Consider the following 57,671-nt stretch of genomic DNA (forward strand, 5'->3'; position numbering starts at 1 on the left):
CTGGCAGTGCTGGCGCAACGGGCGTATCGCGAACACGGTGTGAGCCAGGTCGCGGCGGCCATCGATGCGCGGATGGATGAAGTGTATTGGGGTTGCTACCGCGAAACGGCGGGGGAAATGCGACTGGTCGGCAACGAAGCCGTGTTGCCGCCGGAAGTGGCGGCACTGCCGGCCGATGCCAGTGGTGAGTGGTTTGGCGCGGGCACCGGTTGGGGGTATGCCGAGCGTATTGCCGTCAGCCTGATGGGGCAGGACGCAGGCATGTTGCCTCACGCCGAAGACCTGCTGACCCTGGCGCGATTTGCCTGGGCACGGGGTGAAGCGATCGTGGCAGATGAGGCGCAGCCGGTTTACCTGCGTGACAAGGTTGCGACGCCGAAAGCCCGTTGATTCCCTCTGTTCCTGTGGCGAGGGAGCTTGCTCCCGTTCGGCTGCGAAGCAGTCGTAAACCGGACGACGCGGTGTACCTGCGTATTTGGGGTCGCTTCGCAACCCAGCGGGAGCAAGCTCCCTCGCCACAATGAATATCCCAATGCCTGCCAATCGTCGTTTTCTAACCCCGCCTTTTAAACCTTTTCGCTTTTCTGTGTTCTAGTTATCACTCGGCGGTTTGCGAAGTGGGTCATGTGCCACTAGACTGCCATCATCGATACCGAGCATGACTTTATGCGTATAGACGGCCTTTCCTCTCAGTCCTACCCCATCAAGCGCAAGCCTCGCAAAGGGCATGTGGTTGAGGACGAATCCGTCGATATCGAGGGCGAGCTGGAACTCCCTTCCGAAGAGCAACTGGCCGCCCGCGCCGCCAAAGCCTCCGCGCAGCGCCTGAGCAATCTTCCCGCGCGTCAACAAGACATGATTTACCACCGCGCCATGAGCAAAACCGTCGCGATGGCGCTGGCCAGCTACCTCAGCACCGCCGGTTTTGTCGATTGGGATTCGGATGTGATGGGTCTCGACCTGTACATCTGATGCGACTGCCTTACTACCTCGGCTGCCCGTCCTGGAGTGAAAACGCCTGGCGCGATTACCTCTATCCGCAAGACGCGAAACCCTCCGATTTTCTTCATCTGTATTCTCAAGTATTCAATGCCGTGGAAGGCAACACGACCTTCTACGCGAGCCCGGCTGCCAGCACCGTGCAGCGCTGGGCCGAGACCATGCCCGAACACTTTCGCTTCACCGCCAAGTTCCCCGGCGACATCAGCCACGGCGGTGACCTGCGCGAACAGCTCACCGCCACGGAAACCTTCCTGCAACTGCTCAGCCCCTTGGGCGAACGAGTCTCGCCATTGTGGTTGCAGCTGTCGAAAAGCTTCACACCCCAACGACTGCACGAGCTGGCGGGTTTTATCGACGCCGTGGACCGGCCTCTGGCCATCGAAGTGCGTCACGACGATTTCTTCGCCAAGGGTGATGCCGAGCGCTCGCTCAATCGTCTGCTGCTCGATCGTGGCGTCGAACGTATCTGCCTCGATCCGCGTGCGCTGTTCAGCTGTATCTCGACCGATCCTTCCGTCCTTCACGCTCAATCGAAGAAACCCAGGGTTCCGCCCCGTCCGGCGGCGTTCACCCGGTTCCCGCAAGTGCGGTTCATCGGCCATCCGCAACTGGAAGCCAACGATCCGTTCCTGGTGCCCTGGGTCGAGAAAATCGCCCTGTGGATCGAAGAGGGCCGCACGCCTTATATTTTCCTGCACACCGCCGACAACCTGCTGGCCGCGAAGCTGGCGCAACGTTTTCACGCACAACTGATGCTGCGTTTGCCTGGATTGCCGCCGCTGCCTGAGCTATACAGAGAGCCCGCCGCCGAGCAACTTGGCCTGCTCTGAGGCGTTTTCCCCGCCCTTTTCAGGAGCCTGCCAATGGATGCGCAAACCCTTCGAGCCCAGGCGTTCAAAGCGCTGCATGAACGCGACGGGGCTTTTGTCATTCCCAACCCGTGGGACGCCGGCTCGGCGAAAATGCTCGCCAGCCTGGGCTTCGAGGCGCTGGCGACCACCAGTGCCGGTTATGCCTTTTCCCAAGGCCGTCCCGATGGCGGACTGACGCTGGACGATACCCTGGCGAATGTTCGGGCGATTGTCGCGGCGACCGATCTGCCGGTGGCGGTCGATCTGGAAAACGGTTTTGCCGACGATCCGGCCGAGTGTGCGCAAAGTATTTTGCGAGCCGCCGCAGCCGGCGCCGTGGGTGGTTCGATCGAAGATGCCACGGGGCGGGAAGCGGCGCCGATCTACTGCTTCGAGCATGCTGTGGCACGGATCGAAGCCGCTGTCGCCGCCGCTCGCAGTTTGCCGTTCCCCTTCACGTTGACGGCACGAGCCGAGAACTTCCTGCATGGCAATCCCGATCTGGACGACACCATTCGCCGCTTGCAGGCCTTCGCCGAAGCAGGCGCCGACGTGCTGTATGCGCCGGGTCTGCGCAGCGCTGAAGACGTATTGGCGGTGGTCCGCGCCGTGGCGCCCAAACCGGTGAATGTGTTGATGTCTGGCGGGCTGAAATTGACGGTCGAGCAGTTGAGCGAGATGGGCGTCAAACGCATCAGTGTCGGTTCGGCACTGGCGTTGGCAGCGCTTGGCGAGTTCTACCGGGCTGCCCAAGAGATCAAGACTTCGGGAACGTTCAGCTTTACGTCGCGGTCGATGCCGTACGCGCAGGCCAATCAATTGTTCAAAGGCTGACAATGCGGTTTTTGCGGGTGCTGCTGGTGTTGGTGCTGATGCTCGGTGTGGCGGGCGCGAGCGTCTGGCGCGGCTGGATCTCGCTGCCGCCGCAGTGGAACCCTTGGGCGCCGCTGGACGTGAAGGCCGAACCTAACCTGTTGACCCGCTACAAACTGATGCGGCTGCGCGATGATCCGCAATTGTGCGAGCAAGCCCTGAGCAGTTCCGGATTGCGCGTCGCCCCTCAAGCCGACAGTCCTGACGCAAAGTGTCCGTTGAACGATGCCTTGCGCGTGCAGGGCGGCGACGTCGCATTGAGCAGCAGCTTCCTCGCCAGTTGCCGCCTGGCGGTGTCATTTGCCCTGTTCGAGCATCACGCGCTGCAACCTGCGGCGCAGGCGGTCTATGGGCAAGCAGTCACCCGTGTCGATCATCTGGGGAGCTTTGCCTGCCGTAATGTCTACGGCCGTGAGAATGGCAGACTCAGCCAGCATGCCACGGCGAATGCGCTGGATATCGCCGGTTTTCGCCTGGCCAACGGGCGTTCCATCAGCGTGCTCAAGGATTGGCCGAAGGATAATCAGGACGCACGGTTTTTACGTCAGGTCCGCGACGGTGCCTGCGACGTGTTCAGTGTGGTGTTGAGCCCGGACTATAACGCCGCCCATCGCAATCATTTTCACGTGGATGTCGGGCCGTGGTGGGTATGTCGCTGAGGGCTTGTTATTGACGGTCAGGCAGCGATGCGCAGGTTCTGCAGAACGATCGGGCGCGCCCAGCCGATGTCGAAATCGAAGTTTTTCTGTTGTTCCGCGAGCTCTTCGGGCGGGAACGGCGGGAAGGGTTTGTCCAGCAGGTCCATTTCGAACTCGGCGATCGGCAGGTGCAGTGGACGCGGTTGTGGTGCAGCGCCTGGGACCGGCAGCGGCTGGCCGTGGGTCAGCACGATCGGGCGAACCCAGCCGCTTTCGAAGTCCTGCTGCTTCTGCTGAGCGACGATTTCTTCCGGCGGGAACGGCGGGAACGGTTTGTCGGCCAGCTCCATTTCGAACTCGGCAATCGGCAGGAACAGCGGCTCGGGTGGCTTGACCTGGGTTTCCTTCACATCGCATTCACGCTGGGAAACGATGTGTGCCAGCAGCTCGCTGCCGATCGTAGGTTCGACCGGGCTGTCGAGATCGACCGCTGGAAAATCGAGAGAAGCCGGCACGACATCGCCCGACTGATCGGCCAGGGCCTGGGCAAAAAAATCTTGCCACAGGTGACTGACGCCGCTCAGTGCCTGGGAATTTCGCAGGCCAAAATCGCCGTGGGGCGAGATGTAACCTATCGATGTGCGTTGAATGTCTGACATTTCTCTCGGTCGACGCTCAGCTCTGGCAAAATGCTCGTTAGTTTTGTTATCGGCCGTTTTTGCCGATCATTAATTTTTTGAGCGTGTTTTCCCATGATTGAGCAACCGGCGGCTTGCCGCATCCATGTCGAGGCCCTGGGCACGGCTTTTCAGCCACAGGCCGAGCAATGGGCCGAACGCCTGGGCCTGCCTTTGCAAGTGACTGATGGCGAGTTTGCCTTGCAGGTGGGCGAGCAGGGTTTGCAGTTGCAACAACTGGGGCCGGACGCGCCGGGGCCGGTGCGGGTGGACTTCGTTGAGGGGGGCGCGGCTCATCGCCGGTTGTTCGGCGGCGGCACCGGTCAGATGATCGCCAAGGCTGTTGGCATCGCGCAGGGCGTGCGCCCGCGGGTGCTGGACGCCACGGCGGGGCTGGGCAAGGATGCGTTCGTGCTGGCGAGCCTGGGCTGCGAGATGAGCCTGATCGAACGCCAGCCGTTGATCGGTGCGTTGCTTGAGGATGGTTTGGCACGGGGCGCGGAAGATTTCGACGTGGCGTCGATTGTGGCGCGCATGCGTTTGCTCAAGGGCAACTCGATCGAGGTCATGCGCAACTGGGAAGGCGAACCACCGCAGGTGATCTACCTCGACCCGATGTTTCCCCACCGTGAGAAAACGGCGCTGGTGAAGAAGGAAATGCGCCTGTTCCGGCCGTTGGTGGGGGATGACCCGGATGCACCCGCGTTGTTGGAGGCGGCGTTGGCATTGGCCAGCCATCGCGTGGTGGTGAAGCGCCCGCGCAAGGCGCCGTGCATTGCGGGGCCGAAGCCGAGTCATGCGCTGGACGGGAAATCCAGTCGGTATGACATTTATCCGAAGAAGGCGCTCAAGCCTTGAGTCCGAAGCGTTCCAATCGCGGGCAAGCCCGCGATAGCGTCGGTTCAGACACAAGATCTATCAGACTGCCTCTGGCCGATAAGCCCGCATAAACAACCCCACCACTTCCCGCACATGGTCCTCGGCCGCATCACCGGTCAGCGGCTCGCCACAGCCATACAACAAGCGAAAATTCCCCGCGCCCTTGAGCAGGCAAAAGAAATGCTCCGCCGCATTGCGGGGCTTGTCGATGCTCAACGCACCGCTCTGATCCACCTTGCTCAGCAAGCGCTCCATGCCATGCAGCATGCGCTCCGGTCCGGCCTCGAAGAAAATTTGCGAGAGCTTCGGGTCCTGGCTGCCCAGCGTCATCATCAACCGGTGCAGGTTCACCGATTCATCGCTATTGATCAGGTGATGAAAACCGCGCGCGATGTTCAACAGCACCGTTTCCACTGAGACGCCGTCGGGCAATTCGAAAAACAGCGTAGGCAGTTGCTCTTCGCACTTGGCGACCACGGCGGCGGAGAACAGCGTCTCCTTGTCGTTGAAATGGCTGTAGACGGTCAGTTTCGACACGCCAGCCTCGGCCGCGACGGCGTCCATGCTGGTGCTCGCATAACCATTACTCAGAAACAGGATTTTCGCCGCATCGAGGATCGCCTGGCGCTTGGCCAGATCCTTGGGGCGGCCCGGGCCATTGGGTGTTGAAAGATTGTTCGGCATATTCGTTTTTAATACTGGACTGGTGAGTTTGCTATTAATAACATACTGGCAAGTATAATTATTCCAAGCACCATTAGCGAAAGGTCCTTCGCCATGTTCCGCTATGCCTTGCCCCTCGCGTTGCCAATCAGTCTGGCGTTTTTATTGTCTGCGTGTGGTCACGAAGAGGCGCCGCAAGTCACTGTTCGGCCGGCCATGGTCGTGCAGCCAGAGCCCTCGGCCCAGGCGATGGAAAGCTATCCCGGTGAAGTCCGTGCCCGCTACGAGCCGGACCTGGCCTTTCGCATCGGCGGCAAAGTCAGCCGACGACTGGTCGAAGAAGGGCAGCGGGTCAAGGCCGACCAGCCCTTGGCGGAGCTCGACCCCCAGGACGTGCGTCTGCAACTGGAAGCGACCCGCGCTCAGGTCGCGGCTGCCGAAGCCAATCTCAATCTCGTACGCGCCGAGCGTGATCGCTACAAGACCCTGATGGACCGTCAGATGGTCAGCCGTTCCCAGTACGACAATTCTGAAAATCTCTATAGATCCGGTGAAGCGCGCCTGAAGCAGATCAAGGCCGAATTCAACGTGTCTACCAATCAGGCCAGCTATGCGGTGCTGCGCGCGCCTCAGGATGGCGTCGTGGCCAAGCGTGCGGTGGAAGTCGGGCAGGTCGTCGCCGCCGGTCAAACCGTATTCACCCTCGCCACCGATGGCGAGCGCGAAGTGTTGATCAGCCTGCCGGAGCAGAGCTTCGGTCGTTTCAAGGTCGGGCAGCCGGTGTCGGTGGAACTCTGGACCCAACCCGATCAACGATTCGCCGGACGTATCCGTGAGCTGTCGCCCGCCGCTGATCCAAAGTCCCGCACCTTCGCCGCCCGCATTGCATTCACTGCCGGCAAAGTCCCGGCCGAACTCGGCCAGAGCGCCCGGGTGTTCATCCAGACCGCCGATGTGGTGTCGCTGTCGGTGCCACTGTCGGCCCTCACTGCGGAAAACGGCGCCACCTACGTGTGGGTCCTTGGCGCCAACAACACCCTGAAAAAAGCCCCGGTCCGGGTCGGTGCATTCGGCGAGAAAACCGTGCCGGTGCTCGAAGGCCTGAACGCCAGCGACTGGGTGGTGGCCGCCGGTGTCCATGTGCTTCATGACGGGCAGCAAGTGCGCCCGGTGGATCGCTCCAACCGCGTGGTCAATCTGGCGGACAAGGAGTAATCCCCGATGGGTTTCAATCTTTCCGAATGGGCGCTGCGTAATCGCCAGATCGTACTGTTCCTGATGCTGTTGCTGGCGGTCGTCGGCGCACTTTCCTACACCAAGCTCGGCCAGAGCGAAGACCCTCCATTCACCTTCAAGGCGATGGTGATCCGCACCAACTGGCCGGGGGCCACTGCCGAGGAAGTGTCCCGCCAGGTTAGCGAACGCATTGAAAAGAAGCTGATGGAAACCGGCGAGTACGAGCGCATCGTGTCGTTCTCTCGCCCCGGCGAATCCCAGGTGACGTTTGTCGCTCGCGACTCCATGCACTCGGTGCAAATCCCGGACCTCTGGTATCAGGTGCGCAAGAAGATCAGTGACATTCGTCATACCCTGCCGCCAGGTATTCAGGGGCCTTTTTTCAACGATGAATTCGGTACTACGTTCGGCAATATCTATGCGCTGACCGGCGACGGTTTTGATTACGCGGTGCTCAAGGACTACGCCGACCGCATCCAGATTCAGCTGCAACGGGTCAAGGACGTGGGCAAGGTCGACCTGCTCGGGTTGCAGGACGAGAAGATCTGGATCGAGCTTTCCAACGTCAAACTCGCCACCCTCGGCTTGCCGTTGGCAGCGGTGCAGCAGGCGCTTGAAGAGCAGAACGCGATGTCCACGGCTGGCTTCTTTGAAACCACCAGCGAGCGATTGCAGCTACGGGTTTCGGGGAATTTTCAGACAGTCGAAGAGATCAAGAACTTCCCGATTCGCGTCGGTGATCGCACGTTCCGTATCTCCGATGTCGCGGACGTGCACCGTGGTTTCAACGATCCACCGGCGCCACGCATGCGCTTCATGGCCGAAGACGCCATCGGTCTGGCCGTGGCGATGAAGGACGGTGGCGACATTCTGGTGCTGGGCAAGGCACTGGAGATCGAGTTCGCCCGAATCCAGAAAAACCTTCCGGCCGGCATGCAACTGCGCAAGGTTTCCGATCAGCCCGCTGCGGTGAAAACCGGGGTCGGTGAATTTGTACAGGTGCTGGTGGAAGCCTTGGCCATCGTTCTGTTGGTGAGCTTTTTCTCCCTCGGCGTGCGCACCGGCATGGTGGTGGCGCTGGCGATTCCGCTGGTGTTGGCGATGACCTTCGCCTGCATGTATTACCTCGGCATCGGCCTGCACAAGATTTCCCTCGGTGCGCTGGTGCTGGCGCTGGGTTTGCTGGTGGACGATGCGATCATCGCCGTCGAAATGATGGCGATCAAAATGGAGCAGGGCTTCGACCGGATCAAAGCCGCGAGTTACGCCTGGACCAGCACCGCGTTCCCGATGCTTACCGGCACGCTGATTACCGCTGCAGGCTTTCTGCCGATTGCCACTGCGCAATCGGGCACTGGCGAGTACACCCGCTCGATCTTCCAGGTCGTGACCATCGCACTGTTGGCGTCGTGGATTGCCGCCGTGGTTTTCGTGCCCTATCTGGGGGAAAAGCTCCTGCCGGATCTGGCGAAGATTCACGCCGCCAAACACGGCGCGGGGCAACCGGATCCGTACGCCACGCCTTTTTATGAGCGTGTCCGACGTCTGGTGGAGTGGTGCGTGCGCTGGCGCAAGACGGTAATCGCGCTGACGGTGCTGTTGTTCATTGCCTCCATTGTGTTGTTCCGTTTTGTGCCGCAGCAATTCTTCCCGGCCTCCGGGCGACTGGAATTGATGGTCGATCTGAAACTCGCCGAAGGTGCTTCGTTGAGCAACACCGCCGACCAGGTTAAACGTCTTGAAGGTTTACTGAAGGATCACGCCGGCATCGATAACTACGTGGCCTACGTCGGCACCGGTTCGCCGCGCTTCTACCTGCCGCTGGATCAGCAACTTCCTGCGGCGAGCTTCGCCCAGTTTGTCGTCCTGGCCAAGACCATCGAGGATCGCGAAACCCTGCGCACCTGGCTGATCGAAACCCTCAACGAGCAATTCCCGGCCCTGCGCTCGCGGGTGACGCGTCTGGAAAACGGCCCGCCGGTTGGCTATCCGGTGCAGTTCCGCGTTACCGGTGAACACATCGAAGACGTCCGCGCCCTGGCCCGCAAAGTGGCGGCCAAGGTTCGCGAAAATCCCCACGTGGCCAACGTCCATCTGGATTGGGAAGAACCGAGCAAAGTGGTTTATCTGAACGTCGATCAGGACCGCGCCCGAGCGCTGGGCGTTAGCACGGCGAACCTGTCGAAGTTCCTGCAAAGTTCACTGACCGGTTCCAGCGTCAGCCAGTACCGCGAAGACAACGAGTTGATCGAGATCCTTTTGCGCGGGACGTTGCATGAGCGCACTGAACTGTCGTTGCTGCCAAGCCTGGCGGTGCCGACCGACAACGGTCGCAGCGTGGCGCTGTCGCAAATCGCGACGCTGGAATACGGCTTTGAAGAAGGCATCATCTGGCACCGCAATCGCTTGCCGAACGTGACGATTCGCGCCGACATCTACGGCAGGGAACAACCGGCGACGCTGGTGCAGCAGATCATGCCGACGCTCGATCCGATCCGTGCTGAGCTGCCTGATGGGTATTTGCTGGAAGTCGGCGGGACTGTGGAGGACTCGGCCCGTGGCCAGAACTCGGTGAAGGCCGGTGTGCCGCTGTTCATTGTGGTGGTGCTGACGTTGCTGATGCTGCAACTGCGCAGTTTCTCACGCACGGTGATGGTGTTTCTGACAGCGCCATTGGGATTGATCGGCGTGACCCTGTTCCTGATGGTGTTCCGCCAGCCGTTTGGTTTTGTGGCTATGCTCGGCACCATTGCGCTGTCCGGGATGATCATGCGCAACTCGGTGATTCTGGTGGACCAGATCGAGCAGGACATCGCCGCCGGGCTCAAACCCTGGCAGGCGATCATCGAGGCCACGGTGCGTCGTTTCCGGCCGATCGTCCTGACCGCGCTCGCTGCGGTGCTGGCAATGATCCCGCTGTCACGCAGCGTGTTCTTCGGGCCGATGGCGGTGGCGATCATGGGGGGGCTGATTGTGGCGACGGCGTTGACGCTGCTGTTTTTGCCGGCGCTGTATGCGGCTTGGTTCCGCATCAAGAAAGAACCGGTTTGAGGTCTTGGCGGCCTTTGGGCCGACCAGGCTTTTGTTGGCTGGGTACATATCCTTTTTTGCGGTAACGGCTGCTGGCGGTTTCGCCCTTACGGCGAGTCCCTTTTGGCAAACGCCCCAAAAGGAACCAAAAGGTCTCGCCCCGAGCGTCCGGCCCCTCGCTAAGGCTCGGCGTTCCTTCGCTCCGGCATTCATCCGGGGGCATCGCCCTCCGGTTGGCTTCGCTGGCACCTACATGCGATGAGTTCGACTGCGTCGAACGGCGCTGCGCGCCACTCCCCGGATGAACACCTCCACTCAGCCTCCCGAAGGGGCGGGTAGATCAAGATCAAGAGCGCAAGGCGAGCTAACGCTCGACCTCGTGGTTTGGTGGGGGGGGGGGCATCTGCTTGTGTAGGCGTCGGGCTTGGTCGCGATGGCGGGCTGACAGTCGACTTGTTCTCTCGGATATACGCTGATCTTGTGGCGCGGGCTTGGTTGCGATGGCGGTGTGTCAGTAGATATCAAATTCGACTGACACACCGCTTTCGCGAGCAGGCTAGGCCCCACAGGATCGGCGTTGAGGCTTAGAGGGTGCCAAACACCTTCTTCGCCAGACTGGTCGCTGCCGCTGCAGGATTCTGGCGAATGGTTTCTTCCTGTTTGCCGATCATTTCGAACAAGCCGTTCAGTGCCTGTTCGGTGACGTAGCTTTCAATGTTGGCATTTTTTGTATCGATCACGCCCATGGTCGCGGCTTGGCCGGCGAACGAGTTGTACTGCTTGGCCAGGCCGACCTGGTCGGTGGCTTGCTTGACGATCGGCAGGAACTTGGCGCGGATTTGTTCGCGGCTGGTTTTGTTCAGGTATTGGGTGGCCGAATCGTTGCCGCCGCTGAGGATGCCCTTGGCGTCTTCAACGGACATTTTCTTCACGGCGTCCACGAGGATCGGCTGGGCCTGGGTCACGGCGGTTTCTGCCGCTTTGTTCATGCTGGTTTCCAGTTGATCAACCTGGTCGCCCATGCCGAACTGCTTCATCTTGCTGGCGACCTTGCCCAGTTTGCCTGGCAGTTCGATTTTCACGTCGGGGTTGTTGCTGAACCCGCCCGGTGTACCGAGTTGTTTGACGGCCAGTTGCGCGCCTTGGGTCAGGGCGTCCTTGAGGCCACCGGTGGCGTCTTTTTGCGACAGGTCACTGAGCGATAGCGCCATGGCGCTGGCGGAAATCATCAAGCCTGCGCAGAGGCCGGCGAAGCGAAGGGTAGGGCGGAACATGGCGGCTTCCTTGTTCGGAAAAATTGAGCAAAAAGACATTTAGCGGACAGCGTCGACGCGGATTTTCAGTGGCTGCGGATCGCTGCCATCCAGTTGCACGGCATGGTGTTCGGTGGTGATGAATACCAGTTTGCCATCCACTTCGATGCGCGCGCTGACGGAATATCGATGTCCGGGTTTGACCTGAGCCGGATCGTAACTCAGATGGAATGGCAGTGGCACCTGACCTTTGACGGGGCCCATCTGTTCGTCGAGCACCACGGCGGGGGCGTCGGCCAGAGACACGTCCTGCAAGCTGACGCTCAGGATGGCGGTCGGCGGCAGGGCGATGCGTTGCAGGTAGAAGACTTCGCCATCGAGGCTGGTTTTGGCGGCGGGCTGCATCGAATGACAGGCTCCGAGCAAAGCGGAGATGGCCAATAGAGAGAGTTTTTTCATGTGATATTTCCAATCTGATGTGGGAGCAAGCCCGCTCCCACAGATTTTTGCGTCAAGTCTCGGGCTGGGTGGTGACCAGATCCGCGGCATCTTCACTACGATGCAATGCCACCTGACGAATCGATAAACGAATTTCTGCCGGCAACACCCGTTTGGCCGCGCCTTCGGCCAGTTCGCCGAGCAGTTCGTGGTAGCTCAACTTGCCGGCTTCGTCACGTTTGAGCACGTCCAGGTCAAGCAGGGTCTGGATGAAGTGGCGGAACAGGCTCTTGTCGAAGAACTCCGGGGCATTCAGCCCGTGCAGGATTGACAGGCGCTGGGCCATCACCGTGCACAGGTCCTCCAGTTCTTCGGCGCTGATGCTGTTCTGGCCACTGTTGAGCAGCAGGGAAACGGTCATGTAGAAGCGTTGCAGCGTCTGGGCGATGCTCTTCGACAGCAAGGTCAGCAACACGAAATGCCGCGAACTCGGCGCCGGGCGCAGGTAAACGTCATTTTCAAAACGCAGCAGGCCCTGCTCGACGAACGCTTCGAGCCATTGATCGATCACGGCATCCAGTTCGTCCAGCGACCAGCGAATGAACAGCTCCGATTGCAGGTACGGATACAGCGCGCGGGTGTAGCGCAGGATCTGCTCACGGCTCATGCGCGAAGCGCTCTGGAAGAAGCTCGCCAGCAGCGCCGGCAACGCGAAAATGTGCAGCACGTTGTTGCGGTAATAGGTCATCAGGACGGCATTCTGCTCGTCCAGGTACAGAATCTTGCCCAGTGCATCACTTTGTTCGGACAGCAGATCCATGTCTTTCACATGCTCGATCAGTGCGCGACCGTCACCCTCCGGCAGCGTGGTGTGCGGCGAGTACGGCACCTTGCGCAACAGCGCCAGATACAGATCCAGCACCCGTGCCATGGCCCGATCATCCAGTGCCAGACGGCTGGTGGACAGCAATGCCAACGCCACGAGATTGACCGGGTTGATCGCTGCCGCTTCGTTCAGGTGTTGCGCGACTTTTTCGCCGAGGCGGTTGGTGGTTTCGTTGAGCCACGCCGGTTTGAACTGCGGGCCGAGTTCCTGTTGGCGCCAGTTTGGCTGCTCGCTGTCGAGGAATTCTGCCAGTTTGATCGGCTCGCCGAAGTTCACCGCCACCTGGCCGAAGCGCTGTTTGAGCGCGCCAATGACTTTGAAGATGTCGAAGATCGATTCTTTCTTTTTGCTCGCACCGCGCAGTTCGCCGAGGTAGGTCCGGCCTTCCAGCACGCGTTCGTAGCCGATGTACACGGGGATGAAGACGATCGGCATGCGCGACGAGCGCAGGAAGCTGCGCAGGGTGATCGCGAGCATCCCGGTTTTCGGTTGCAGCATGCGCCCGGTGCGCGAACGGCCGCCCTCGACGAAGTACTCGACCGGAAAGCCTTTGGTGAACAGGGTGTGCAGGTATTCGTTGAACACCGAGGTGTACAGCGGGTTGCCCTTGAACGTGCGACGCATGAAGAACGCACCGCCACGACGCAACAGGCTGCCGATCACCGGCATGTTGAGGTTGATCCCGGCGGCGATGTGCGGCGGGGTCAGGCCGTTGCGGAACAGCAAGTAGGACAGCAGCAAGTAGTCGATATGGCTGCGGTGGCACGGCACGTAGATCACTTCGTGACCTTGGGCGACCTTCTGCACGCCTTCGATGTGGTTGACCTTGATCCCGTCGTAGATCTTGTTCCAGAACCAGCTCAGCACCACTTCCAGAAATCGGATCGCGGTGTAGGTGTAGTCCGAGGCGATCTCGTTGCCGTAGCGCAGGGCCTGGGCCTTGGCTTTCTCCGGGGAGATGTTTTCCCGCTCGGCTTCGTCGAGAATCGCTTGCTTGACCAGCGGCTGATTCAGCAGGCCCTTGACCAGATTGCGCCGGTGGGAAATGTCCGGGCCGATGACGGCGGCTTTGAGGTTGCGGAAGTGCACCCGCAGAATCCGCTGGGCCATGCGTACGGTACGCTCGTGACCTTTGTTGTGATCGATCAGTTCGCGCAGGTGGATCGGCGCGGAGAACTGCACGCGGGTCTTGCGTCCGAGCACGATGATGCTCAGCAAGCGGCGCAGACGTCCGGTAACGGCCCAACTGTCGGCGAACAACAGTTTCCACGGACTCGATTCGCTGTCCGGCGATTGCCCCCAGAACACGCTGACCGGGATGATCTGCGCGTCTTCGGCGGCATTCTGGCTCAGGGCGCTGACCAGGCGGGTCAGGGTCGGCGGCGCACCGCGCTTGTCCTGGCGACCGAGCCAGTCGGGGTCCGGTGTCAGGTAAAAGAACGCGGCGGGTTCCAGCAGATTGCCGACAGACACCGGTAACACCGGGCGAGGCAGGCCGGCCTTGCTGCATTCGGTGTCGACCACGGCGAGGTCGGTCAGCGAAGGGTTTTGCAGGACGTAGAACACCGGACGACTGCGGTCGAGGTTGAGGGTGAACGACGACTGGTTGATCGTCTCGGAGCGAACCCAGAGATAGAGCAATCGGCGCAGGGTGCCAAACACAAGACGGCGGAACGGGGAACGGGTCATACGGCATCTGCATGAGTGAATAAAACCGAGCGTTTGCTCGGGCGGCCGATAGTGTGCCGGATTCACCGAAAATCGGCAAAAAAGCGCCTAAGTAAAGTTGAGTTGAGAGTTTTGGCAGCTGTCATATACTCGGCGAGCCCGCACTGGCTAGATAGTGGCACCTGGTCCGCGCAAGCACTGTTACCGAGGCTTTCCTGCGAAAAGCCCGATCAATAATAAAAAAGGGGTATGAACAAATGGCAACACGTGAAACCGGCAATGTGAAGTGGTTCAACGACGCCAAGGGCTACGGTTTTATTCAGCGCGCGGACGGGGTGGATGTGTTCGTGCACTACCGTGCGATTCGCGGTGAAGGCCACCGCTCGCTGACGGAAGGTCAGCAGGTCGAGTACGCGGTAGTGACCGGCGAGAAGGGGTTGCAGGCTGAGGATGTGGTGGGGCTTTAAGCCTTAAGATCAAAAGATCGCAACCTTCGGCAGCTCCTGCATTGAAGGATGAACACCCTGTAGGAGCTGCCGAAGGCTGCGATCTTTTTGCTTTTTAAGCCGTTTTCCAGGTGATCTCTTCTTCACCGTCGGCGCTGATGCGCATCCAGCGATCCGCTGTCTCTTCACCTTCTTCCTCGACCCAGCTGCCCGGCGCACAACGTACTTCTACGTTCAGCGCAGCAAACGCGGCGCGGGCACAGGCGATGTCGTCTTCCCACGGCGTCTGGTCGCTTTCCAGGTAAAGGCTGTTCCATTTTCCTACGGCTTTCGGCAACCAGGTCACCGGCACGTTGCCGGCCTTGCACTTGTAGGTCTGGCCTTTCTGAACCCAGTCGGTACACGGGCCCAACGCTTCACCGAGCCAGGTGGCAACGGCCTTGTAGTCGACGTCGGCGTCTTTCAGGTAAATCTCGATATCGGGTTGGCGCATGGATGTCCTCACTGCGGGTCTGAAAAATCCATTCGCGGATTTAGCCGGCCTCAAGCCGTTGCTCAAGACCAAAAAATTATTGAAGTACGAAGTAATCGTAACGCATCGACACGGTGACCTCGAACGGCTCGGCCTGTTCGATGACCGCCGCCCGGCGTTCGGCGCTGGCGCGCCAGCCGTGGGGTGTCATGGCCAACAGGTTGGCGCGATCCTGACCACTTGAAAGCGTCAGTTTGAATTCCAGGGTTTCGCTGTGCTGCAAAGCCATGCCTTGCGGGACCAGCGCCAGGTGCTTGTCGTCGGTGTACTCACGCACTTCATCGTACAGCCGTTCGCGCAATTCCATCAGATGGCCGCTGGTCGGCCCGACTTTCATCAAGCCGCCGCCGGGACTGAGCAAGCGCTTGGCTTCTTCCCAGTCCAGCGGGCTGAAGACGCTGGCGAGAAACTGACAGCTGCCAGAGGCCAGCGGCACCCGCGCCATGCTGGCGATCAACCAGGTCAGCTGCGGGTTGCGTTTGCAGGCGCGTTTGACCGCTTCCCGGGAGATGTCCAGCGCGTAACCGTCAGCGTTGGGCAAGGCCTCGGCGATTTGTGCGGTGTAGTAACCCTCCCCACAACCGATGTCGAGCCAGCGCTGCGGCGCGTATTCAGCCGCCAGTTCAGCGAGGCGCTTGACCACCGGCGCGTAGTGGCCGGCGTTCAGGAAGTCGCGTCGGGCTTCAACCATCGCCAGGTTATCCCCAGGGTCGCGGCTGTTTTTGTGCTGCACCGGCAACAGGTTCAGATAACCCTGGCGCGCACGGTCGAAACGATGCCCGGCGGGGCAGGCCACACCATTGTCCACCGCGTTCAACGGTTCGTTGCAGATCGGGCAGGCGAGCATCAGGCGAGCAACTTGATCAGGGTCTGGTAGTAGATTTCGGTCAGCACGTCGAGATCAGCGGCCAGCACACGCTCGTTGACCTGGTGGATCGTCGCGTTGACCGGGCCCAGTTCAACCACTTGTGTACCCATGGTCGCGATGAAGCGGCCGTCGGAGGTGCCACCGCTGGTGGACGCCTTGGTGTCGCGACCGGTGACGTCCTTGATGCTTGATGCCACGGCATCCAGCAACGCGCCTGGTTCGGTGAGGAACGGCAGGCCGGACAGCGCCCAGTCGATGTGCCAGTCCAGGCCATGCCTGTCGAGGATGTCGGCGACGCGCTTTTGCAGACCTTCGACGGTGGATTCGGTGGAGAAGCGGAAGTTGAACACCGCCACCAGATCACCCGGGATCACGTTGGTCGCGCCCGTGCCGGAATTCACATTGGAAATCTGGAAACTGGTCGGCGGGAAGAAATCGTTGCCGTGGTCCCAGTGTTCCGCGGCCAGTTCGGCCAGCGCCGGGGCGGCGAGGTGGATCGGGTTCTTGGCCAGGTGTGGATAAGCGACGTGACCCTGCACACCGCGCACGGTCAGTTTGGCGCCAAGGGAACCGCGACGGCCGTTCTTGACCACGTCACCCACCAGCGTGGTGCTCGACGGTTCACCGACGATGCACCAGTCCAGACGCTCCTTGCGAGCGGCGAGGCGCTCGACGACCGCCTTGGTGCCGTGATGCGCCGGGCCTTCTTCGTCGCTGGTGATCAGGAACGCGACCTTGCCCTTGTGATCCGGGTAGTCGGCGACGAAGCGCTCGGCGGCCACGGTCATGGACGCGAGGCTGCCTTTCATGTCCGCCGCGCCACGGCCGCAGAGCATGCCGTGTTCGTCGATCAGCGCGTTGAACGGATCGATCTGCCAGGCCGTTACCGGGCCGGTCGGGACCACGTCGGTGTGACCGGCGAAACACAGCACTGGGCCGTCGTGTTTGCCGTGGGTAGCCCAGAAGTTATCCACATCTTCGATGCGCATCGGTTCCAGGGTGAAACCGGCATCGCCCAGGCGCTGCATCATCTGCTTCTGGCAATCGGCGTCGAGCGGCGTCACGGACGGACGGCGGATCAGGTCGATGGCGAGTTGAAGGGTCGGCGAAAGGTCGGCGTGGGCCGTCATGGAAAACTCCGGAGATCATGAATGTGGGCGCGGACTGAATGTGGGAGCCAGCCTGTTGGCGATGGCGGTGTGGCAGTCAACATAAACGGTGATTGTTACATTGCCATCGCGAGCGGGCTCGCTCCCACAGGGATGGATATCACGCCAAGCCCTGCAAAATGGCGGTTATCTTAAAGCAAAACGGCGGCCATTGGCCGCCGTTTAGTGCATCTGCAAAGATTTAGACTGCCGGTGCCGTTTCGGCCTCGACCGCCGGTTTCGGCAGCGAGGACAGGAACGCCATGATCAGCGCCGCCAGGTACGGCAGCGACTGCACCAGCAACATGATCACCCAGAAGCGCATGTCGTTGCTCGGCAGCCCGTTCACGAGGAAGATCCCCAGCGCCGCGCCCCACAACAGCAACATGATGAACACCTCTTCACGGGCCTCCGAAATCGCCACCCAGAAGCCGTGGTTGTCGGCGTTTTTCGGCGTACGGAAGAACGGAATGCTGCTGGTGAAGAAGCCGTACAGCACCGCTTTGGCGATGGTGTGCGACAGCGCCAGGCCTGCCAGTGCCGCGCAGAACGCGTCCTTCAGGTTCACGCCAACGGCGCGACGGTAAAGGAAGATGATCTTGCCGACCTTGAACACGAACAGGGCCAATGGCGGGATCGCGAAAATCAGCAATGGTGGATCGACGCGCTGCGGAACGATGATCATCGCCGCCGACCACAACAGTGCGCCGACGGTGAAGAAGATGTTCATGCCATCGGCCACCCACGGCAACCAGCCCGCGAGGAAGTGGTAACGCTGGCCGCGGGTCAGCTCGGTGTCCTTGCCGCGCAGCAAACTCGCGGTGTGACGCTTGATGATCTGAATCGCACCGTAGGCCCAGCGGAAACGCTGTTTCTTGAAGTCGATAAAGGTATCGGGCATCAGCCCTTTGCCGTAGCTGGTGTGGTAATACGCCGCCGACAAACCTTTCTCGAACACACGCAGACCCAGTTCGGCATCTTCACAGATACACCAGTCAGCCCAGCCCAGCTCCTCGAGCACCGAGCGACGGGTCATGGTCATGGTGCCGTGCTGGATGATCGCGTCGCGGTCGTTACGGGTGACCATGCCGATGTGGAAGAAGCCTTTGTATTCCGCATAGCAGAGCTTCTTGAAGGTGCTTTCGTTCTGGTCGCGGTAATCCTGCGGCGACTGCACCACAGCGATTTTCGGATCGGCGAAGTGCGGCACCATGTGCTTGAGCCAGTTCGGGTCGACGCAGTAATCGGAGTCGATCACCGCAATCACTTCCGCATCCTTGGCGGTGTGCGGAATCAGGTAGTTCAGCGCGCCGCCCTTGAAACCGGCCAGAGGTGCGACGTGGAAGAACTTGAAGCGCGGGCCCAGGGTTGCGCAGTAATCGCGCACCGGTTCCCAGACCGCCGGGTCCTTGGTGTTGTTGTCGATGATCAGGACTTCGAAGTCCGGATAGTCGAGGTTGGCCAGGGCATTGAGGGTCTGTTTGACCATCTCCGGCGGCTCGTTGTAGCAAGGGACGTGAATCGACACTTTCGGCCTGTAGTCCGAATCGCCTACAACGGGCAGGAATTCACGCCGCCGCTTGTGGGTCCAGACCGCTTCGGCCAGTTCGTGGGCCTCGGTCAGCAATACGATAAAGACCCCGAGCGCGCCAAGTGCGAGCAGGAATCCGACCGTCAGGCTGAACCAGGTGCTGTATTGCTGGCTGTAGTCATAACCGATCCACACCAATACCGAACCGCACAGGAACGCGATAAAGGTCAGGAAGGTACGGCCACGTTGACGCAGGGCCGAGCCGTCGATCATCAGCAAGGTCAGGGACAGCAAGGCCAGTACCGCCGAGCCGATGGCCAGCACGCGCCATTGCGGAATCGCGACCACCGGGCCTTCGAAGTTGAATTTCTGCTGACGCGCGGCGTTGAACACGCCCCAGTACGCGCCCACCGAACCTTCGTCACTGGCTTTCCACGGCTGGTCAAACGCTTCGATCACGAAGTAGTTGAAGCCTTGGCGGTTGAGCTTGTTCACCAGCGTGCGCAGGTAGATCGCCTGATCCGCCGGGCTCGCATCGGTGCCGCCACGCATGCGGCCGTTGCTCGGCCAGCCAACCTCCGAAAGCAACAGCGGTTTTTTCGGGAACATCTTTTTCAGGTCGCGGGCGCGGTCGAGGACGAATTGGCCGGCCTTGTCCACCGGCACGTATTCCCAGTAAGGCAGAACGTGCGCGGCAATCAGGTCGACGTGCTTGGCCAGTTCCGGGTGTTCTTCCCAGACGTGCCATTGCTCGGACGTGGTGACCGGGACCTTCACGGCGGCACGGACGCGATCAAGGATCACGCTGAGTTCCGCAGCGGTAATTTCCTTACGGAAGATCGCCTCGTTGCCTACCACCACGCGAACCACGCTGCGTGAGGAGTTGGCGATTTCGATGGCTCGGGTGATCTCGCGCTCGTTGCGTTCCAGGTCCGGGCTGATCCAGATGCCGAGAGTGACCCGCAGGCCGAATTCTTCAGCCAGCTTGGGAATGTCGCCCAGGGTGCCATCGACCGAGTAAGTACGGATGTTGTCCGTCAGCTTGCTCATGATCTCCAGGTCCCGACGCATTTGATCATCGGTCGGATACTGCTCTTTCTGCGGGTACTGGCCTTGCTGGAACGGCGAGTAGGAGAACCCGGAGATTTGTTCGGGCCAGTTGGGGGCGGTGACCGGGCGGTTGATCAGCGCCCAGAAGCCGGTAAACAAGGCTGCGATGGCGAGCACCACGACCAGGTTGAGTCCAAATTTACGCGATGACATAGCTATTTCGGGTTCCAAAGGCTGTGGAACGAAGTTACGGTCGGCGACTGCCAAGGGGCGCGCATCCTACACCGTGCTTTCCCTGACCGTACAGCGGACAGGGAAAAGCCGGACGTTGGGCAATCCAACTTGGCTTAAGTTCTTTCGTTGGACCCTGCAGGTTAAATCTTGGTTCTGTGCAGGCTGAATAATGAGGTCAGGACGCCCGTTCATAGCTCAAAGATGCTCTTGGCCGCCGACGGCCCTATAATGCGCGCCGGTTTTTGGGGTAATGGTCATGAGTACAGAAGATCCGCGGTTTGCAGGCATCGCCCGTTTGTATGGCATCGAAGGGCTTGAGCGCTTGCGTGCGGCCCACGTGGCGATCGTCGGCGTCGGTGGCGTCGGCTCCTGGGCGGCGGAAGCCATCGCCCGTTGCGGCGTAGGCGAGATTTCCCTGTTTGACCTCGACGACGTATGCGTCAGCAACGCCAACCGCCAGCTGCACGCGCTGGACAGCACGGTCGGCAAACCCAAGGTCGAGGTGATGGCCGAGCGTTTGCGCGGAATCAATCCCGACTGCACGGTGCACGCAGTGCCGGACTTCGTCACCCGCGAGACCATGGCCGAGTACATCACGCCAAATATCGACTGCGTGATCGATTGCATCGACAGCGTCAACGCAAAAGCGGCGCTGATCGCCTGGTGCAAACGCCGCAAGATCCAGATCATCACCACTGGCGGGGCGGGTGGGCAGATTGATCCGACGTTGATTCAGGTCTGCGACTTGAACCGAACGTTCAATGATCCATTGGCTTCTAAGGTACGTTCGACCCTGCGCCGCGATTACAACTTCTCCCGCACCGTGACCCGTCATTACAGCGTGCCGTGCGTGTTTTCCACCGAGCAGCTGCGCTATCCGAAACCGGATGGCAGCATCTGTTTGCAGAAGAGTTTCGTCGGGGATGGCGTGAAGCTCGACTGCGCCGGCGGGTTTGGCGCGGTGATGATGGTGACGGCGACGTTTGGCATGGTCGCGGCGACCAAGGCTGTGGATAAGATTGTGGCTGGGGTGCGACGGCCGGCGGATAAGTTGAAGCCAGCACCGTAAACGGACTTGTGTGGCGAGGGAGCTTGCTCCCGCTGGGTCGCGAAGCGGCCCCAAATCCGGGAATTTCGGTGTTTCAGGAGCGTCGTGTACAACGATGTACGACTGCTTCGCAGCCGAACGGGAGCAAGCTCCCTCGCCACAGGGCTACTGAGCCAACTCATTCATCCGCTGTAACACGGCGTTGAGGCCATTACTCCGCGAGGGCGACAGTTGTCGGGACAAGCCCAACTGGTTGAACCACTCCGGCAAATCCACCTGCTGCAACTCAACCGCCGACAGCCCGTTAACCCGCGCCAGCAACAACGCCACCAACCCGCGAATCAGGCGTGCATCACTGCTCGCGCTGAACTGCCAATGGCCGTCCTGCAACGCGCCGACCAACCACACCTGACTTTCGCAGCCATGCACACGGTTGGCCTCCACCTTGTCCACATCGCTCAACACGGGCAGACGGTCGCCCCATTGCATCAGCAGCCGCGCCCGTTGTTCCCAACTCGCCGTCTTCTGGAAAGTATCCAGCGCCGTGATGGCGTCAGCCGGCAAGTTCATCGCAACAACTCCAGCGCCTGATCCAGTGCTTCAAAGAACCGCTCAAGATCTTCGGAGTCGTTGTACAGCGCCAACGACACCCGAATCGCCCCGGCCAGTTCAAAGCTTTTCAGCAGTGGCATGGCGCAGTGATGACCGGCGCGTACTGCGATGCCCTGTTCGGTGAGCAAATGCGCCAGATCAGCGTTATGCACACCCTCGACGACAAAACTCGCCAGCGCCAGTTGCGGTTTGCCCAGCAACCGGATGCCGTTGCGGGCCTCAAGGCCTTTCAACAAATAGTCATGCAGTGCCGCTTCATGGGCCGAGACGGCGTCCTGGTCGAGTCCCGCGAGGTAATCCAGCGTCGCCCCGAGGCCGATCACACTGGAAATCGGCGGCGTGCCCGCCTCGAATCCCAGCGGCGCCGGGCGAAAGCGTGCGTGCTGGTAATCCGCGTCCAGCACCATTTCGCCGCCGAATTGCCAATGGCGCAGTTGCTTGAGCGCTTCATGGCGTCCGAACAACACGCCCAGGCCATCTGGACCGTAGAGCTTGTGGCTGGAAAACACATAGAAGTCGCAGCCCAGTGCCTGCACGTCATGCCGACCATGGACCACGCCTTGAGCGCCATCGACCACGGTCAACGCGCTGTGTGCCTTGGCCATCGCCAGCAAGGCAGGCAGCGGCTGCCAGGCGCCGAGCACGTTGGACAACTGACTGACTGCCAGCAAGCGGGTTCGAGGGCCGATCAGCGACGCGGCGGCATCGAGGTCAATCAAACCGTCGTTAGCCAGTGGCAGGATCACCAGCTTCAGCTCGCGACGGTGGGCCAGTTGCTGCCATGGCAGCAGGTTGGCGTGATGCTCCAGGGCACTGATGACAATCTCGTCGCCCGGATTGAACACGTGTTCCAGGCCATAGGCCAGGAGGTTCAGCGCGGAGGTGGCGCCGTGGGTAAAGATGACCTGCCCGCAATCGCCGGCATTCAGCCAGTGGGCGGCTTTGCTGCGGCTGTCCTCGAATGCCTGGGTGGCATGCGCGCCGGGCAAGTGCTGCGCCCGATGCACGTTGGCCGCGCCATTGGCGTAGTAATGCGCCAGGGCATCCAGCAGGGCTTGAGGTTTTTGAGTGGTGGCGGCGTTGTCCAGATAGGTCTGGTCTTGCCGTTGCAGAGCGGCGATGGCCGGAAAATCGGCGCGCCAAGGAGAGGGAATCATCATGTTGTTCGGCCCTGGTGAACATGGGCGGATATGCGCCTGACCTTGTGGGAGCGGGCTTGCCCGCGAAGCTTTTTGGCAGCCTCAAAGGCTCCTTCGCGGGCAAGCCTGCCCCCACAGGTTCAGTTTCGTCGACCGTGACGCTTAGTTGTGAGCGTGCAGCGCTTCGTTCAGTTCGATCGCCGATTTGTGGGTTTTGCATTCCACGGCACCGGTTTCCGAATTGCGGCGGAACAGCAGGTCAGGCTGACCGGCCAGTTCACGGGCCTTCACGACCTTGACCAGCTTGTTGTTCTCGTCCAGCAGTGCCACTTTGGTGCCGGCGGTCACGTACAGGCCCGATTCAACGGTGTTGCGGTCGCCCAACGGGATACCGATACCGGCGTTGGCGCCGATCAGGCAGCCTTCGCCCACCTTGATCACGATGTTGCCGCCACCCGACAGGGTGCCCATGGTCGAGCAACCGCCGCCCAGGTCCGAACCCTTGCCGACGAAGACACCCGCGGAAACGCGGCCTTCGATCATGCCCGGGCCTTCGGTGCCGGCGTTGAAGTTGACGAAACCTTCGTGCATCACGGTGGTGCCTTCGCCGACGTAGGCGCCCAGACGAATACGTGCCGCGTCGGCGATACGCACGCCGGCCGGTACCACGTAGTCGGTCATTTTCGGGAACTTGTCCACCGAGAACACTTCCAGCAGCTCGCCGCGCAGACGGGCTTCCAGTTGATGCTCGGCCAGTTCGGCGAGGTCGATGGCGCCCTGGCTGGTCCACGCGACGTTCGGCAGCAGCGGGAACACGCCGGCCAGGTTCAGGCCATGCGGCTTGACCAGGCGATGGGACAGCAGGTGCAGCTTGAGGTAGGCCTCAGGCGTGGAAGTCAGTTGCGCGTCTTCGGCCAGAATGGTCGCGACCAGCGGTTTGTGGCTCTCGGCCAGACGGGTCAGCAACGCAGCCTGCGCCGCGTCGACGCCTTTGATGGCTTCAGCCAGTTGCGAGGCCTGAGCGGTGCTGAAGGCGATGGCCTGATTGCCTTCGGTATAGCCCAGGACCGGGGCGATGGCCGCGACCAGTTCGGCCGAAGGATTGAGCAATGGCTGTGCGTAAAACACTTCCAGCCACGCGCCTTGACGGTTTTGAGTGCCGACACCAAAGGCCAGGCTGAATACGGTAGTGGACATGTAAATACCTCTAACAAAATTGAACGGGCGGGCTTACTTGAGCGCTGCCGCGTAGATGTCTGGCTTGAAGCCAATCAGGGTTCGGTCACCGAGATCGAGCACCGGGCGCTTGATCATCGAGGGTTGTGCGAGCATCAGTTCGATGGCTTTCGGCTGGTCGAGATCGGCTTTACGTTCGTCGTCGAGCTTGCGAAAGGTCGTGCCTGCACGGTTCAACACCACTTGCCAGCCGTGCTCGTCGCACCATTGGGTCAGGTGTTCACGGTCGATTCCGGCCGTTTTGTAATCGTGTAAGTCATAGCTGACAGCGTGTTCATCGAGCCAGGTGCGCGCCTTTTTCATGGTGTCGCAGGCTTTGATGCCGAAAAGGTGCAACGTTTTGCTTGAAACGGTCAAGGAATTGCCCCCTTTACAGGTGCTGGAAAAAAAAGGTGAAGGATTATGCCATGACCGTCCGGTTAAAGCGCGAAACCCTGTGGGACCGGGCGTGTTCCTACAGGGCTATCAGGCTGTCCGTGCCTGCGTGCGACATTGGTGCAACGGTCAGGCAGTAGGGTAAGCGGCTAATATGGCACTTCAATGCTGTCGATTGTCCGGGAACCACGCTTTATGCAAACCGCTTACACCGTCCTGATCCTGTTGATGCTGGTCAGCGTTTCGCGTCTGGTCGGACGCGTGATCCCGTTACCGTTGCCACTGGTGCAAATCGCCGCGGGTGCCTTGCTGGCCTGGCCGACGCTGGGGCTGCATGTGGCGCTGGATCCCGAATTGTTTCTTTTTCTGTTCCTGCCGCCGCTGTTGTTTTCCGACGGCTGGCGCATGCCCAAGCGTGAGTTGTGGCGTTTGCGCGGGCCGATCCTGACCCTGGCGGTGGGCCTGGTATTGTTCACCGTCGTCGGTGCCGGTTATTTCATTCATTGGTTACTGCCAGGCATCCCGCTGCCGGTGGCTTTTGCCCTGGCGGCGGTGTTATCGCCGACGGACGCGGTGGCCGTCTCGGCGATTTCGCAGAACCGCTTGCCGACGCCGTTGATGCACATGTTGCAGGGCGAGGCGCTGATGAATGACGCTTCGGGCCTGGTGACGTTCAAGTTTGCCCTGGCAGCAGCGGTGACCGGCGTGTTCTCCCTGGCCAACGCCAGCGTGACGTTTGTGTTGGTGGCGGTCGGCGGCCTCGCTGTCGGTGTGGCGCTGAGCTGGCTGGTCGGGCGCTTGCGCTCGTGGATGATCGCTCGCGGCTGGGATGATCCTGCCACTCATGTGGTTTTCATGTTGCTGCTGCCGTTTGCGGCTTATGTGCTGGCGGAACGACTTGGCGCATCGGGCATTCTGTCTGCCGTGGCGGCGGGGATGATGCAGAGTTGGCTCGATCTGCTGCCGCGCCAGACCAGCACCCGGTTGCTCAATCGCAGCGTCTGGTCGCTGCTGGAGTTCGCCTTCAATGGCCTGATCTTCCTGCTGCTGGGGTTGCAACTGCCAGACATCATCAAAGCCGTGGTCAGCCACGAAACGTCTTTGTGGCCGACGTTGCTTTACCGTTGTCTCGACGTGCTGGCGATTTTCGTCGTGTTGGTGGTGTTGCGGTTCGTCTGGGTACAGAGCATCTGGCGTCTGTCGGGACTGTTGCGTCGCTGGCGCGGCAAGGGCGAAATGGTCAACGTGCCGACCGCACGATCCTGCTGGTTGCTGACGGTGGGTGGGGTGCGCGGAGCGGTGACGCTGGCGGGCGTGTTGTCTGTTCCGATGTTGGTAGCGGGTGATGCATTTCCTGAACGAGATCTGCTGATCTTCATTGCGGCCGGGGTCATTCTGCTGTCGCTGATTGCAGCCTGTATCGTGCTGCCCCTGTTGTTGCGTGGCATCGAAAAGAGCCCGGACGACAAACGTCGCAGTGAGGTGCGCGAGGCCTGGCGAAAAACCGCCGAAGCGGCCATTCATGCCCTCGAAGCCGAAGAAGCCAATCCACAGGACGCCGGGCAGGCGGCGCTCGCCGTCGAACTCAAGGCGCGGATCATGTCCGAGTATCGGCATCAGCTGGAGGTGTTCAACGATTCGGCGGAAGCCCAGGCATTGGCGTTTCAGATGGACTTGCTGGAACGGCGACTGCGTTTGAAGGCGCTACGGGCGCAGCGCCTGGAGTTATATAAGCTCAGTCGTCACCACCAGATTGGTGATGACGTATTGCGGGAAGTGCTGGGTGAGCTGGATTTGAGTGAGGCTAACTTGGGTAAGTGAAGTAATGAGTTCTGTGTACTGGTCCTGGATGATAACTCAGGGGTAAATTTGACGAGCGAAGGCTTTATCACCTGCACTGAGTTGACGATTCTCTGGCTGCTCCCAATCGCCGATAGTGCATATATTTAACACTTGGTAGTGCATGATGGAGTGTCGGTCGTAGGCGGTGTAAGTTTGATCGCTGTTACGAGGGAGGGGGAAAAGATTTTTATCTACAGTCTCTTTCGACCAGCCAAAATTCTGTTTGTATAACTGGTAGGTGTTTTCTCTGTTCCAGGGAATAGTCGCATCGGGATGTTGATGTTCATGGGTCAAGCCCAAGGCATGCCCGAATTCATGAATGACAAGCGCTTCATAGCCGATGGAGGTGTAATTTGTTCCCAGCAGCAATGTTGGCTCCGTAGCGGGGGTTGCTCGCGCATCGGTACCAAGTGCCGAGCGTCCGGTGCCGTTGTACAGCCGGGACAGGTAAATCCGGATATCACCTTCGTACAAGTCTTCGTCGTCAACCAGTTCAACGAATTCGAAAGTCAGATTGACGTAGGGTAGCCATTGCTTGATGGCATTTTTGACTATTTCAAACCCGCCATCGTCATAGTCGCTGATAGCGATTTTTAACGTTCTGCCGGGTGCCCAGTATTTAGTGTGTTTGCCGATAGATCGCTTGTTGCGCCCGGATGACGTGTTGGGTGAATTGGCCGGGTTTTCGCTAATGGCGGCTTCATAAGAAGCCGTAATATCTGCGGGTGTTTCTATGAGGCAAGGAGTGATAGTTGTCATTATAACTTCCATGTTGGTTATGTATTTAAGCGGGAGGGTGTTGTGGCTAAAGAGGTTAATCTGAGAGTGTGTATAAATAAAGTTTGTTTTTTGGTTGTGCTGTAACTTTGTATTTGAACAAGCCTGCACTGCGTTGCACAGTGCAGGCTTGACTGATATTACTGGCGGCGAGAAATAAAGTTGTGAATGCGTTCGGCCGCTTCAACACATTCCGCCAGTGGAGCCACCAGCGCCATCCGCACTCGGCCGGAACCCGGATTGAAACCATCAACTTCCCGAGACAGATACGAGCCTGGCACCACAGTCACATGTTCCTCAACGAACAGATCGCGGCAGAACGCTTCATCATCGCCAGCAACGTTCGGCCACAAGTAGAAACCGCCATCCGGGCGTTGCACGTCCATCACCGGGCCGAGGATTTTCAGCACCGCATCATACTTCTCGCGATACAGCGCACGGTTGGCCCGCACATGCACTTCGTCATTCCAGGCGGCAACGCTCGCCAGTTGCGTTTGAACCGGCATCGCGCAGCCGTGATAAGTGCGGTACAGCAGGAAGCCTTTGAGAATGTCGGCGTCACCCGCGACGAACCCCGAACGCAGGCCTGGCAGGTTGGAGCGCTTGGACAGGCTATGGAACACCACGCAACGCTTGAAGTCCTTGCGACCCAATTCCGCACAGGCGCTGAGCAGGCCGGCCGGTGGGGTTTGTTCGTCGAAGTACAGTTCGCTGTAGCACTCGTCCGCCGCAATCACGAAGTCGTATTCGTCGGCGAGGGCGATCAGCTTTTTCAGGGTTTCAACCGGGATCAAGGCGCCAGTCGGATTGCCTGGCGAGCACAGAAACAGGATCTGGCAGCGTTTCCAGATGTCCGGGGAAACGGCATCGAAGTCCGGGTTGAAGCCGTTTTCATCCAGGCACGGCAGGTAATGCGGCTTGGCGCCGGCGAGGAACGCAGCACCTTCATAGATTTGATAGAACGGGTTCGGGCTGACCACCAGCGCATCGTCGCCACGGTTGACCACGGTCTGGGTGAAGGCGAACAGAGCCTCACGCGTGCCGTTGACCGGCAGCACGTTGCGCGCCGGGTCGAGCCAGCCGCTCGGGAGGTTGAAGCGGCGTTCGCACCACGCGGCGATGGCTTCACGCAGCGCCGGAATACCGAGTGTTGTCGGGTAAACGGCCATCTGATCCAGATTGCTGGACAGGGCTTCGGCGACAAAGCTTGGCGAACGGTGCTTCGGCTCGCCGATGGACAAGGCGATAGGGCGTTTGTCCGGGTTTGGCGTGACGCTGCCGAGCAGGGCGCGGAGCTTCTCGAACGGGTAGGGCTGGAGCTGGGTCAGAGCGTTGTTCATCGGGGGCCTCTTTCATTGTGGGGGCGAGCCCTGTGGCGAGTTGGTTTATCCCCGTTGGGGCGCGAAGCGGCCCCGGCATTTCAAAGTTAAACCGCGTTCACGACTGCTTCGCAGCCGAACGGGGATAAATCCCCTCGGCACAGGGTTCGCCCCCACAGGGGGAAATTTGTTAATTCAGATGCTGATTCGCGACATCTTGATATCGGGTTCGTTACTGACGGTCAGCTGCTCAACGATCGCATCCTGCAAGCGGCTGCACAGCAATGGGTCGGACAATGGCTGGTTATTGGCGTCGGTGATGAAGAATACGTCTTCCACGCGTTCGCCGAGCGTCGCAATCTTGGCGTTCTGCAGCGACAGGTCGAACTCCAGGAAAATCGTACCGATCCGCGCCAGCAAGCCCGGCCGATCCGGGGCACTGAGCTCCAGCACCGTCACCGGCCGCTGGGCGTCGTTGTGGATCGTCACCTGCGGTGCAAACGCGAAATGCTTGAGCTGGCGCGGCACCCGTCGCTGGATGATCGTCGGGTAATCGTCCGGGTTGCGCAGGGCTTCGGTCAGGCCTTCGCGGATCTGTTTGACCCGTGCCGGATTATCGCCGATCGAATCGCCGTCAGTGTCGAGCACGATGTAGGTGTCGAGGGTGAACTGACTGCTGGACGTGATGACCCGGGCGTCGTGAATGTTCAGGTTCAACTGATCCATCGCCGCCACGGTCACGGCGAAGAAGTCGTGCTGGTCCGGCGCATAAATGAAGATCTGCGTACCGCCCTCGAACTCGCGCTGGGTGGTTTCCTTGATCAGCACCAACGGCCCGCCATCGGCCGGCTGCTGCAGGATCGCGTCGGTGTGCCAGGCCACGTCGCCGGCAGTGTGACGCAGGAAATAATCATCACCCAATTGCGACCACAACTGTTCGACGTCGTCCGGGTCGTTGCCGCCGCGTACCAGAATATCGAGGGCGGCGCTCTGGGTCTGGCGGATCTGCATTTCACGATCCACCGGATTCTCCAGGCCGCGGCGCAAGGCGCGCTTGGTCTCGGTGTAGAGCTGGCGCAACAGGCTGGCGCGCCAGGAGTTCCACAGTGTCGGGTTGGTGGCGTTGATGTCGGCGACGGTCAACACGTACAGATAATCAAGGCGGGTTTCGTCACCGACGATCTGCGCAAAATCGTGGATCACTTGCGGGTCGGACAAGTCTTTGCGCTGGGCAGTGGTCGACATCACCAAGTGGTTCTGCACCAGCCAGACGATCAGGCGGCTGTCCCACACCGGCAACTGGTGGCGCTGGCAAAAGGCCTCGGCATCCACGGCGCCGATTTCCGAGTGATCGCCATGCCGGCCCTTGCCGATGTCGTGGTACAGCCCGGCCAGGTAGATCAGCTCGGGCTTGGGCAGCTTGCCCATGAGCTTGCTGGCCAGCGGGAATTTTTCCGACACTTGCGTGTATTGCAACTTACGCAAGTGCTTGATCAGGTTCAGCGTGTGCGCGTCGACCGTGTAGATGTGAAACAGGTCATGCTGCATCTGCCCGACAATGAAGCCGAACTCCGGCAGATAACGCCCGAGAATGCCGTAACGGTTCATCCGTCGCAGGTTGCGGTGGATGCCGATCTTGCACTTGAACAGCTCGATGAACAGGCTGGTGTTACGAATATCGTTGCGGAAATCGTCGTCGATCAAATGACGGTTTTCCCGCAGCAGACGAATCGTGTCGGCACGCACGCCCTTGATTTCCGGCTGCTGGGCCATCAGCACGAAAATCTCGAGCATGGCGAACGGCGTGCGGCGGAATACGTTGTCGTTGCGTGCCTCGATGTAACCGTCGTGCAACTGGAACCGCGAGTTGATCGGTTGCGGCGGCGCTTCATCTTCCGGCGCCAGGATGACTTCCTCGAAGTGCTGGATGATCAGGTCGCTGAGCTGCGCGATGCTCATGACCACCCGGTAATACTGCTGCATGAAGTTTTCGATGGCTTGCTTGGCGTCATCGCCCTCGAAGCCCAGCAGGCCGGCAATCGAACGCTGGTGGTCGAACAGCAAGCGGTCTTCGGAGCGACCGGCGAGCATGTGCAGCGCGTAACGAACCTTCCACAGGAATTCCTGAGAAGAGGCCAGCAGGGCATTTTCGCTCTCGACCAGGAAACCTTCCCCGGCCAGTGCCCGCAGGTTCAGGGTGCCGTACTCGCGACGGGCCACCCACAGAATCGTCTGAATATCCCGTAGTCCGCCGGGCGAGCCTTTGACGTTGGGTTCCAGGTTGTATTCGGTGTCGTTGTACTTGTGGTGACGGGCCTTCTGCTCGGCGCGCTTGGCCAGGAAGAAGTCCTTGCTCGGCCACATGTGCGCGGTGCTGGTGACATCCAGCATGCGCTGACGCAGGCGTTCGGGGCCGGCGATGGTGCGGCTTTCCATCAGGTTGGTGATCACCGTCAGGTCGGCGCGGGCTTCTACCGCGCATTCGTCGACGGAGCGAACGCTCTGACCGACTTCCAGGCCGATGTCCCACAACAGCGTCAGAAAACGCTCGATGGAATCACGGAAAACTTCGTGGTCGGCGCTGTCCAGCAGGATCAGCAGGTCGATATCGGAGAAAGGATGCAACTCCCCACGACCGTAGCCGCCGACCGCGACCAGCGCGATGTCGGCGTCTTCGCTCCAGTTGAACTGCTCCCAGGCCTTTTGCAGGATGTTGTCGACGAACCAGGCGCGATCCTCGATCAGTCGGCGAATCTCCCGGCCGCTGCGAAAGCGTCCGTCAAGGACCTCTCGGGCCTGGCGGATCGCCTTTTTGAAAGCAGCGATCGGGCTGGCCTTCAGGGCCAGTTCAGCCTGGAACTGGCCACGGTCGAAGAGTTCGGGATCCACCTGCGGCATCGATTGGCTTTCCTTTCTATAAGGCTGGGAGCGGCGCGGTCCGGATCAGGCCGAAACGCGCGGGATGGTGTCATCGCTGCGCAAGGTGAAGATCTCGTAACCGGTCTCGGTCACTACCAATGTGTGCTCCCACTGTGCCGACAACTTGCGGTCCTTGGTGATCGCGGTCCAGCCGTCGCCCAGCACTTTTGTGTCGGCCTTGCCCTGGTTGATCATCGGCTCGATGGTGAAGGTCATGCCGGCCTTCAGTTCCATGCCGGTGCCGGCGCGGCCGTAGTGCAGGATCTGCGGCTCTTCGTGGAACACCTTGCCGATACCGTGGCCGCAGAACTCGCGAACCACCGAGAAACCGTTCTTTTCGGCGTGCTTCTGGATCACTTCACCGATGTCGCCCAGGCGGCAGCCGGGTTTGACGATCTCGATGGCCTTGTACATGCATTCCTGGGTCACTTGCGACAGGCGCTCGGCCCAGACCGGCACGGTGCCGACGTGGAACATGCGGCTGGTGTCGCCGTGGAAGCCATCCTTGATCACGGTGACGTCGATGTTCAGCGTGTCACCGTCCTTCAATGGCTTCTCGTTCGGAATGCCGTGGCAGACCACGTGGTTGATCGAGGTGCAGATCGACTTCGGGTAGCCCTTGTAGTTGAGCGGGGCAGGAATGGCCTGCTGCACGTTGACGATGTAGTCGTGGCAGATGCGGTCCAGCTCTTCGGTGGTGATGCCCGGCTTGACGTGTTCAGCAATCATTTCCAGGACATCGGCGGCCAGTTTGCCGGCGACACGCATTTTTGCGATGTCCTCCGGGGTTTTGAGGGTGACGGTCATACAGGCTCTCTCTGCGCTCGATGGCGCTTGCTAACACGGAATGGGCAATGTGCGATCGATGTTCGCCGCCCTGAAAAACGCGATTCTAACAGACGATCAGCGCAAATCTGAGCCTCTGTGCATCGCTTCTCTCTATAGATGGGCGCATTCTTGAGCGATTCCAAGGGCGCGGATGAAGGCGCGCGTCAGGAATTGAGAATCCGGGTTCCGTTTTTGCGAGCCCTGTGGTATAAAATGCGCCGCTTTCCGGGGATGCCCCGAAAGGCTTAAATCCACACACGTGTCGACACGATGACCTGGGTGCCTTCAGCTGATGCTGCTGGTTGGTCATTGGGATACGTGGAGGCCAAACCCGACTTATTAAGGAACTATCATGTCCCAAGTCAACATGCGCGATATGCTGAAGGCCGGTGTGCACTTCGGTCACCAGACCCGTTACTGGAACCCGAAAATGGGCAAGTACATTTTCGGCGCGCGTAACAAGATCCACATCATCAACCTTGAAAAAACCCTGCCAATGTTCAACGAAGCTCTGACTTTCGTAGAGCGTCTGGCCCAGGGCAAAAACAAGATTCTGTTCGTTGGCACCAAGCGTTCCGCTGGCAAGATCGTTGCTGAAGAAGCAGCACGTTGCGGTTCGCCGTACGTCGATCACCGCTGGTTGGGCGGCATGCTGACCAACTTCAAAACCATCCGTGCTTCCATCAAGCGTCTGCGTGACCTTGAAGTGCAAGCCGAAGACGGTACTTTCGCCAAGCTGACCAAGAAAGAAGCGCTGATGCGCACTCGCGATCTTGAGAAGCTCGATCGTTCCCTGGGTGGTATCAAGGACATGGGCGGTCTGCCAGACGCTCTGTTCGTTATCGACGTTGATCACGAGCGCATCGCGATCACCGAAGCCAACAAGCTGGGCATCCCGGTTATCGGCGTAGTCGATACCAACAGCAGCCCGGAAGGCGTTGACTACATCATCCCAGGCAACGATGACGCAATCCGCGCTATCCAGCTGTACATGGGTTCGATGGCTGACGCTGTAATCCGCGGTCGCAACCACGTTGCTGGCGGCACCGAGCAGTTCGTTGAAGAAGCTCCGGCAGCTGCAGCTGAGTAATTGACGCCTTGGCGTTGACTCAGTAAGCAAAAAGGGGGCTTGGCCCCCTTTTTGCCACCTCGAAAACCATTTGTCTGGTGGCGCAATTACAGCGTTTGTAACTTGCAGCTGCTAACAAGGGTGGTTCGGGAAGAATTGAACGCCCGTTCGATCGGGTGGAATGGTTGAAAACCTATCCAAGAGGAATTTTGAAATGGCAGAGATTACTGCAGCGTTGGTCAAAGAACTGCGCGAGCGTACTGGCGAAGGCATGATGGACTGCAAAAAGGCCTTGACCAAGGCTGGCGGCGACATCGAAAAAGCCATTGATGACATGCGCGCTTCGGGCGCCATCAAGGCTGCCAAGAAAGCAGGCAACGTAGCTGCTGAAGGCGCGATCGCACTGAAGGAAGACGGTAAATCCGCCGTTCTGCTGGAAGTGAACTCGCAGACCGACTTCCTGGCTCTGCAGGACGACTTCAAGGCATTTGTCGCTTCCAGCGTTGAAAAGGCGTTCGCTGACAAACTGACTGACGTCGCTCCGCTGATCGAAGCTCAAGAAGCCGATCGCCTGGTTCTGGTCGGCAAGGTTGGCGAAAACGTCAACATCCGTCGCCTGGTTCGCGTTGAAGGTGATGTGGTTGGTGGTTACCTGCACGGCAACAAGATCGGTGTTGCGGTTGTTCTGAAGGGCGGCAACGTTGAGCTGGCCAAAGACATCGCTATGCACGTAGCGGCAAGCAACCCTGAGTTCCTGCTGCCATCGGAAGTTTCGGCTGAAGCTATCGAGCGCGAAAAAGCCGTGTTCCTGCAGCTGAACGAAGAAAAAATCAAAGGCAAGCCAGAAAACATTGTTGAGAACATGGTCAAAGGCCGTATCAGCAAGTTCCTGGCTGAAGCGAGCCTGGTTGAGCAGGCGTTCGTCAAGAACCCTGAAGTCAAGGTCGGCGAACTGGCCAAGAAAGCCGGTGCTGAAATCGTTTCTTTCACCTACTTCAAGGTAGGCGAAGGTATCGAGAAGCCGGTCGACAACTTCGCTGAAGAAGTTGCTGCCCAGCTGGCTGCCGCCAAGCAATAAGACGGTTTTTCAACTGTCGCCCTGAAGAGGCTGCCCGCTTACGCGCGCAGCCTCTTTTCAGATGGGGCACCAATTTTTATTGGTTTCCCTTTGGAACTGGCTTACAAAGCCATGTTCCGATGGCGCTGAAGCAGCGCCAAGCTAGAGTGAACGCCAGCTGTAAACAGCTCGCAAAGAATTTTTAAAATACGCCGCAGGAGAGATTCGCAATGGCTCAGCAGGGCAGTGGTTATCAGGCTCGCTATAAACGCATTCTACTCAAGCTTAGCGGCGAGGCCCTGATGGGCTCGGAAGAGTTCGGGATCGATCCGAAAGTTCTGGATCGCATGGCGCTGGAAGTCGGCCAACTGGTCGGCATCGGTGTCCAGGTCGGTCTCGTGATCGGCGGCGGCAACCTGTTCCGCGGCGCAGCGCTGAGCGCAGCCGGCATGGATCGGGTCACGGGCGACCACATGGGCATGCTGGCCACTGTGATGAACGCCCTGGCCATGCGCGACGCGCTGGAACGTGCCAATATCTCGGCCATCGTGATGTCGGCCATTTCCATGGTTGGCGTGACCGATCACTATGATCGCCGCAAAGCCATGCGCCACCTGAACGCCAAGGAAGTCGTGATCTTCGCGGCTGGCACCGGCAATCCGTTCTTTACCACGGATTCGGCAGCCTGCTTGCGTGCGATCGAAATCGACGCTGACGTCGTGTTGAAAGCGACCAAGGTCGATGGTGTCTACACCGCCGATCCATTCAAGGACCCGCATGCCGAGAAGTTCGATCATCTGACCTACGATGAAGTGCTGGATCGCAAGCTGGGCGTGATGGATCTGACGGCCATTTGCCTGTGCCGCGACCACAAGATGCCGTTGCGCGTATTTAACATGAACAAGCCCGGCGCCCTGCTGAACATCGTACATGGCGGCGCTGAAGGGACCCTGATCGAGGAAGGCCAACAATGATCAACGAAATCAAGAAAGACGCTAAAGAGCGTATGCAGAAATCCGTCGAGTCGCTGATGCACAACTTCGGCCGTATTCGTACCGGTCAGGCGCACCCGAGCATTCTGGAAGGCGTGATGGTGCCGTACTACGGTTCCGATACTCCGATCAAGCAAGTGGCGAACATCACCGTCAAGGACGCCCGTACCCTGCAAGTCGTTGCCTTCGAGCGCAACATGCTGGGTGCTGTCGATAAAGCCATCGGCAGCGCCGGTCTGAACCTCAACCCGACCAACCTGGGTGAGCTGCTGCTGATCTCCATGCCGGCCCTGACCGAAGAAACCCGCAAGGGCTTCACCAAGCAGGCCCGCGATGTTGCTGAAGACGCCCGTGTTGCCGTGCGCAACATCCGTCGTGACGCGAACAGCCAGCTCAAGGATCTGGTCAAGGAAAAGGAAATCAGCGAAGACGAAGAGCGTCGCGCCACTGGCGAGATCGATGATCTGACCAAAAAGTACGTGGCTGAAATCGACGCGAATCTGGCGCAGAAAGAAAAAGACCTGATGGCCGTATAAGGGTCGCGTTTTCATGGAAAAGACCAAGCAGGTTGCGCCGTCCGCGGTGCCGCGCCATGTCGCGATCATCATGGATGGCAATAATCGCTGGGCGAAAAAACGCTTTATGCCGGGTGTCGCCGGGCATAAAGCGGGTGTGGATGCGGTTCGTGCAGTGATTGAGGTGTGTGCCGAGGCCAAGGTCGAGGTATTGACCCTGTTCGCCTTTTCCAGCGAGAACTGGCAGCGCCCGGCCGATGAGGTCAGTGCCTTGATGGACCTGTTCTTCAAGGCATTGCGTCGCGAGGCCAAGCGCCTCAACGAAAACAACATCAGTCTGCGCATCATTGGCGACCGTTCGCGTTTTCATCCAGAGCTTCAGGCGGCCATGCGCGAGGCTGAAGCCATGACCGCGGGTGCCAATCGCTTCGTCCTGCAGATCGCCGCCAACTACGGCGGTCAGTGGGACATCGCGCAAGCCGCGCAGCGTCTGGCGCGGGAAGTTCAGGCCGGTCATCTGCGTCCGGAAGACATTACCCCGGAACTGTTGCAAGCCTGCCTGGCCACCGGCGACCTGCCGTTGCCGGACCTGTGCATTCGCACCGGTGGCGAACACCGCATCAGCAACTTCCTGTTGTGGCAACTGGCCTACGCCGAGTTGTACTTCTCCGACCTGTTCTGGCCGGACTTCAAACACGACGCCATGCGCACCGCGCTGGCCGATTTCGCTTCTCGTCAGCGTCGCTTCGGTAAAACGAGCGAGCAGGTCGAGGCTGGAGCCCGGGTTTAATGCTTAAACAACGAATCATCACTGCGCTGATACTGCTGCCGATTGCCTTGTGCGGGTTTTTCCTGCTTGAAGGTTCCGGCTTCGCGCTGTTCATCGGGTTGGTCGTAACCCTCGGTGCCTGGGAATGGGCGCGCCTGGCGGGTTTCGCCGCTCAACCGATTCGCGTCGCCTACGCAGCAGTGGTCGCGTTGATGTTGTTTGTCATGCATATCCTGCCGGGACTTGCGCCCTGGGTGTTGGGTGCCTCGGTGCTGTGGTGGGGCGTGGCGACGTATCTGGTGCTGACCTATCCGCGTTCGAGCGAGCATTGGTCCGCAGCAGCGACCAAATTGGTGATCGGCCTGTTGATTCTCCTGCCGGCATGGCAAGGTCTGGTCGAAATCAAAAAACACGATTCCGGCAATGGCAATCTACTGATTTTGGCCGTGATGGTGCTGGTCTGGGGTGCCGATATTGGCGCCTATTTTTCCGGCAGGGCCTTCGGCAAGCGCAAGCTCGCGCCGCTGGTCAGCCCCGGCAAGAGCTGGGAAGGCGTGTATGGCGGCCTGGCGCTGAGCCTGGTCATCACCGTCATTGTCGGCCTGGTTCGCGACTGGACGGTTGCCGAGCTTTTCAAAGGGTTGATCGGTGCGGCCATTATCGTGTTCATCTCGGTGGTGGGCGACCTCACCGAAAGCATGTTCAAGCGCCAGTCCGGGATCAAGGACAGCAGTAATCTGCTGCCCGGTCACGGCGGTGTGCTGGATCGCATCGACAGCCTGACGGCCGCGATCCCTGTATTTGCTGTGCTGCTGTGGATGGCGGCACCGTGAGCCGCCCGCAGCAGATTACGGTCCTGGGTGCGACCGGTTCGATCGGTCTGAGCACGCTGGACGTCATTGCCCGACATCCCGAGCGGTATCAGGTTTTTGCCTTGAGCGGCTTCACGCGTCTGAGCGAGTTGCATGCGCTTTGCGTCCGGCATGTGCCGCGGTTCGCCGTCGTGCCAGAGCACAACGCCGCCCGGGTGTTGCAGGACGATTTGCGTGCAGCCGGTCTGTCGACTCGCGTGCTGGTGGGGGAGGCGGGCCTGTGTCAGGTCGCCTCCGATCCTGACGTCGACACGGTCATGGCGGCCATTGTCGGTGCGGCGGGCTTGCGTCCGACCCTGGCGGCAGTTGAGGCCGGTAAGAAAATTCTGCTGGCCAACAAAGAAGCGCTGGTGATGTCTGGCGCGCTGTTCATGCAGGCCGTACGCAAAAGCGGTTCGGTGCTGCTGCCGATCGACAGCGAGCACAACGCGATTTTCCAGTGCATGCCACAGGATTTTTCCCGTGGGCTCGGGGTCGTGGGCGTTCGTCGGATCTTGCTGACAGCCTCTGGCGGTCCGTTCCGGCAGACACCCTTGGCCGAACTGGCCGATGTAACGCCTGAGCAGGCCTGTGCGCACCCGACCTGGTCCATGGGGCGCAAGATCTCCGTGGATTCGGCGAGCATGATGAACAAGGGGCTCGAGCTGATCGAAGCCTGCTGGCTGTTCGACGCCAAGCCTTCCCAGGTCGAAGTGGTGATTCACCCGCAGAGTGTGATTCATTCGCTGGTCGACTACATCGACGGTTCGGTATTGGCGCAGCTGGGCAATCCCGACATGCGCACACCGATCGCCAACGCCTTGGCCTGGCCGGAGCGTATCGATTCGGGCGTTGCTCCGCTGGATCTGTTCGCCATCGCACGCCTGGACTTCCAGGCGCCCGATGAAGAGCGTTTCCCATGCCTGCGCCTGGCGCGTCAGGCCGCCGAGGCGGGCAATAGCGCGCCAGCCATGCTCAATGCGGCAAATGAAGTAGCAGTCGCCGCCTTTCTCGACGGGCGGGTTCGCTATCTGGAAATCGCGAGTATCATCGAGGAAGTCTTGAATCTCGAGCCTGTGGTAGCGGTGAATGATCTCGAGGCGGTGTTCACGGCTGACGCGAAGGCGCGAGCCCTGGTTGAGCAATGGTTGAGTCGCCACGGGCGGTAAGTGCTGCAACAGGTTGGCCCATGCAGCACTGGATAGGATTGCGGAGAAAGTAGATGAGCGCGCTCTATATGATTGTCGGCACCCTGGTAGCCCTGGGCGTGCTGGTCACCTTCCACGAATTCGGCCATTTCTGGGTCGCGCGTCGCTGTGGGGTCAAAGTGCTGCGCTTCTCCGTGGGCTTCGGCATGCCGTTGCTGCGCTGGCACGACAAGAAAGGCACTGAGTTCGTCGTCGCCGCGATTCCGCTGGGTGGCTACGTGAAGATGCTCGACGAGCGCGAAGGCGAAGTGCCGGCCGATCAGCTCGATCAGTCCTTCAATCGCAAGTCCGTCCGTCAGCGCATCGCAATCGTGTCGGCGGGGCCGATTGCCAACTTTTTACTGGCGATGATTTTTTTCTGGGTGCTCGCGATGCTCGGCAGCGAGCAGGTGCGGCCTGTCATCGGTGCCGTAGAGTCCGGCAGTATCGCGGCCAAGGCCGGTTTGAGCCCGGGTCAGGAAATTGTCGCCATCGATGGTGAGCCAACGTCGGGTTGGGGTGCGGTCAATCTGCAGCTGGTTCGTCGTCTGGGTGAGAGCGGTTCGCTGCAGGTGCTGGTGCGCGATCAGGGGTCCACAGCGGATTCGCCTCGTGAACTGGTCCTGGATAAATGGCTCAAGGGCGCGGATGAGCCGGATCCGATTCGCTCGTTGGGTATTCGTCCTTGGCGTCCGGCGTTGCCGCCAGTGCTGGCCGAGCTTGACCCGAAAGGTCCGGCGCAGGCAGCGGGCCTGAAAACCGGTGACCGGTTGTTGGCGCTTGATGGCAAGGCGCTGGATGACTGGCAGCAGGTGGTCGATACCGTTCGTACGCAACCAGATACCAAAATCATGCTGCGCATCGAGCGCGATGGTGCTCAAATCGACGTCCCCGTGACGCTGGCCGCTCGTGGCGAGAAGAAAGCCCCCAGCGGTTATCTGGGGGCTGGGGTGAAAGCGATCGATTGGCCACCGGAGATGATTCGCGAGGTCAGTTACGGTCCTTTGGCTGCGATTGGCGAGGGGGCTCGACGCACTTGGACCATGAGCGTACTGACCCTCGATTCACTCAAGAAAATGTTGTTCGGTGAGCTCTCGGTAAAAAACTTGAGTGGACCGATAACCATTGCTAAAGTGGCGGGCGCTTCTGCCCAGTCGGGCGTCGCTGATTTCCTGAATTTCCTTGCTTATCTGAGTATTAGCCTGGGGGTTCTGAATTTGTTGCCCATTCCTGTACTGGATGGGGGGCATTTGTTGTTTTATCTGATCGAGTGGGCGCGTGGTCGTCCCTTGTCGGATCGGGTGCAGGGTTGGGGGATACAGATCGGCATCAGTTTGGTGGTCGGGGTGATGTTGCTTGCTCTGGTCAATGATTTGGGCCGTCTGTAACACTTCGCTGATATTGCGAATCTGCCGCATTTTGCGGCAGTTTGTTTATTGCCAGTTGGAATAAGAAAGGACTTCATGAAACGTCTGCTGCTAACTGCGGTTCTCACCGTATTGATGATCGCCGAAGTTCACGCCGAGTCCTTCACTATCTCTGATATTCGCGTCAATGGCCTCCAGCGGGTCTCCGCGGGTAGCGTCTTTGGTGCCTTGCCGTTGAACGTCGGTGAACAGGCGGATGATCGTCGCCTGGTGGAATCCACTCGTGCGCTGTTCAAAACCGGGTTCTTTCAAGATATCCAGCTGGGCCGCGATGGCAACGTCCTGGTCATCACGGTAGTCGAGCGCCCGTCAGTCGCCAGTATCGAGATCGAAGGTAACAAGGCGATCTCCACTGAAGACCTGATGAAAGGCCTCAAACAGTCCGGTCTGGCCGAAGGCGAGATCTTCCAGCGTGCCACCCTTGAAGGTGTACGTAACGAACTGCAGCGCCAATATGTCGCGCAGGGTCGCTACTCGGCTACCGTCGACACCGAAGTGGTGCCGCAGCCGCGCAACCGCGTCGGCCTGAAGGTCAATATCAACGAAGGCACCGTCGCTGCTATCCAGCACATCAACGTGGTGGGTAACACGGTCTTTCCTGACGAAGACCTGATCGACCTGTTCGAACTCAAGACCACCAACTGGTTGTCGTTCTTCAAGAACGACGACAAGTACGCTCGTGAAAAGCTTTCCGGTGACCTGGAACGTCTGCGTTCCTACTACCTGGACCGTGGCTACATCAACATGGATATCGCTTCGACCCAGGTGTCCATTACGCCGGACAAGAAGCACGTCTACATCACCGTCAACGTCAACGAAGGCGAGAAGTACACCGTTCGTGACGTCAAACTGAGCGGCGACCTGAAAGTCCCTGAGGACCAGGTCAAGTCGTTGCTGCTGGTTCAGAAAGGCCAGGTGTTCTCGCGCAAGCTGATGACCACCACCTCCGAACTGATCACCCGCCGTCTGGGTAACGAGGGCTACACCTTCGCCAACGTCAACGGCGTGCCTCAGCCGCACGATGAAGACCACACCGTCGATATCACGTTCGCCGTCGATCCGGGCAAGCGTGCCTACGTCAACCGCATCAATTTCCGAGGCAACACCAAGTCCGAGGACGAAGTGCTGCGCCGTGAAATGCGTCAGATGGAAGGTGGCTGGGCTTCGACTTACCTGATCGACCAGTCCAAGACCCGTCTTGAGCGTCTTGGCTTCTTCAAAGAAGTGAACGTCGAAACCCCTGCCGTACCGGGTGTCGATGACCAGGTTGACGTGAACTACAGCGTTGAAGAACAAGCTTCCGGTTCGATTACCGCCAGCGTCGGCTTCGCACAGAGTGCCGGTCTGATCCTCGGTGGTTCGATCACCCAGAACAACTTCCTGGGTACGGGTAACAAGGTCAGCGTCGGCTTGACCCGCAGCGAATACCAGAGCCGCTATAACTTCGGTTATGTCGACCCGTACTGGACTGCTGATGGCGTGAGCCTGGGTTACAACGCGTTCTATCGCACCACTGACTACAAAGACCTCGACGTCGACGTAGCCAGCTATGCCGTGGACAGCCTGGGTGCGGGCGTGAGCGTCGGCTACCCGATCAGCGAAACGTCGCGCCTGACCTTCGGCCTGACTGCGCAACAGGACAAGATCAAGACTGGCCTGTACACCGTTGACGAGATCTTCGACTTCGTTAACAAGGAAGGCGACAACTACCTGAACTTCAAGGCTTCGGCCGGTTGGTCGGAATCGACCCTGAACAAGGGCGTACTGGCGACACGTGGTCATTCCCAAAGCCTGGTGCTGGAAACCACGACGCCGGGCAGCGACCTGTCGTTCTTCAAACTCGATTACCGTGGCCAGTTGTTCCAGCCACTGACCGAAAACTACACCATGCGCCTGCATACCGAGCTGGGTTATGGCGATGGCTACGGTTCGACCGATGGCTTGCCGTTCTATGAAAACTACTATGCTGGTGGTTTCAACTCGGTTCGTGGTTTCAAGGACAGCACCTTGGGTCCTCGCAGTACGCCGAGTCGCGGCACCAACCCGGGTACGGCACTTGATCCGGACCAGGATCCGCTGCCGTTCGGTGGTAACGTCTTGATCCAGGGCGGGGTAGAGGTCCTGTTCCCTCTGCCGTTCGTCAAAGATCAGCGCTCCCTGCGCACCTCGGTATTCTGGGATGTGGGTAACGTTTTCGACTCAACGTGCAAAGACACCACCAATGCGAACGGTTCGTCGTCCAACACCAAGTGCAACGACATCAGCCTGAGCAACATGGCTAGCTCTGTCGGTGTGGGTGTGACATGGGTTACCGCGCTGGGTCCTCTGAGTTTCGCGTTGGCCATGCCGATCAAGAAACCGGATGAGGCTGAAACTCAAGTGTTCCAATTCTCCCTCGGCCAGACGTTCTAAGCGTCTGACCCAAGATAACGACAATGGATTTTGTAGGAGTGCATCGTGCGTAAGTTGACTCAATTGGTTCTCCTGGCGACCGTACTGGTAGCAGGTCCGGCTTTTGCCGACATGAAAATCGCCGTTCTGAACTATCAGATGGCTCTGCTGGAATCTGACGCGGCCAAGAAATACGCCGTGGATGCCGAGAAAAAGTTCGGTCCGCAGCTGACCAAACTCAAGTCGCTGGAAAGCAGCGCCAAGGGCATTCAGGACCGTCTGATGGCGGGCGGCGACAAGATGCAGCAAGGCGAGCGTGAGCGCCTGGAACTTGAATTCAAGCAAAAGGCCCGTGACTTCCAGTTCCAGTCCAAGGAGCTGAACGAAGCCAAAGCCGTTGCTGACCGTGAAATGCTGAAGCAGCTCAAGCCGAAACTGGACAGTGCTGTGGAAGAAGTCATCAAGAAAGGTGCTTTTGACCTGGTCTTCGAGCGTGGCGCAGTGATTGATGTCAAGCCTCAGTACGACATCACTCGCCAGGTTATCGAGCGCATGAATCAGCTGAAGTAATCCATGACAGCGACCATAAAACTCGGCCAGTTGGCCGAGTTCCTCGGCGCCACCCTGCGTGGCGACCCGGAGAAGGAAATAACTGGGCTGGCCACTTTGCAAGAGGCTGGCCCAGCTCAGTTGAGCTTTCTGGCAAATCCTCAATACCGTAAATACCTGGCCGATAGCCGGGCTGCAGCCTTGTTGCTGAAAGCCGCTGACGCAGAAGGTTTTTCCGGTGAGGCGCTGATCGTGCCCGACCCGTATCTTGCTTATGCACGCATTTCCCACCTCTTCGATCCCAAGCCCAAGGCGGCTGCCGGTATTCATCCGACAGCGGTAGTGGCAGAGGACGCGGTGGTCGATCCGGCGGCGAGTATCGGTGCATTTGTGGTCATCGAAAGCGGGGCGCGAATTGATGCCGGGACAACCATCGGCGCGCACTGCTTCATCGGCGCCCGTAGCGTCATTGGTGAAGGTGGCTGGCTTGCACCGCGCGTCACGCTGTATCACGACGTGCGTATTGGCAAGCGGGTGGTGATTCAATCCGGTGCGGTACTGGGTGGCGAAGGTTTCGGTTTCGCCAACGAGAAAGGCATCTGGCAGAAAATCGCCCAGATCGGTGGTGTTCTGGTCGGTGACGATGTGGAGATTGGCGTGAATACCGCCATCGACCGCGGTGCGCTGGCCGATACCGTCATTGGTAATGGCGTCAAGCTCGACAATCAGATTCAGATCGCTCACAACGTCCAGATCGGTGATCACACCGCCATGGCCGCGTGCGTGGGGATCTCCGGCAGCACCAAGATCGGCAAGCATTGCATGCTCGCCGGTGGCGTCGGGCTGGTGGGGCATATCGAAATTTGCGACAAGGTTTTCATCACTGGGATGACCATGGTGACCCACTCGATTACCGAGCCGGGCTCCTACTCTTCCGGTACGGCCATGCAACCGGCTGCCGAATGGCGCAAAAGCGCGGCACGTATCCGTCAGCTCGATGACATCGCGCGGCGGCTGCGACAGCTGGAAAAGCGGACAGGGGAAGTGACCCCTGACGGTAATGCTTCATCAGATGGCTGATACCATTTCCATATCAAGTGTGCACAGCCGCTAGACTGCCTCCTTGATTTGCTAGAGGAACGCGCGTCAGTCGCGCGTTTCCAATCTTTACATAGGCTTCCCCCCGAAATGATGGACATCAACGAGATTCGCGAATACCTGCCTCACCGTTACCCGTTCCTGCTGGTGGACCGGGTCGTGGAACTGGACGTGGAAGGCAAGCGCATTCGCGCCTACAAGAATGTCAGCATCAACGAACCGTTCTTCAATGGTCACTTCCCCGCGCATCCAATCATGCCGGGCGTACTGATCATCGAAGCGATGGCTCAGGCTGCCGGTATCCTTGGTTTCAAAATGCTCGACGTGAAGCCTGCCGACGGCACGCTCTACTACTTCGTCGGCTCCGACAAGCTGCGTTTTCGCCAGCCCGTCACTCCAGGCGATCAATTGATCCTCGAAGCCCGTTTCATCAGCTGCAAGCGTCAGATCTGGAAGTTCGAGTGCCAGGCTTCGGTCGATGGCAAGCCAGTCTGCTCCGCTGAAATCATCTGCGCGGAACGCAAACTATGAGTTTGATTGACCCTCGCGCAATCATCGATCCGACGGCCGTTCTGGCTGAAGGTGTCGAGGTCGGCCCATGGTCGATCGTCGGCGCAGGTGTGGAAATCGGCGAGGGGACAGTGATCGGGCCGCATGTGATTCTCAAGGGCCCGACCCGAATCGGTAAGCACAACCGCATCTACCAGTTTTCTTCGGTAGGTGAGGACACGCCCGATCTGAAATACAAAGGCGAAGAAACCCGTCTGGTCATCGGTGACCACAACATCATCCGTGAAGGCGTGACGATTCACCGTGGCACGGTTCAGGACCGTTCGGAAACGACCCTGGGCGATCACAACCTGATCATGGCCTATGCCCACATCGGCCACGACAGTGTCATCGGTAACCACTGCATCCTCGTCAACAACACTGCGTTGGCTGGCCATGTGCACGTTGAAGACTGGGCGATCCTGTCCGGCTTTACCCTGGTTCACCAGTATTGCCACATCGGCGCCCACAGCTTTTCCGGCATGGGTACCGCCATTGGCAAGGACGTTCCCGCCTACGTCACGGTGTTCGGCAACCCGGCCGAAGCCCGTAGCATGAACTTCGAAGGCATGCGTCGCCGTGGTTTCAGCGAAGACGCGATCCACGCCCTGCGTCGTGCCTACAAGGTGGTTTACCGCCAGGGCCTGACCGTCGAGCAGGCGCTCGCCGAACTGGCCGAACCTTCGGCGCAGTTTCCGGAAGTCGCGGTGTTTCGTGATTCCATCCAGTCTTCGACCCGCGGCATCACGCGTTAATCATGGCTAATCTGCGTATTGCGCTGGTGGCGGGTGAGGCTTCCGGTGACATTCTGGGCGCCGGTCTCATGCGTGCGCTCAAGGCACAGCATCCGGCGGTCGAGTTCATCGGTGTCGGTGGTCCGCTGATGCAGGCCGAAGGCCTGACCTCGTATTTCCCGATGGAACGTCTCTCGGTCATGGGCCTGGTGGAAGTGCTGGGTCGGCTGCGCGAGTTGCTCAAGCGCCGCAAGCAGCTGATCGCCGACCTGATCGCCGAGAAACCGGATGTGTTCATCGGTATCGATGCCCCGGACTTCAACCTGAATATCGAACTCAAGCTGCGTCAGGCCGGAATCAAGACCGTGCACTACGTCAGCCCGTCGGTCTGGGCGTGGCGGCAGAAGCGGGTGCTGAAGATTCGCGAAGGTTGCGACCTGATGCTGACGCTGTTTCCGTTCGAAGCAAAATTCTATGAAGAGAAAGGCGTGCCGGTGCGGTTTGTCGGGCATTCCCTGGCCGATGCGATCCCGCTTGAAGCGGATCGCGCTGCTGCACGGGCTGAGCTCGGTCTGCCGGACGGGCCGTTGGTCGCGCTGATGCCCGGCAGTCGCGGCGGTGAAGTGGGGCGTCTGGGGGCGTTGTTCCTCGATACCGCCCAACGTCTGCGCGCCCTGCGTCCTGGCGTGCGGTTCGTCATGCCTTGCGCCAGTCCTCAGCGACGTGCGCAGCTTGAAGAGTTGCTCGTCGGCCGCGATCTGCCGCTGACCCTGCTCGATGGCAAGTCCCATCTGGCGCTGGCCGCCTGCGACGCGGTGTTGATCGCCTCCGGTACGGCTACCCTCGAGGCCTTGTTGTATAAGCGGCCGATGGTCGTTGCCTATCGTCTGGCGCCACTGACGTTCTGGATTCTCAAACGCATGGTCAAGAGTCCCTACGTCTCGTTGCCGAACCTGTTGGCCCAGCGCCTGTTGGTGCCCGAGTTGCTGCAGGACGATGCGACCGTTGAAGCGCTGGCCCAGACGCTGTCGCCATTGATCGAAGGTGGCGAAGAGCAGACTCGCGGCTTTGATGAAATTCACCGGACCCTTCGTCTGGATGCCTCCAACCAGGCTGCAGATGCAGTGCTGAAGCTGATCGGCCAAGTACAATGAGTAAAACAAGCATGCAAATGGGGCTGGATTTCACCTTGGTCGCTGAAGTCGAAGATCTGGTTGCCGGTGTCGACGAAGTCGGTCGCGGCCCGCTCTGCGGTGCCGTGGTAACCGCGGCTGTGATCCTCGATCCGAACCGTCCGATCCTCGGTCTCAACGATTCGAAGAAGCTCACCGAAGCCCGCCGCGAAAAGCTCTACGACGAAATTTGCGAAAAAGCCTTGAGCTGGTGCATCGCGCGCGCGGAAGTCGAAGAAATCGACGAGTTGAACATCCTTCATGCCACCATGCTGGCCATGCAACGCGCGATCGAAGGCCTGCACATTCAACCGAAACTGGCGATGATCGACGGTAACCGCTGCCCGAAACTGTCCATGCGCGCCGAAGCGGTAGTGCAGGGAGACGGCAAGGTTCCGGCCATCGCTGCGGCATCGATTCTTGCCAAGGTCAGCCGCGACCGCGAGATGGCTGCCTTCGAATTGATTTACCCGGGTTACGGTATCGGTGGTCACAAAGGTTATCCGACGCCCGTTCATCTGGAAGCGCTGGCACGCTTGGGCCCGACCCCGATTCACCGCCGCTCGTTTGCTCCAGTGCGGTTGGCATATGAAGCTCGGGAAAGCCTGATCGAGAGTTAGTTGCAAGGCTGATGTTTTTCCCAAGGCCCGGTACAATCCGGGCCTTGTTGTTTTCATGACATAACGCAGGATCACTATGCCGGCTTCATTCGTTCATCTACGCCTGCACACTGAATATTCCCTGGTCGACGGTCTGGTGCGGATCAAACCGCTGGTCAAGACTCTGGTCGGCATGAACATGCCTGCCGTGGCGGTCACCGACCAGAACAACATGTGTTCCCTGGTCAAATTCTATAAAGCCGCCATGGGCGCAGGTATCAAGCCGATCTGCGGCGCCGACCTATGGCTGTCGAACAAGGATCCGGACAACGCCCTGAGCCGGATCAGCCTGCTGGCCATGAACGCTGTCGGCTATCGCAACCTCACTGAACTGATCTCCCGCGGCTTCATCGACGGCCAGCGCAATGGCTCGGTCATCATCGAGCGCGAGTGGGTGGCCGAGGCCAGCGAAGGCTTGATCATGCTGTCGGCGGCAAAAGAAGGCGAGATCGGCCTGGCCATGCTCAGCGGCAATCCGGCTGAAGCGGAAAATCTGGCGCGCGAGTGGATGGAGGTGTTCCCGGATCGCTTTTACCTGGAAATCCAGCGCACCAATCGTCCCAACGATGAAGAGCAGTTGCACGGCGCCGTGGCCCTGGCGGAGAAGATCGGCGCGCCACTGGTCGCGACCAACGACGTGCGCTTCATCAAGCAGGAAGACTTTGCCGCTCACGAGACCCGCGTCTGCATCGGTGAGGGCCGCGCCCTCGACGATCCGCGGCGTTCGAAGAATTACAGTGATCAGCAATACCTCAAAAGCGCCGAGGAAATGGCCGAGCTGTTCAGCGACATTCCCGAGGCGCTGGAAAACACCGTCGAGATCGCCAAGCGCTGCAACATTGAAGTGAAACTGGGCACGCACTTCCTGCCCAACTTCCCGATTCCCGATGGCATGACCATCGACGAGTATTTCCGCAAGGTGTCCTTCGATGGCCTGGAAGAGCGCCTCAGCGTTCTGCTGCCCAAGGACACCACCGAAGACTACGAAGCCAAGCGTCAGGTCTACGTCGACCGGCTGAATTTCGAGCTGGATATCATCATCCAGATGGGGTTCCCCGGTTACTTCCTCATCGTTATGGACTTTATCCAGTGGGCCAAGAGCAACGGCGTGCCGGTAGGTCCGGGCCGTGGTTCGGGTGCCGGTTCGCTGGTGGCCTATGTGCAGAAGATCACCGACCTCGACCCGCTGGAATATGACCTGCTGTTCGAACGTTTCCTTAACCCGGAACGGGTATCGATGCCCGACTTCGACGTCGACTTCTGCATGGACGGTCGTGACCGGGTCATCGACTACGTGGCCGAAAAGTACGGGCGCAACGCGGTAAGTCAGATCATCACCTTCGGTTCCATGGCCGCCAAGGCTGTGGTCCGCGACGTGGCGCGGGTGCAGGGCAAGTCCTACGGCCTGGCGGATCGTCTGTCGAAGATGATTCCGTTCGAAGTCGGCATGACCCTGGAAAAAGCCTACGAGCAGGAAGAAATCCTCCGCGACTTCATCAAGGTTGATGAAGAGGCCGCGGAAATCTGGGAAATGGCGCGCAAGCTCGAAGGGGTCGTGCGTAACGTCGGCAAACACGCCGGTGGTGTGGTGATCGCACCGACCAAGCTGACCGACTTCTCGCCGATCTATTGCGACGAGGCCGGTGACGGCCTGGTGACCCAGTTCGACAAGGACGACGTTGAAGCTGCCGGCCTGGTGAAGTTCGACTTCCTCGGCCTGCGGACCCTGACGGTCATCGACTGGGCGCTGAAAACGATCAATCGCGACCGCGCCAAGGTCGATGAGCCGCCGCTGGACATTGCGTTCATCCCGCTCGATGACAAACCGACCTACCAGCTGCTGCAAAAAGCTGAAACCACCGCGGTGTTCCAGCTCGAGTCGCGCGGCATGAAAGAGCTGATCAAAAAGCTCAAGCCCGACTGCCTGGAAGACTTGATCGCACTGGTGGCCCTGTTCCGTCCGGGCCCTTTGCAATCGGGCATGGTTGACGACTTTATCAACCGTAAGCACGGTCGCGCCGAACTCGCGTACCCGCACTCGGACTACCAGTACGAAGGTCTGAAACCGGTATTGGCACCGACTTACGGCATCATCCTGTATCAGGAACAGGTGATGCAGATTGCCCAGGTCATGGCCGGTTACACCCTCGGTGGTGCGGACATGCTGCGTCGGGCCATGGGTAAGAAAAAGCCCGAGGAAATGGCCAAGCAGCGCGGTGGTTTCATTGAGGGTTGCGCCACCAACAACATCGATGCTGACCTCGCCGGTAACATTTTCGACCTGGTGGAGAAATTCGCCGGTTATGGCTTCAACAAATCCCACTCCGCTGCTTACGGCCTGGTTTCGTACCAGACCGCGTGGCTGAAAACGCACTACCCGGCGCCGTTCATGGCCGCGGTACTGTCGGCGGATATGCACAACACCGACAAGGTCGTGACCTTGATCGAAGAAATTCGCACCATGAAGCTGCGTCTCGACGCGCCGGATGTGAATACTTCGGAGTTCAAGTTCACGGTGAATGACGAAGGCCGCATTATCTATGGCCTCGGCGCGATCAAGGGTGTGGGCGAAGGGCCGGTGGAAGCGATCACCGAGGCGCGTCAGGACGGGCCGTTCAAGGACCTGTTCGATTTTTGCGCCCGTGTCGACCTCAAGCGCATCAACAAGCGCACGCTGGATGGTTTGATCCGAAGCGGTGCGCTGGATCGTCTGGGGCCCTGTTTCCATGACGAGCCGAAAGCCTATCAAGCGAGCATCGACCAGAACCGCGCGGTCTTGCTGAATGCGATGGAAGGGGCGATCAAGGCCGCCGAACAAACCGCCCGCACCCACGACAGTGGTCACGCCGACCTGTTCGGCGGGCTGTTCGTAGAAGAGGACGCGGACGTCTATGCCAATCACCGCAAGGCGAAAGAGCTGACCCTGAAGGAACGCCTTAAAGGGGAGAAAGACACCCTGGGGTTGTACCTGACCGGTCACCCGATCGATGAATACGAAGGCGAAATCCGCCGTTTCGCCCGCCAGCGGATCATCGACCTGAAGCCGGCTCGTGATACACAGACCGTCGCAGGCATGATCATCGCCCTGCGGGTGATGAAGAACAAAAAGGGTGACAAGATGGGGTTCATCACCCTTGACGATCGTTCTGGCCGGATCGAAGCCTCGCTGTTCGCCGACGCGTTCCATTCCGCGCAGTCGCTGTTGCAGACTGACGCGATGGTGGTGGTCGAAGGCGAGGTCAGCAACGACGACTTCTCCGGCGGTTTGCGCCTGCGGGTCAAGCGGGTGATGAGCATGGAGGACGCGCGCACCAACCTGGCCGAAAGCCTGCGATTGAAGCTGCAGACCAAGGATTTGAAAGGCGATCAGCTACGCTGGCTGGGTGAGTTGTTCAAGCGTCACCGCGGCGCATGCCCGATCACCATGGAATACACGAGCCCCGATGCGAAGGCCTTGCTGCAGTTCGGCGAGACCTGGCGAATCGACCCGGCGGATGCGTTGATTCAAGCCCTGCGTGACCAGTTCGGGCGAGACAACGTCTTCCTCCAATACCGTTGACGGTCAGGTGCCTTCCATACGCCCTGATCTCGACCTGAATTTTTAATCTCGACCTGAACGCGCCTGTCCCTTAAGGTAGGGCGCGAATAGACAACCGGCCGGCCCAAGCTCTCTTGGACGTCGACCCTAGACGGACGCCTATGAACCCGAATTTTCTAGATTTCGAACAGCCGATCGCCGACCTGCAAGCCAAGATCGAAGAGTTGCGCTTGGTCGGTAACGACAATTCGCTGAATATCGGCGATGAGATCTCCCGCCTGCAGGACAAAAGCAACACGCTGACCGAGGATATCTTCGGCAAGCTGACCAGCTGGCAGATCGCGCGTCTGGCGCGTCATCCGAAACGTCCATACACCCTGGACTACATCGAACATATCTTCACCGAGTTCGACGAACTGCACGGCGACCGTCACTTTTCCGACGACGCTGCCATCGTTGGCGGCGTGGCCCGTCTGGATGACCAGCCGGTGATGATCATCGGTCACCAGAAAGGCCGCGAAGTGCGCGAGAAGGTTCGTCGCAACTTCGGCATGCCGCGTCCGGAAGGCTACCGCAAGGCGTGCCGCCTGATGGAAATGGCCGAACGCTTCAAGATGCCGATCCTGACCTTCATCGATACGCCGGGCGCCTACCCGGGCATCGACGCTGAAGAGCGCAACCAGAGCGAAGCGATCGCCTGGAACCTGCGCGTCATGGCTCGCCTGAAAACCCCAATCATCGCCACCGTGATCGGTGAAGGTGGTTCCGGTGGTGCACTGGCCATCGGTGTGTGCGATCAGCTGAACATGTTGCAGTATTCGACCTATGCGGTGATCTCGCCGGAAGGTTGTGCTTCGATTCTGTGGAAAACCGCAGAAAAAGCACCGGATGCCGCTGAAGCCATGGGCATCACTGCCGAGCGCCTGAAAGGCTTGGGCATCGTGGATAAAGTGATCGGCGAGCCTTTGGGCGGCGCTCATCGTGATCCGGCTGCGGCCGCTGCATCGATCCGTGCCGAGCTGAGCTCGCAGCTGGCGATGTTGAAGAAGTTTGATAACGAAGCGCTGCTGGCCCGTCGTTACGAGCGTCTGATGAGCTACGGTCTCTGACCTGACTGCGCTGTACCCCATGTGGGAGCGAGCCTGCTCGCGATGAGGGTTTAACATTCAACAAATTTGTTGGCTGTTGTACCGCTATCGCGAGCAGGCTCGCTCCCACATTTGATTTGTGCAAAGGGAAAGATATGGATCGGCCCTCGATTGATTTGCCTTCCCGGCTTTTGCTGAATCTGAAACGGTGGCGCAACGCCCCGGCCTGGCGCATCGCTTTCAGCGGCGGCCTTGATTCCACCGTCCTGCTGCACCTTCTCGCTTATCTCGCAAAAACCGAAATCCTCCCCGATCTCAACGCCATACACATTCATCACGGCCTCCAGGCTGTGGCTGATGCGTGGCCGGAACACTGCCAGTCGGTCTGTGATGAGCTGGGTGTACCTTTGCAGGTCGTTCACGTTCAGGTTCGGCCCGGCGCCAGCCTCGAGCGTGCAGCCCGTGATGCGCGATATGGCGCGTTCATCGAGGCCACGCAAACCAACGAAGTGCTACTGACCGCCCAACACCGCGATGACCAGGCCGAAACCCTGTTGTTCCGATTGCTGCGTGGGGCCGGGGTAAGAGGCTTGTCGGGGGTGCCGAGCCAACGCCCGTTGGGTCGGGGGCATCTGCTGCGGCCGCTGCTCGATGTTTCGCGCGCAGAGCTTGAGGCTTACGCGACCGAGCATCAATTGAGGTGGATCGAAGACCCTTCGAACCAGGATCATCAATTCTCGCGCAATTACCTGCGGCATCAGGTGTTGCCGGTCATGACCAAGCGTTGGCCTCAAGCCGTGACGAGCATGGCCCGCAGCGCTGCGCATCTGAGTGAAGCCCGGGGATTGCTTGATGAGTTGGCGCAAATCGATCTGGCGCATGCCCGCACCGTCGGTGAATTCGATTGGCTGGGTGTGCCGTCCCTTGAGCTGTCGCCGATTGCAAAGCTGTCCGCCGCTCGCCAGCGAAATGCAGTGAGTCACTGGCTCGCCGCGCTGACGCGTCTGCCAGACAGTGACCACTGGTCGGGTTGGGAGGATTTGCGTGATGCCACCGGCGATGCTCGTCCGATTTGGCGTTTGGCGGACGGTGAGCTGCATCGGGCGGGCGGACGCCTCTGGTGGTTATCCGGTCATTGGCTGAGACCTGTACTTGGCATCGGGAGCTGGACTGATCCCTCGCAAGCGTTGGTTTTGCCTGGCAACGGCGAACTCAGGTTCACCGGGCAACCCCCGGAAGGCCCGCTACATATCCGCTATCGCGAGGGCGGCGAGGCCATGAGCCTGCCCGATCGCGGCCATCGGGACCTGAAGCGCTTGCTCAATGAACGCGGGGTTCCAGGGTTCGTCCGTGGCAGATTGCCGCTGCTGTACCGGGGCGAGCAATTGCTGGCGGTAGCCAACCTGCGGGGCTTGAATGGCAGTGAGCAGGACGGCTGGAATTTACATTGGCAGCCACCGAGCGAAGATCAAGGTTTGAGCTGAAAGGGGCTTTCCGGTAGACTACGCTCCCTTCTTGATACAACTTCTGTGGATTCGCCTGAATTGCAGGAGTTGCCGATTACCAAGCAGTCTTTGCTGGGCGATTCCAAAAAATGTGTAGCGAGCAACGTACCGGTGTTTCAACTCCCGGTCTGTCCCAACGCGGCGGTTTTTTTGAAAGGTGCACTGTGATTAATGCAGGTGATCGGGGGCTTCGGCCTTCCTTCGCTTTCCCCGGCGGCTCGGACCGCTTTAACGCAGACTTCTAGGGTTTTTCATGACGCGCTACATATTCGTCACGGGCGGTGTTGTTTCTTCATTGGGGAAAGGCATTGCATCGGCTTCATTGGCGGCCATCCTGGAGGCGCGGGGACTTAAGGTCACCATGCTGAAGCTGGATCCGTACATCAACGTCGACCCGGGCACCATGAGCCCGTTCCAGCACGGTGAAGTGTTCGTCACCCACGACGGCGCCGAGACCGACCTGGACCTGGGCCACTACGAGCGGTTCATCCGCACGACCATGACCCAGAACAACAACTTCACCACCGGCCGTGTCTACGAACACGTCCTGCGCAAAGAGCGCCGTGGTGATTACCTGGGCGCCACCATCCAGGTCATTCCCCACATCACCGACGAAATCAAGCGCCGGATCATCAAGGGCGCCGGCGATGCCGACGTGGCGATGGTCGAGATCGGTGGCACCGTGGGTGACATCGAATCCCAGCCGTTCCTCGAAGCCATCCGTCAACTGCGTTTCGAAGTCGGTGCCAAGCGCGCGATGCTGATGCACCTGACACTGGTGCCGTACATCGCCACCGCCGGCGAAACCAAAACCAAGCCAACCCAGCACTCGGTCAAGGAACTGCGTTCCATCGGCCTGCAACCTGATGTGCTGGTGTGCCGCTCCGATCACCCGATCGACATCTCCTCGCGTCGCAAGATCGCGCAGTTCACCAACGTTGAAGAACGTGCGGTGATTGCGCTGGAAGACGCCGACACCATCTACAAGATCCCGGGCATCCTGCATTCGCAAGGCCTGGATGATTTCGTCGTCGAGCGTTTCGGCCTGCAATGCGGCGGCGCGGATCTGTCCGAGTGGGAAGCCGTGGTCGACGCCAAGCTCAACCCTGAGCACGAAGTCACCATCGCCATGGTCGGCAAGTACATGGAGTTGCTGGACGCCTACAAGTCGCTGATCGAAGCGATGAGTCACGCCGGCATCAGCAACCGCACCAAGGTCAACCTGCGCTACATCGATTCCGAAGACATTGAAAACCAGGGCACCGCGCTGCTGGAAGGCGTCGACGCGATCCTGGTTCCTGGCGGTTTCGGACTGCGCGGCGTGGAAGGCAAGATCACCGCCGTCCAGTACGCTCGTGAAAACAAGATTCCGTACCTCGGCATCTGCCTGGGCATGCAAGTGGCCGTGATCGAGTTCGCTCGTAACGTCATGGGCTGGAAAGACGCCAACTCCACCGAGTTCGATCGTGCAAGCGGTCACCCGGTCGTGGGTCTGATCACCGAGTGGGAAGATGCCACCGGTGCTGTCGAAACCCGTACCGAAACATCCGATCTGGGCGGCACCATGCGCCTTGGCGCGCAGGATTGCCTGCTGGAGTCGGGTTCCCTGGTTCACGACTGCTATGGCAAGGACGTGATCGTCGAGCGTCACCGTCATCGCTACGAAGTGAACAACAACCTGCTGCCGCAAATCATGGAAGCCGGCCTGAAAATCTCCGGTCGTTCCGGTGATGGCGCGCTGGTTGAAGTGGTTGAAGCGCCGGATCATCCATGGTTCGTCGCTTGCCAGTTCCACCCTGAGTTCACCTCGACACCACGTGACGGTCACCCGTTGTTCAGCGGTTTCGTCAAAGCAGCTTTGGCTCAACACCAGAAGAAGGCGTGAACCTTATGGCGCAGAAGATCATCCGCGTAGGCGAAATCGAGATTGCCAACGACAAGCCAATGGTGCTGTTCGGTGGCATGAACGTGCTGGAAAGCCGCGACATGGCGATGCAGGTCTGCGAAGAGTACGTGAAGGTTACCGAGAAACTCGGTATCCCTTACGTGTTCAAGGCCAGCTTCGACAAGGCCAACCGTTCCTCAGTGACCTCTTACCGTGGCCCCGGCCTGGAAGAGGGCATGCGGATTTTCCAGGACATCAAGCAAGCCTTCGGCGTGCCGATCATCACCGACGTCCACGAGCCTGAGCAGGCCGCGGTCGTCGCTGAAGTCTGCGACATCATCCAGCTGCCGGCCTTCCTGTCGCGCCAGACCGACCTCGTGGTCGCGATGGCCAGGACCGGTGCGGTGATCAACATCAAGAAGGCCCAGTTCCTCGCGCCTCAGGAGATGAAACACATCCTGAACAAGTGCGTGGAAGCGGGTAACGATCAGTTGATCCTCTGTGAGCGCGGTTCGAGCTTCGGCTACAACAACCTGGTCGTCGACATGCTCGGCTTCGGCATCATGAAGCAGTTCGAATACCCGGTGTTCTTCGACGTGACCCACGCGCTGCAAATGCCCGGCGGTCGCTCCGATTCCGCCGGCGGTCGCCGCGCCCAGGTCCTCGATCTGGCGAAGGCTGGCATGAGCCAGTCATTGGCCGGTCTGTTCCTCGAAGCGCACCCGGACCCGGACAACGCCAAATGCGACGGCCCTTGCGCCTTGCGTCTGGACAAACTGGAGCCATTCCTGGCCCAGCTCAAAGCTTTGGACGAACTGGTGAAGAGTTTTCCGACGGTAGAAACCGCGTAATCCTCATTTCTCCGGTAAAGTACCGCACGATTTGTTGCTCAGGCCCTTGGGCCTGAGCCTTGTCGTCCGCAAGTCTGCCCGTTGCACATCACTTGCCGGCGATAAAAGATTTCCTTCAGCTGCGTCGTTTTCGTCAACTTTGGAGTGTTTACAACAATGGCAAAAATCGTCGACATCAAAGGTCGTGAAGTTCTCGACTCCCGTGGCAACCCCACCGTGGAAGCGGACGTGCTTCTCGATAACGGCATCATCGGCAGCGCTTGCGCGCCGTCCGGTGCTTCCACTGGCTCGCGTGAAGCGCTCGAGCTGCGTGATGGCGACAAGAGCCGTTACCTGGGCAAGGGCGTTCTGAAAGCCGTCGCCAACATCAACGGTCCGATCCGCGACCTGTTGAAAGGTACTGACCCAAGCGACCAGAAAGCACTCGATCACGCGATGATCAAGCTCGACGGCACTGAAAACAAGGGTTCCCTGGGCGCCAACGCGATCCTCGCCGTTTCCCTGGCCGCGGCCAAGGCAGCAGCACAGGACCAGGACCTGCCGCTGTACGCACACATCGCCAACCTGAACGGCACACCGGGTGTGTACTCGATGCCGGTTCCGATGATGAACATCATCAACGGTGGCGAGCACGCCGATAACAACGTCGACATCCAGGAATTCATGGTTCAGCCGGTTGGCGCCAAGTCTTTCTCGGAAGGTCTGCGCATGGGCACCGAGATTTTCCATCACCTCAAAGCCGTACTGAAGGCCCGTGGCCTGAGCACTGCCGTAGGTGACGAAGGTGGTTTCGCGCCGAACCTGGCGTCCAACGAAGATGCTTTGAAAGTGATCTCCGAAGCGGTGGCCAACGCCGGTTACAAACTGGGCACCGACGTGACCCTGGCACTGGACTGCGCGGCCAGCGAATTCTACGAAGACGGCAAGTACAACCTGTCCGGCGAAGGCCAGGTGTTCACCGCTGAAGGGTTCGCCGACTACCTCAAAGGTCTGACCGAGCGTTACCCGATCATCTCCATCGAAGATGGCCTGGACGAGTCCGACTGGGCTGGCTGGAAAATCCTCACCGACAAGATCGGCGAGAAAACCCAGCTGGTAGGCGACGACCTGTTCGTGACCAACACCAAGATCCTGAAAGAAGGCATCGATAAAAAGATCGCCAACTCGATCCTGATCAAGTTCAACCAGATCGGCACCCTGACCGAAACCCTGGAAGCCATCCAGATGGCCAAGGCTGCCGGTTACACCGCGGTGATCTCCCACCGCTCCGGCGAAACCGAAGATTCGACCATTGCCGACCTGGCTGTGGGCACTTCGGCTGGCCAGATCAAGACCGGCTCACTGTGCCGTTCCGATCGCGTCTCCAAGTACAACCAACTGCTGCGTATCGAAGAGCAGTTGAACGGCAAAGCCAAGTACAACGGCCGCAGCGAGTTCCGCGGTTAAGCTGTAGAGGGTAAAAAGTCAGCGGATTGTGTCGGAAAAGTCGCGACAGCGACGGATTTGCCACTAATCTGATGCCTTAAGAGCACAAGCCTGGAGATTCCAGGCTTCGTGCTATCAGACACTTCAAAGTTTTGGCATGGCTGTCTTTTTTCACTGGATACCTGATATTCGATGCGCAGTCCCAATTGGTTGTTCCTCGTCTTGCTCTTGTTGCTGGCTGGCCTGCAATACCGCCTGTGGGTGGGTAATGGCAGTCTTGCGCAAGTGGCCGAGCTGACTCAGCAGATCGCGGATCAACACGCTGAGAACGAAGGGCTGCTTGAGCGCAATCGGGTGATGGA

Annotated in this window: 50 protein-coding genes (2 of these 50 running past the window's edge); 33 read left to right on the plus strand and 17 right to left on the minus strand. The window is 59.5% G+C overall.

What is annotated here, in order from left to right:
* The 5 genes from tsaB to B723_RS11200 all read left to right on the plus strand — a co-directional run.
* Positions 1–390, plus strand: partial view of a tRNA (adenosine(37)-N6)-threonylcarbamoyltransferase complex dimerization subunit type 1 TsaB gene (tsaB, locus tag B723_RS11180; protein ID WP_017336673.1) — the 3' portion only. The gene continues 285 nt to the left of window position 1, outside the view; the window shows 390 of its 675 coding nt (coding positions 286–675); its start codon lies off the left edge, out of view; the stop codon is at positions 388–390.
* A gap of 276 nt (positions 391–666) precedes the next feature.
* Positions 667–972: a hypothetical protein gene (locus B723_RS11185; protein WP_017336674.1), complete on the plus strand. Its 306-nt coding sequence runs from the start codon at positions 667–669 to the stop codon at positions 970–972.
* Positions 972–1,832: a DUF72 domain-containing protein gene (locus B723_RS11190; protein WP_017336675.1), complete on the plus strand. Its 861-nt coding sequence runs from the start codon at positions 972–974 to the stop codon at positions 1,830–1,832. Before B723_RS11185 ends, B723_RS11190 begins: the two co-directional genes overlap by 1 nt.
* Positions 1,833–1,865: 33 nt before the next feature.
* Complete coding sequence (locus B723_RS11195; protein ID WP_017336676.1) at positions 1,866–2,687, plus strand: isocitrate lyase/PEP mutase family protein; 822 nt, start codon at positions 1,866–1,868, stop codon at positions 2,685–2,687.
* A gap of 2 nt (positions 2,688–2,689) precedes the next feature.
* Positions 2,690–3,385 carry an extensin family protein gene (locus B723_RS11200; RefSeq protein ID WP_017336677.1) on the plus strand — a complete coding sequence of 232 codons (696 nt, stop codon included), beginning with the start codon at positions 2,690–2,692 and terminating at the stop codon, positions 3,383–3,385.
* Positions 3,386–3,402: 17 nt separating this feature from the next.
* Here the strand turns inward: B723_RS11200 and B723_RS11205 are convergent, their stop codons facing one another.
* A complete protein-coding gene (locus B723_RS11205) occupies positions 3,403–4,023 on the minus strand; it encodes a hypothetical protein (RefSeq protein ID WP_017336678.1) in 621 nt (206 codons plus the stop codon).
* 93 nt (positions 4,024–4,116) lie between these two features.
* Here B723_RS11205 and B723_RS11210 point away from each other — a divergent pair, with 93 nt between their 5' ends.
* A complete protein-coding gene (locus tag B723_RS11210; protein ID WP_017336679.1) occupies positions 4,117–4,899 on the plus strand; it encodes a class I SAM-dependent methyltransferase in 783 nt (260 codons plus the stop codon).
* A 60-nt stretch (positions 4,900–4,959) separates the two neighbouring features.
* Here the strand turns inward: B723_RS11210 and B723_RS11215 are convergent, their stop codons facing one another.
* A complete protein-coding gene (locus B723_RS11215) occupies positions 4,960–5,604 on the minus strand; it encodes a TetR/AcrR family transcriptional regulator (RefSeq protein WP_017336680.1) in 645 nt (214 codons plus the stop codon).
* A 93-nt stretch (positions 5,605–5,697) separates the two neighbouring features.
* On the opposite strand from B723_RS11215, the gene B723_RS11220 reads away from it, so the two are divergent.
* Both B723_RS11220 and B723_RS11225 read left to right on the plus strand, forming a co-directional pair.
* Positions 5,698–6,798: an efflux RND transporter periplasmic adaptor subunit gene (locus tag B723_RS11220; protein ID WP_017336681.1), complete on the plus strand. Its 1,101-nt coding sequence runs from the start codon at positions 5,698–5,700 to the stop codon at positions 6,796–6,798.
* A gap of 6 nt (positions 6,799–6,804) precedes the next feature.
* The gene (locus tag B723_RS11225; RefSeq protein WP_017336682.1) at positions 6,805–9,870 is read left to right on the plus strand and encodes an efflux RND transporter permease subunit; all 3,066 of its coding nucleotides are present in this window, start codon (positions 6,805–6,807) and stop codon (positions 9,868–9,870) included.
* A 563-nt stretch (positions 9,871–10,433) separates the two neighbouring features.
* Here the strand turns inward: B723_RS11225 and B723_RS11230 are convergent.
* The 3 genes from B723_RS11230 to plsB are packed head-to-tail and all read right to left on the minus strand — an operon-like array spanning position 10,434 to position 14,115.
* Positions 10,434–11,123 carry a DUF4197 domain-containing protein gene (locus B723_RS11230; protein WP_017336683.1) on the minus strand — a complete coding sequence of 230 codons (690 nt, stop codon included), beginning with the start codon at positions 11,121–11,123 and terminating at the stop codon, positions 10,434–10,436.
* A 39-nt stretch (positions 11,124–11,162) separates the two neighbouring features.
* On the minus strand, positions 11,163–11,561 hold the full coding sequence (locus B723_RS11235; RefSeq protein WP_017336684.1) for a YbaY family lipoprotein: 399 nt from the start codon (positions 11,559–11,561) through the stop codon (positions 11,163–11,165).
* A 52-nt stretch (positions 11,562–11,613) separates the two neighbouring features.
* Complete coding sequence (gene plsB, locus B723_RS11240; RefSeq protein WP_017336685.1) at positions 11,614–14,115, minus strand: glycerol-3-phosphate 1-O-acyltransferase PlsB; 2,502 nt, start codon at positions 14,113–14,115, stop codon at positions 11,614–11,616.
* A 236-nt stretch (positions 14,116–14,351) separates the two neighbouring features.
* Between plsB and B723_RS11245 the strand changes: the two genes are divergently transcribed.
* Positions 14,352–14,561, plus strand: coding sequence for a cold-shock protein (locus B723_RS11245; RefSeq protein WP_017336686.1), 210 nt, complete (start codon positions 14,352–14,354; stop codon positions 14,559–14,561).
* Positions 14,562–14,655: 94 nt separating this feature from the next.
* Here the strand turns inward: B723_RS11245 and B723_RS11250 are convergent, their stop codons facing one another.
* From B723_RS11250 to B723_RS11265, 4 genes are all read right to left on the minus strand, one after another.
* Entirely contained in the window at positions 14,656–15,033 is a 378-nt protein-coding gene (locus tag B723_RS11250; RefSeq protein WP_017336687.1) for a hypothetical protein, read from the minus strand.
* A gap of 76 nt (positions 15,034–15,109) precedes the next feature.
* On the minus strand, positions 15,110–15,919 hold the full coding sequence (locus B723_RS11255; protein WP_017336688.1) for a putative RNA methyltransferase: 810 nt from the start codon (positions 15,917–15,919) through the stop codon (positions 15,110–15,112).
* Complete coding sequence (gene dapE / locus B723_RS11260) at positions 15,919–17,070, minus strand: succinyl-diaminopimelate desuccinylase (protein WP_017336689.1); 1,152 nt, start codon at positions 17,068–17,070, stop codon at positions 15,919–15,921. Before dapE ends, B723_RS11255 begins: the two co-directional genes overlap by 1 nt.
* A gap of 220 nt (positions 17,071–17,290) precedes the next feature.
* On the minus strand, positions 17,291–19,882 hold the full coding sequence (locus B723_RS11265) for a glycosyltransferase (protein ID WP_017336690.1): 2,592 nt from the start codon (positions 19,880–19,882) through the stop codon (positions 17,291–17,293).
* Between the two features lie 271 nt (positions 19,883–20,153).
* Between B723_RS11265 and tcdA the strand changes: the two genes are divergently transcribed.
* Positions 20,154–20,972 carry a tRNA cyclic N6-threonylcarbamoyladenosine(37) synthase TcdA gene (gene tcdA / locus B723_RS11270; RefSeq protein WP_017336691.1) on the plus strand — a complete coding sequence of 273 codons (819 nt, stop codon included), beginning with the start codon at positions 20,154–20,156 and terminating at the stop codon, positions 20,970–20,972.
* A 144-nt stretch (positions 20,973–21,116) separates the two neighbouring features.
* Here the strand turns inward: tcdA and B723_RS11275 are convergent, their stop codons facing one another.
* The 4 genes from B723_RS11275 to B723_RS11290 all read right to left on the minus strand — a co-directional run bounded on the left by B723_RS11275 (position 21,117) and on the right by B723_RS11290 (position 24,295).
* Positions 21,117–21,521, minus strand: coding sequence for a SufE family protein (locus tag B723_RS11275; protein WP_017336692.1), 405 nt, complete (start codon positions 21,519–21,521; stop codon positions 21,117–21,119).
* On the minus strand, positions 21,518–22,723 hold the full coding sequence (locus B723_RS11280; RefSeq protein ID WP_017336693.1) for an aminotransferase class V-fold PLP-dependent enzyme: 1,206 nt from the start codon (positions 22,721–22,723) through the stop codon (positions 21,518–21,520). Before B723_RS11280 ends, B723_RS11275 begins: the two co-directional genes overlap by 4 nt.
* A 141-nt stretch (positions 22,724–22,864) precedes the next feature.
* Positions 22,865–23,899, minus strand: a complete 1,035-nt coding sequence (dapD, locus tag B723_RS11285; RefSeq protein WP_017336694.1) for a 2,3,4,5-tetrahydropyridine-2,6-dicarboxylate N-succinyltransferase — start codon at positions 23,897–23,899, stop codon at positions 22,865–22,867.
* 33 nt (positions 23,900–23,932) lie between these two features.
* Entirely contained in the window at positions 23,933–24,295 is a 363-nt protein-coding gene (locus B723_RS11290; RefSeq protein WP_017336695.1) for an ArsC family reductase, read from the minus strand.
* A gap of 213 nt (positions 24,296–24,508) precedes the next feature.
* On the opposite strand from B723_RS11290, the gene B723_RS11295 reads away from it, so the two are divergent.
* The gene (locus tag B723_RS11295) at positions 24,509–26,134 is read left to right on the plus strand and encodes a Na+/H+ antiporter (RefSeq protein ID WP_017336696.1); all 1,626 of its coding nucleotides are present in this window, start codon (positions 24,509–24,511) and stop codon (positions 26,132–26,134) included.
* Between the two features lie 36 nt (positions 26,135–26,170).
* On the opposite strand, the gene B723_RS11300 is transcribed toward B723_RS11295, so the two are convergent.
* The 4 genes from B723_RS11300 to map all read right to left on the minus strand — a co-directional run bounded on the left by B723_RS11300 (position 26,171) and on the right by map (position 31,977).
* Entirely contained in the window at positions 26,171–26,914 is a 744-nt protein-coding gene (locus tag B723_RS11300) for a M12 family metallopeptidase (protein ID WP_017336697.1), read from the minus strand.
* A 158-nt stretch (positions 26,915–27,072) separates the two neighbouring features.
* On the minus strand, positions 27,073–28,272 hold the full coding sequence (gene dapC / locus B723_RS11305) for a succinyldiaminopimelate transaminase (RefSeq protein ID WP_017336698.1): 1,200 nt from the start codon (positions 28,270–28,272) through the stop codon (positions 27,073–27,075).
* A gap of 174 nt (positions 28,273–28,446) precedes the next feature.
* Entirely contained in the window at positions 28,447–31,149 is a 2,703-nt protein-coding gene (locus B723_RS11310) for a [protein-PII] uridylyltransferase (RefSeq protein WP_017336699.1), read from the minus strand.
* A gap of 45 nt (positions 31,150–31,194) precedes the next feature.
* The gene (gene map / locus B723_RS11315; RefSeq protein ID WP_017336700.1) at positions 31,195–31,977 is read right to left on the minus strand and encodes a type I methionyl aminopeptidase; all 783 of its coding nucleotides are present in this window, start codon (positions 31,975–31,977) and stop codon (positions 31,195–31,197) included.
* 373 nt (positions 31,978–32,350) lie between these two features.
* Between map and rpsB the strand changes: the two genes are divergently transcribed.
* The 22 genes from rpsB to ftsB form a co-directional block, all read left to right on the plus strand.
* Entirely contained in the window at positions 32,351–33,088 is a 738-nt protein-coding gene (gene rpsB, locus B723_RS11320; RefSeq protein ID WP_007907989.1) for a 30S ribosomal protein S2, read from the plus strand.
* Between the two features lie 193 nt (positions 33,089–33,281).
* Positions 33,282–34,145: a translation elongation factor Ts gene (tsf, locus tag B723_RS11325; RefSeq protein ID WP_017336701.1), complete on the plus strand. Its 864-nt coding sequence runs from the start codon at positions 33,282–33,284 to the stop codon at positions 34,143–34,145.
* Positions 34,146–34,354: 209 nt separating this feature from the next.
* Positions 34,355–35,098, plus strand: coding sequence for a UMP kinase (pyrH, locus tag B723_RS11330; RefSeq protein WP_003172271.1), 744 nt, complete (start codon positions 34,355–34,357; stop codon positions 35,096–35,098).
* Positions 35,095–35,652, plus strand: a complete 558-nt coding sequence (frr, locus tag B723_RS11335; protein ID WP_008028968.1) for a ribosome recycling factor — start codon at positions 35,095–35,097, stop codon at positions 35,650–35,652. The genes pyrH and frr overlap by 4 nt, the downstream gene beginning before the upstream one ends.
* 13 nt (positions 35,653–35,665) lie before the next feature.
* Positions 35,666–36,421, plus strand: a complete 756-nt coding sequence (uppS, locus tag B723_RS11340; RefSeq protein WP_017336702.1) for a polyprenyl diphosphate synthase — start codon at positions 35,666–35,668, stop codon at positions 36,419–36,421.
* Positions 36,421–37,233 (plus strand): phosphatidate cytidylyltransferase, encoded by an 813-nt coding sequence (locus B723_RS11345; protein WP_017336703.1) that lies wholly within the window; start codon positions 36,421–36,423, stop codon positions 37,231–37,233. The genes uppS and B723_RS11345 overlap by 1 nt, the downstream gene beginning before the upstream one ends.
* A complete protein-coding gene (ispC, locus tag B723_RS11350) occupies positions 37,230–38,420 on the plus strand; it encodes a 1-deoxy-D-xylulose-5-phosphate reductoisomerase (protein ID WP_017336704.1) in 1,191 nt (396 codons plus the stop codon). Before B723_RS11345 ends, ispC begins: the two co-directional genes overlap by 4 nt.
* Before the next feature lie 53 nt (positions 38,421–38,473).
* Positions 38,474–39,826: a sigma E protease regulator RseP gene (gene rseP, locus B723_RS11355; RefSeq protein WP_017336705.1), complete on the plus strand. Its 1,353-nt coding sequence runs from the start codon at positions 38,474–38,476 to the stop codon at positions 39,824–39,826.
* A gap of 75 nt (positions 39,827–39,901) precedes the next feature.
* Positions 39,902–42,277, plus strand: coding sequence for an outer membrane protein assembly factor BamA (gene bamA, locus B723_RS11360; protein ID WP_017336706.1), 2,376 nt, complete (start codon positions 39,902–39,904; stop codon positions 42,275–42,277).
* A gap of 45 nt (positions 42,278–42,322) precedes the next feature.
* On the plus strand, positions 42,323–42,826 hold the full coding sequence (locus B723_RS11365) for an OmpH family outer membrane protein (RefSeq protein WP_007907155.1): 504 nt from the start codon (positions 42,323–42,325) through the stop codon (positions 42,824–42,826).
* Positions 42,827–42,829: 3 nt separating this feature from the next.
* Entirely contained in the window at positions 42,830–43,885 is a 1,056-nt protein-coding gene (lpxD, locus tag B723_RS11370) for a UDP-3-O-(3-hydroxymyristoyl)glucosamine N-acyltransferase (protein WP_017336707.1), read from the plus strand.
* 108 nt (positions 43,886–43,993) lie between these two features.
* Positions 43,994–44,434: a 3-hydroxyacyl-ACP dehydratase FabZ gene (gene fabZ / locus B723_RS11375; RefSeq protein ID WP_017336708.1), complete on the plus strand. Its 441-nt coding sequence runs from the start codon at positions 43,994–43,996 to the stop codon at positions 44,432–44,434.
* Positions 44,431–45,207, plus strand: coding sequence for an acyl-ACP--UDP-N-acetylglucosamine O-acyltransferase (gene lpxA, locus B723_RS11380; RefSeq protein WP_017336709.1), 777 nt, complete (start codon positions 44,431–44,433; stop codon positions 45,205–45,207). The genes fabZ and lpxA overlap by 4 nt, the downstream gene beginning before the upstream one ends.
* A 2-nt stretch (positions 45,208–45,209) precedes the next feature.
* A complete protein-coding gene (gene lpxB, locus B723_RS11385; protein ID WP_017336710.1) occupies positions 45,210–46,340 on the plus strand; it encodes a lipid-A-disaccharide synthase in 1,131 nt (376 codons plus the stop codon).
* 11 nt (positions 46,341–46,351) lie between these two features.
* A complete protein-coding gene (rnhB, locus tag B723_RS11390) occupies positions 46,352–46,978 on the plus strand; it encodes a ribonuclease HII (protein WP_017336711.1) in 627 nt (208 codons plus the stop codon).
* A 76-nt stretch (positions 46,979–47,054) separates the two neighbouring features.
* Positions 47,055–50,576: a DNA polymerase III subunit alpha gene (gene dnaE, locus B723_RS11395; protein ID WP_017336712.1), complete on the plus strand. Its 3,522-nt coding sequence runs from the start codon at positions 47,055–47,057 to the stop codon at positions 50,574–50,576.
* A 140-nt stretch (positions 50,577–50,716) separates the two neighbouring features.
* Positions 50,717–51,664, plus strand: a complete 948-nt coding sequence (locus tag B723_RS11400; protein ID WP_017336713.1) for an acetyl-CoA carboxylase carboxyltransferase subunit alpha — start codon at positions 50,717–50,719, stop codon at positions 51,662–51,664.
* A 134-nt stretch (positions 51,665–51,798) separates the two neighbouring features.
* Entirely contained in the window at positions 51,799–53,127 is a 1,329-nt protein-coding gene (tilS, locus tag B723_RS11405; protein WP_017336714.1) for a tRNA lysidine(34) synthetase TilS, read from the plus strand.
* Between the two features lie 274 nt (positions 53,128–53,401).
* Positions 53,402–55,033, plus strand: a complete 1,632-nt coding sequence (locus tag B723_RS11410) for a CTP synthase (protein WP_017336716.1) — start codon at positions 53,402–53,404, stop codon at positions 55,031–55,033.
* Positions 55,034–55,038: 5 nt separating this feature from the next.
* Positions 55,039–55,884, plus strand: coding sequence for a 3-deoxy-8-phosphooctulonate synthase (kdsA, locus tag B723_RS11415; RefSeq protein ID WP_017336717.1), 846 nt, complete (start codon positions 55,039–55,041; stop codon positions 55,882–55,884).
* A gap of 156 nt (positions 55,885–56,040) precedes the next feature.
* The gene (gene eno / locus B723_RS11420) at positions 56,041–57,330 is read left to right on the plus strand and encodes a phosphopyruvate hydratase (protein ID WP_008039408.1); all 1,290 of its coding nucleotides are present in this window, start codon (positions 56,041–56,043) and stop codon (positions 57,328–57,330) included.
* A 171-nt stretch (positions 57,331–57,501) separates the two neighbouring features.
* On the plus strand, positions 57,502–57,671 hold the 5' portion of the coding sequence (gene ftsB, locus B723_RS11425) for a cell division protein FtsB (RefSeq protein WP_008028992.1). 109 nt of this gene lie beyond the right edge of the window; only the first 170 of its 279 coding nucleotides appear in the window; it begins with the start codon at positions 57,502–57,504; its stop codon lies off the right edge, out of view.

Source organism: Pseudomonas fluorescens NCIMB 11764 (genome assembly GCF_000293885.2).
GTDB lineage: Bacteria > Pseudomonadota > Gammaproteobacteria > Pseudomonadales > Pseudomonadaceae > Aquipseudomonas > Aquipseudomonas fluorescens_B.

What these genes read in the sequence shown, in the direction of transcription:
- dapD (WP_017336694.1), bottom strand. Translation starts at nt 23,899, where the DNA reads ATGTCCACTACCGTATTCAGCCTGGCCTTTGGTGTCGGCACTCAAAAC.
- B723_RS11185 (WP_017336674.1), top strand. Translation starts at nt 667, where the DNA reads ATGCGTATAGACGGCCTTTCCTCTCAGTCCTACCCCATCAAGCGCAAG.
- dnaE (WP_017336712.1), top strand. Translation starts at nt 47,055, where the DNA reads ATGCCGGCTTCATTCGTTCATCTACGCCTGCACACTGAATATTCCCTG.
- eno (WP_008039408.1), top strand. Translation starts at nt 56,041, where the DNA reads ATGGCAAAAATCGTCGACATCAAAGGTCGTGAAGTTCTCGACTCCCGT.
- uppS (WP_017336702.1), top strand. Translation starts at nt 35,666, where the DNA reads ATGGAAAAGACCAAGCAGGTTGCGCCGTCCGCGGTGCCGCGCCATGTC.
- bamA (WP_017336706.1), top strand. Translation starts at nt 39,902, where the DNA reads ATGAAACGTCTGCTGCTAACTGCGGTTCTCACCGTATTGATGATCGCC.
- B723_RS11410 (WP_017336716.1), top strand. Translation starts at nt 53,402, where the DNA reads ATGACGCGCTACATATTCGTCACGGGCGGTGTTGTTTCTTCATTGGGG.
- rnhB (WP_017336711.1), top strand. Translation starts at nt 46,352, where the DNA reads ATGCAAATGGGGCTGGATTTCACCTTGGTCGCTGAAGTCGAAGATCTG.
- B723_RS11400 (WP_017336713.1), top strand. Translation starts at nt 50,717, where the DNA reads ATGAACCCGAATTTTCTAGATTTCGAACAGCCGATCGCCGACCTGCAA.
- B723_RS11250 (WP_017336687.1), bottom strand. Translation starts at nt 15,033, where the DNA reads ATGCGCCAACCCGATATCGAGATTTACCTGAAAGACGCCGACGTCGAC.
- B723_RS11230 (WP_017336683.1), bottom strand. Translation starts at nt 11,123, where the DNA reads ATGTTCCGCCCTACCCTTCGCTTCGCCGGCCTCTGCGCAGGCTTGATG.
- frr (WP_008028968.1), top strand. Translation starts at nt 35,095, where the DNA reads ATGATCAACGAAATCAAGAAAGACGCTAAAGAGCGTATGCAGAAATCC.
- kdsA (WP_017336717.1), top strand. Translation starts at nt 55,039, where the DNA reads ATGGCGCAGAAGATCATCCGCGTAGGCGAAATCGAGATTGCCAACGAC.
- B723_RS11295 (WP_017336696.1), top strand. Translation starts at nt 24,509, where the DNA reads ATGCAAACCGCTTACACCGTCCTGATCCTGTTGATGCTGGTCAGCGTT.
- fabZ (WP_017336708.1), top strand. Translation starts at nt 43,994, where the DNA reads ATGATGGACATCAACGAGATTCGCGAATACCTGCCTCACCGTTACCCG.
- rseP (WP_017336705.1), top strand. Translation starts at nt 38,474, where the DNA reads ATGAGCGCGCTCTATATGATTGTCGGCACCCTGGTAGCCCTGGGCGTG.
- B723_RS11210 (WP_017336679.1), top strand. Translation starts at nt 4,117, where the DNA reads ATGATTGAGCAACCGGCGGCTTGCCGCATCCATGTCGAGGCCCTGGGC.
- B723_RS11215 (WP_017336680.1), bottom strand. Translation starts at nt 5,604, where the DNA reads ATGCCGAACAATCTTTCAACACCCAATGGCCCGGGCCGCCCCAAGGAT.
- B723_RS11265 (WP_017336690.1), bottom strand. Translation starts at nt 19,882, where the DNA reads ATGTCATCGCGTAAATTTGGACTCAACCTGGTCGTGGTGCTCGCCATC.
- tsf (WP_017336701.1), top strand. Translation starts at nt 33,282, where the DNA reads ATGGCAGAGATTACTGCAGCGTTGGTCAAAGAACTGCGCGAGCGTACT.
- dapC (WP_017336698.1), bottom strand. Translation starts at nt 28,272, where the DNA reads ATGAACAACGCTCTGACCCAGCTCCAGCCCTACCCGTTCGAGAAGCTC.
- B723_RS11220 (WP_017336681.1), top strand. Translation starts at nt 5,698, where the DNA reads ATGTTCCGCTATGCCTTGCCCCTCGCGTTGCCAATCAGTCTGGCGTTT.
- dapE (WP_017336689.1), bottom strand. Translation starts at nt 17,070, where the DNA reads ATGACGGCCCACGCCGACCTTTCGCCGACCCTTCAACTCGCCATCGAC.
- B723_RS11275 (WP_017336692.1), bottom strand. Translation starts at nt 21,521, where the DNA reads ATGAACTTGCCGGCTGACGCCATCACGGCGCTGGATACTTTCCAGAAG.
- B723_RS11280 (WP_017336693.1), bottom strand. Translation starts at nt 22,723, where the DNA reads ATGATGATTCCCTCTCCTTGGCGCGCCGATTTTCCGGCCATCGCCGCT.
- B723_RS11345 (WP_017336703.1), top strand. Translation starts at nt 36,421, where the DNA reads ATGCTTAAACAACGAATCATCACTGCGCTGATACTGCTGCCGATTGCC.
- B723_RS11300 (WP_017336697.1), bottom strand. Translation starts at nt 26,914, where the DNA reads ATGACAACTATCACTCCTTGCCTCATAGAAACACCCGCAGATATTACG.
- map (WP_017336700.1), bottom strand. Translation starts at nt 31,977, where the DNA reads ATGACCGTCACCCTCAAAACCCCGGAGGACATCGCAAAAATGCGTGTC.
- B723_RS11245 (WP_017336686.1), top strand. Translation starts at nt 14,352, where the DNA reads ATGGCAACACGTGAAACCGGCAATGTGAAGTGGTTCAACGACGCCAAG.
- rpsB (WP_007907989.1), top strand. Translation starts at nt 32,351, where the DNA reads ATGTCCCAAGTCAACATGCGCGATATGCTGAAGGCCGGTGTGCACTTC.
- B723_RS11190 (WP_017336675.1), top strand. Translation starts at nt 972, where the DNA reads ATGCGACTGCCTTACTACCTCGGCTGCCCGTCCTGGAGTGAAAACGCC.
- lpxA (WP_017336709.1), top strand. Translation starts at nt 44,431, where the DNA reads ATGAGTTTGATTGACCCTCGCGCAATCATCGATCCGACGGCCGTTCTG.
- B723_RS11225 (WP_017336682.1), top strand. Translation starts at nt 6,805, where the DNA reads ATGGGTTTCAATCTTTCCGAATGGGCGCTGCGTAATCGCCAGATCGTA.
- lpxB (WP_017336710.1), top strand. Translation starts at nt 45,210, where the DNA reads ATGGCTAATCTGCGTATTGCGCTGGTGGCGGGTGAGGCTTCCGGTGAC.
- B723_RS11200 (WP_017336677.1), top strand. Translation starts at nt 2,690, where the DNA reads ATGCGGTTTTTGCGGGTGCTGCTGGTGTTGGTGCTGATGCTCGGTGTG.
- B723_RS11310 (WP_017336699.1), bottom strand. Translation starts at nt 31,149, where the DNA reads ATGCCGCAGGTGGATCCCGAACTCTTCGACCGTGGCCAGTTCCAGGCT.
- B723_RS11205 (WP_017336678.1), bottom strand. Translation starts at nt 4,023, where the DNA reads ATGTCAGACATTCAACGCACATCGATAGGTTACATCTCGCCCCACGGC.
- B723_RS11195 (WP_017336676.1), top strand. Translation starts at nt 1,866, where the DNA reads ATGGATGCGCAAACCCTTCGAGCCCAGGCGTTCAAAGCGCTGCATGAA.
- tcdA (WP_017336691.1), top strand. Translation starts at nt 20,154, where the DNA reads ATGGTCATGAGTACAGAAGATCCGCGGTTTGCAGGCATCGCCCGTTTG.
- tilS (WP_017336714.1), top strand. Translation starts at nt 51,799, where the DNA reads ATGGATCGGCCCTCGATTGATTTGCCTTCCCGGCTTTTGCTGAATCTG.
- plsB (WP_017336685.1), bottom strand. Translation starts at nt 14,115, where the DNA reads ATGACCCGTTCCCCGTTCCGCCGTCTTGTGTTTGGCACCCTGCGCCGA.
- B723_RS11235 (WP_017336684.1), bottom strand. Translation starts at nt 11,561, where the DNA reads ATGAAAAAACTCTCTCTATTGGCCATCTCCGCTTTGCTCGGAGCCTGT.
- pyrH (WP_003172271.1), top strand. Translation starts at nt 34,355, where the DNA reads ATGGCTCAGCAGGGCAGTGGTTATCAGGCTCGCTATAAACGCATTCTA.
- lpxD (WP_017336707.1), top strand. Translation starts at nt 42,830, where the DNA reads ATGACAGCGACCATAAAACTCGGCCAGTTGGCCGAGTTCCTCGGCGCC.
- B723_RS11255 (WP_017336688.1), bottom strand. Translation starts at nt 15,919, where the DNA reads ATGCTCGCCTGCCCGATCTGCAACGAACCGTTGAACGCGGTGGACAAT.